The 56452-nt window shown below is 67.6% G+C and carries 51 protein-coding genes and 2 pseudogenes (1 of these 53 cut by a window edge); 12 read left to right on the top strand and 41 right to left on the bottom strand.

All coding sequences use genetic code 11. The features are described 5' to 3' along the window. Positions 1–340, top strand: the 3' portion of a protein-coding gene (locus KIT53_RS15430; protein WP_297754205.1) for a hypothetical protein. Its footprint begins 41 nt before the window's first position; only the last 340 of its 381 coding nucleotides appear in the window; its start codon lies off the left edge, out of view; the stop codon is at positions 338–340. 12 nt (positions 341–352) lie between these two features. Here KIT53_RS15430 and KIT53_RS15425 read toward each other — a convergent pair whose 3' ends face one another. The 3 genes and pseudogenes from KIT53_RS15425 to KIT53_RS15420 form a co-directional block, all read right to left on the bottom strand. Continuing rightward, the gene (locus KIT53_RS15425; RefSeq protein WP_297754203.1) at positions 353–673 is read right to left on the bottom strand and encodes a hypothetical protein; all 321 of its coding nucleotides are present in this window, start codon (positions 671–673) and stop codon (positions 353–355) included. After that, a pseudogene (locus KIT53_RS20295) lies at positions 673–2229 on the bottom strand (excinuclease ABC subunit A); the annotation flags it as partial. The gene KIT53_RS15425 and the pseudogene KIT53_RS20295, both read right to left, overlap by 1 nt. A 384-nt stretch (positions 2230–2613) precedes the next feature. Continuing rightward, positions 2614–6972 (bottom strand): annotated as a pseudogene (locus KIT53_RS15420) (excinuclease ABC subunit A); the annotation flags it as partial. 171 nt (positions 6973–7143) lie between these two features. Here KIT53_RS15420 and KIT53_RS15415 point away from each other — a divergent pair. Next, on the top strand, positions 7144–8283 hold the full coding sequence (locus tag KIT53_RS15415) for an ABC transporter substrate-binding protein (RefSeq protein WP_297754197.1): 1140 nt from the start codon (positions 7144–7146) through the stop codon (positions 8281–8283). 211 nt (positions 8284–8494) lie between these two features. Here the strand turns inward: KIT53_RS15415 and KIT53_RS15410 are convergent, their stop codons facing one another. The 8 genes from KIT53_RS15410 to KIT53_RS15375 form a co-directional block, all read right to left on the bottom strand. Then, positions 8495–8932, bottom strand: a complete 438-nt coding sequence (locus KIT53_RS15410; RefSeq protein WP_297754194.1) for a universal stress protein — start codon at positions 8930–8932, stop codon at positions 8495–8497. A 68-nt stretch (positions 8933–9000) separates the two neighbouring features. Continuing rightward, on the bottom strand, positions 9001–9675 hold the full coding sequence (locus KIT53_RS15405; protein WP_297754273.1) for a 2-hydroxychromene-2-carboxylate isomerase: 675 nt from the start codon (positions 9673–9675) through the stop codon (positions 9001–9003). A gap of 23 nt (positions 9676–9698) precedes the next feature. Then, positions 9699–9944, bottom strand: a complete 246-nt coding sequence (locus KIT53_RS15400; protein WP_297754192.1) for a DUF1289 domain-containing protein — start codon at positions 9942–9944, stop codon at positions 9699–9701. Between the two features lie 4 nt (positions 9945–9948). Next, positions 9949–10464, bottom strand: a complete 516-nt coding sequence (locus tag KIT53_RS15395) for a YbaK/EbsC family protein (RefSeq protein ID WP_297754190.1) — start codon at positions 10462–10464, stop codon at positions 9949–9951. A gap of 18 nt (positions 10465–10482) precedes the next feature. Beyond that, complete coding sequence (locus tag KIT53_RS15390) at positions 10483–11169, bottom strand: hypothetical protein (protein ID WP_297754187.1); 687 nt, start codon at positions 11167–11169, stop codon at positions 10483–10485. Between the two features lie 17 nt (positions 11170–11186). Beyond that, complete coding sequence (locus tag KIT53_RS15385; protein WP_297754183.1) at positions 11187–11753, bottom strand: hypothetical protein; 567 nt, start codon at positions 11751–11753, stop codon at positions 11187–11189. Between the two features lie 98 nt (positions 11754–11851). Beyond that, on the bottom strand, positions 11852–12502 hold the full coding sequence (locus KIT53_RS15380) for a LysE family transporter (RefSeq protein WP_297754180.1): 651 nt from the start codon (positions 12500–12502) through the stop codon (positions 11852–11854). A gap of 17 nt (positions 12503–12519) precedes the next feature. Next, complete coding sequence (locus tag KIT53_RS15375) at positions 12520–13428, bottom strand: hydroxymethylglutaryl-CoA lyase (protein WP_297754177.1); 909 nt, start codon at positions 13426–13428, stop codon at positions 12520–12522. A gap of 128 nt (positions 13429–13556) precedes the next feature. Between KIT53_RS15375 and KIT53_RS15370 the strand changes: the two genes are divergently transcribed. Next, positions 13557–14048, top strand: a complete 492-nt coding sequence (locus tag KIT53_RS15370) for a cupin domain-containing protein (RefSeq protein WP_297754173.1) — start codon at positions 13557–13559, stop codon at positions 14046–14048. A 22-nt stretch (positions 14049–14070) separates the two neighbouring features. Here the strand turns inward: KIT53_RS15370 and KIT53_RS15365 are convergent, their stop codons facing one another. Genes KIT53_RS15365 through KIT53_RS15335 form a run of 7 tightly spaced genes read right to left on the bottom strand, consistent with a single transcriptional unit; the run spans position 14071 to position 22963 of the window. Then, positions 14071–14991, bottom strand: coding sequence for a glyoxylate/hydroxypyruvate reductase A (locus tag KIT53_RS15365; RefSeq protein ID WP_297754170.1), 921 nt, complete (start codon positions 14989–14991; stop codon positions 14071–14073). A 22-nt stretch (positions 14992–15013) separates the two neighbouring features. Continuing rightward, a complete protein-coding gene (locus tag KIT53_RS15360; protein ID WP_297754167.1) occupies positions 15014–17035 on the bottom strand; it encodes a biotin carboxylase N-terminal domain-containing protein in 2022 nt (673 codons plus the stop codon). Continuing rightward, on the bottom strand, positions 17035–17655 hold the full coding sequence (locus tag KIT53_RS15355) for a DUF4126 domain-containing protein (protein ID WP_297754164.1): 621 nt from the start codon (positions 17653–17655) through the stop codon (positions 17035–17037). Before KIT53_RS15355 ends, KIT53_RS15360 begins: the two co-directional genes overlap by 1 nt. Then, complete coding sequence (locus tag KIT53_RS15350; RefSeq protein ID WP_297754161.1) at positions 17655–18440, bottom strand: enoyl-CoA hydratase/isomerase family protein; 786 nt, start codon at positions 18438–18440, stop codon at positions 17655–17657. Before KIT53_RS15350 ends, KIT53_RS15355 begins: the two co-directional genes overlap by 1 nt. Positions 18441–18442: 2 nt before the next feature. Continuing rightward, positions 18443–19579 (bottom strand): acyl-CoA dehydrogenase family protein, encoded by a 1137-nt coding sequence (locus KIT53_RS15345; protein WP_297754159.1) that lies wholly within the window; start codon positions 19577–19579, stop codon positions 18443–18445. Positions 19580–19583: 4 nt separating this feature from the next. Next, a complete protein-coding gene (locus KIT53_RS15340; protein ID WP_297754156.1) occupies positions 19584–21206 on the bottom strand; it encodes a carboxyl transferase domain-containing protein in 1623 nt (540 codons plus the stop codon). Positions 21207–21232: 26 nt separating this feature from the next. Further along, the gene (locus tag KIT53_RS15335) at positions 21233–22963 is read right to left on the bottom strand and encodes an AMP-binding protein (RefSeq protein ID WP_297754154.1); all 1731 of its coding nucleotides are present in this window, start codon (positions 22961–22963) and stop codon (positions 21233–21235) included. 122 nt (positions 22964–23085) lie between these two features. Between KIT53_RS15335 and KIT53_RS15330 the strand changes: the two genes are divergently transcribed. Then, entirely contained in the window at positions 23086–24117 is a 1032-nt protein-coding gene (locus KIT53_RS15330) for an AraC family transcriptional regulator (RefSeq protein WP_297754151.1), read from the top strand. On the opposite strand, the gene KIT53_RS15325 is transcribed toward KIT53_RS15330, so the two are convergent. From KIT53_RS15325 to KIT53_RS15315, 3 genes are read right to left on the bottom strand one after another with little or no spacing between them, the layout of a single operon-like run. Further along, positions 24082–24756 (bottom strand): HAD family phosphatase, encoded by a 675-nt coding sequence (locus KIT53_RS15325; RefSeq protein WP_297754148.1) that lies wholly within the window; start codon positions 24754–24756, stop codon positions 24082–24084. The genes KIT53_RS15330 and KIT53_RS15325 overlap by 36 nt on opposite strands. After that, positions 24753–25133 carry a YchJ family metal-binding protein gene (locus tag KIT53_RS15320; RefSeq protein ID WP_297754145.1) on the bottom strand — a complete coding sequence of 127 codons (381 nt, stop codon included), beginning with the start codon at positions 25131–25133 and terminating at the stop codon, positions 24753–24755. Before KIT53_RS15320 ends, KIT53_RS15325 begins: the two co-directional genes overlap by 4 nt. Next, a complete protein-coding gene (locus KIT53_RS15315; protein WP_297754143.1) occupies positions 25130–25555 on the bottom strand; it encodes a rhodanese-like domain-containing protein in 426 nt (141 codons plus the stop codon). The genes KIT53_RS15320 and KIT53_RS15315 overlap by 4 nt, the downstream gene beginning before the upstream one ends. A gap of 103 nt (positions 25556–25658) precedes the next feature. On the opposite strand from KIT53_RS15315, the gene KIT53_RS15310 reads away from it, so the two are divergent. Beyond that, complete coding sequence (locus KIT53_RS15310) at positions 25659–26363, top strand: glutathione S-transferase N-terminal domain-containing protein (protein WP_297754138.1); 705 nt, start codon at positions 25659–25661, stop codon at positions 26361–26363. A 207-nt stretch (positions 26364–26570) separates the two neighbouring features. Here the strand turns inward: KIT53_RS15310 and KIT53_RS15305 are convergent, their stop codons facing one another. From KIT53_RS15305 to KIT53_RS15275, 7 genes are all read right to left on the bottom strand, one after another. Further along, positions 26571–28034 (bottom strand): potassium transporter TrkG, encoded by a 1464-nt coding sequence (locus KIT53_RS15305; protein ID WP_297754136.1) that lies wholly within the window; start codon positions 28032–28034, stop codon positions 26571–26573. 20 nt (positions 28035–28054) lie between these two features. After that, complete coding sequence (gene trkA, locus KIT53_RS15300) at positions 28055–29446, bottom strand: Trk system potassium transporter TrkA (protein WP_297754133.1); 1392 nt, start codon at positions 29444–29446, stop codon at positions 28055–28057. A 263-nt stretch (positions 29447–29709) separates the two neighbouring features. Beyond that, a complete protein-coding gene (locus KIT53_RS15295) occupies positions 29710–30834 on the bottom strand; it encodes an acyl-CoA dehydrogenase family protein (protein WP_297754131.1) in 1125 nt (374 codons plus the stop codon). 19 nt (positions 30835–30853) lie between these two features. Continuing rightward, the gene (locus KIT53_RS15290; protein WP_297754129.1) at positions 30854–32038 is read right to left on the bottom strand and encodes an acetyl-CoA C-acyltransferase; all 1185 of its coding nucleotides are present in this window, start codon (positions 32036–32038) and stop codon (positions 30854–30856) included. A gap of 84 nt (positions 32039–32122) precedes the next feature. Continuing rightward, the gene (gene can, locus KIT53_RS15285) at positions 32123–32785 is read right to left on the bottom strand and encodes a carbonate dehydratase (RefSeq protein ID WP_297754127.1); all 663 of its coding nucleotides are present in this window, start codon (positions 32783–32785) and stop codon (positions 32123–32125) included. Positions 32786–32837: 52 nt separating this feature from the next. Beyond that, positions 32838–34019, bottom strand: a complete 1182-nt coding sequence (locus KIT53_RS15280; RefSeq protein ID WP_297754126.1) for an isovaleryl-CoA dehydrogenase — start codon at positions 34017–34019, stop codon at positions 32838–32840. Between the two features lie 48 nt (positions 34020–34067). Further along, positions 34068–34529, bottom strand: coding sequence for a PaaI family thioesterase (locus tag KIT53_RS15275; protein ID WP_297754123.1), 462 nt, complete (start codon positions 34527–34529; stop codon positions 34068–34070). A 101-nt stretch (positions 34530–34630) separates the two neighbouring features. Here KIT53_RS15275 and KIT53_RS15270 point away from each other — a divergent pair, with 101 nt between their 5' ends. Beyond that, positions 34631–35239: a YigZ family protein gene (locus KIT53_RS15270; protein ID WP_297754120.1), complete on the top strand. Its 609-nt coding sequence runs from the start codon at positions 34631–34633 to the stop codon at positions 35237–35239. A gap of 13 nt (positions 35240–35252) precedes the next feature. On the opposite strand, the gene KIT53_RS15265 is transcribed toward KIT53_RS15270, so the two are convergent. Both KIT53_RS15265 and KIT53_RS15260 read right to left on the bottom strand, forming a co-directional pair. Further along, a complete protein-coding gene (locus KIT53_RS15265) occupies positions 35253–35621 on the bottom strand; it encodes a DUF1304 domain-containing protein (RefSeq protein ID WP_297754118.1) in 369 nt (122 codons plus the stop codon). A gap of 9 nt (positions 35622–35630) precedes the next feature. Continuing rightward, a complete protein-coding gene (locus tag KIT53_RS15260) occupies positions 35631–36050 on the bottom strand; it encodes a MerR family DNA-binding transcriptional regulator (RefSeq protein ID WP_297754115.1) in 420 nt (139 codons plus the stop codon). A 133-nt stretch (positions 36051–36183) separates the two neighbouring features. Between KIT53_RS15260 and KIT53_RS15255 the strand changes: the two genes are divergently transcribed. Continuing rightward, on the top strand, positions 36184–37260 hold the full coding sequence (locus KIT53_RS15255) for an MBL fold metallo-hydrolase (protein WP_297754113.1): 1077 nt from the start codon (positions 36184–36186) through the stop codon (positions 37258–37260). Positions 37261–37278: 18 nt separating this feature from the next. Here KIT53_RS15255 and KIT53_RS15250 read toward each other — a convergent pair whose 3' ends face one another. The 10 genes from KIT53_RS15250 to KIT53_RS15205 all read right to left on the bottom strand — a co-directional run bounded on the left by KIT53_RS15250 (position 37279) and on the right by KIT53_RS15205 (position 49781). Continuing rightward, entirely contained in the window at positions 37279–40065 is a 2787-nt protein-coding gene (locus tag KIT53_RS15250) for a DUF3857 domain-containing protein (protein WP_297754110.1), read from the bottom strand. 99 nt (positions 40066–40164) lie between these two features. Continuing rightward, entirely contained in the window at positions 40165–41055 is an 891-nt protein-coding gene (locus KIT53_RS15245) for a SprT family zinc-dependent metalloprotease (protein WP_297754106.1), read from the bottom strand. 16 nt (positions 41056–41071) lie between these two features. After that, a complete protein-coding gene (locus tag KIT53_RS15240; protein ID WP_297754103.1) occupies positions 41072–41824 on the bottom strand; it encodes a lysophospholipid acyltransferase family protein in 753 nt (250 codons plus the stop codon). Between the two features lie 22 nt (positions 41825–41846). After that, positions 41847–42431: a D-glycero-beta-D-manno-heptose 1,7-bisphosphate 7-phosphatase gene (gene gmhB, locus KIT53_RS15235; RefSeq protein ID WP_297754099.1), complete on the bottom strand. Its 585-nt coding sequence runs from the start codon at positions 42429–42431 to the stop codon at positions 41847–41849. A 7-nt stretch (positions 42432–42438) separates the two neighbouring features. Beyond that, positions 42439–44559 (bottom strand): glycine--tRNA ligase subunit beta, encoded by a 2121-nt coding sequence (glyS, locus tag KIT53_RS15230; RefSeq protein ID WP_297754096.1) that lies wholly within the window; start codon positions 44557–44559, stop codon positions 42439–42441. Between the two features lie 19 nt (positions 44560–44578). Further along, positions 44579–45484 carry a glycine--tRNA ligase subunit alpha gene (gene glyQ / locus KIT53_RS15225; protein ID WP_297754093.1) on the bottom strand — a complete coding sequence of 302 codons (906 nt, stop codon included), beginning with the start codon at positions 45482–45484 and terminating at the stop codon, positions 44579–44581. A gap of 106 nt (positions 45485–45590) precedes the next feature. Next, positions 45591–47426, bottom strand: a complete 1836-nt coding sequence (lnt, locus tag KIT53_RS15220) for an apolipoprotein N-acyltransferase (RefSeq protein ID WP_297754270.1) — start codon at positions 47424–47426, stop codon at positions 45591–45593. A 70-nt stretch (positions 47427–47496) separates the two neighbouring features. Further along, positions 47497–48363 (bottom strand): transporter associated domain-containing protein, encoded by an 867-nt coding sequence (locus KIT53_RS15215; RefSeq protein WP_297754090.1) that lies wholly within the window; start codon positions 48361–48363, stop codon positions 47497–47499. A gap of 103 nt (positions 48364–48466) precedes the next feature. Continuing rightward, entirely contained in the window at positions 48467–49210 is a 744-nt protein-coding gene (locus tag KIT53_RS15210) for a GNAT family N-acetyltransferase (RefSeq protein WP_297754087.1), read from the bottom strand. A 97-nt stretch (positions 49211–49307) separates the two neighbouring features. Further along, positions 49308–49781: an Lrp/AsnC family transcriptional regulator gene (locus KIT53_RS15205; protein ID WP_297754084.1), complete on the bottom strand. Its 474-nt coding sequence runs from the start codon at positions 49779–49781 to the stop codon at positions 49308–49310. A 124-nt stretch (positions 49782–49905) separates the two neighbouring features. Here KIT53_RS15205 and hppD point away from each other — a divergent pair, with 124 nt between their 5' ends. Further along, positions 49906–51027 (top strand): 4-hydroxyphenylpyruvate dioxygenase, encoded by a 1122-nt coding sequence (gene hppD / locus KIT53_RS15200; RefSeq protein WP_297754080.1) that lies wholly within the window; start codon positions 49906–49908, stop codon positions 51025–51027. A gap of 16 nt (positions 51028–51043) precedes the next feature. Next, positions 51044–51898: a phenylalanine 4-monooxygenase gene (phhA, locus tag KIT53_RS15195; protein ID WP_297754077.1), complete on the top strand. Its 855-nt coding sequence runs from the start codon at positions 51044–51046 to the stop codon at positions 51896–51898. Here the strand turns inward: phhA and KIT53_RS15190 are convergent. After that, positions 51820–52788, bottom strand: coding sequence for an alpha/beta fold hydrolase (locus tag KIT53_RS15190; protein ID WP_297754074.1), 969 nt, complete (start codon positions 52786–52788; stop codon positions 51820–51822). The genes phhA and KIT53_RS15190 overlap by 79 nt on opposite strands. 80 nt (positions 52789–52868) lie before the next feature. On the opposite strand from KIT53_RS15190, the gene KIT53_RS15185 reads away from it, so the two are divergent. From KIT53_RS15185 to KIT53_RS15175, 3 genes are all read left to right on the top strand, one after another. Further along, complete coding sequence (locus KIT53_RS15185; RefSeq protein WP_297754071.1) at positions 52869–53603, top strand: hypothetical protein; 735 nt, start codon at positions 52869–52871, stop codon at positions 53601–53603. 116 nt (positions 53604–53719) lie between these two features. Continuing rightward, complete coding sequence (locus KIT53_RS15180) at positions 53720–55420, top strand: AMP-binding protein (protein WP_297754069.1); 1701 nt, start codon at positions 53720–53722, stop codon at positions 55418–55420. A 46-nt stretch (positions 55421–55466) separates the two neighbouring features. After that, positions 55467–56393, top strand: coding sequence for an MBL fold metallo-hydrolase (locus tag KIT53_RS15175; protein ID WP_297754067.1), 927 nt, complete (start codon positions 55467–55469; stop codon positions 56391–56393). The last annotated feature ends 59 nt before the right edge of the window (positions 56394–56452 follow it).

Genomic DNA, 56452 nt, shown 5'->3' with positions numbered 1-56452 from the left:
GGGCGACGTGATCGAACACGCGCCCAAGGTGCTCGGCGCAGCCCGCAAGCTGCTGGACCGCCAGAAGGCACCGCCCATCGCCACCCCGGCGCCCACCCCGCTGGACCTGGGCGATGCGCCGCCCAGCCTGGGCGAACTGAAGAACCGCCTGGTGGAAGCACGCCAGCTCATCGACCAGCAGGCGCAGACTCAGCAGCAACTGACCCAGACGCTGGCCGAACTGGCGGAACAGAACGCGCGCCTGGTGAGCGCCGTGGAACTGCTGCGCGTGCGCACGCGCATGCTGATCTGGGCCGTGATGCTCCTGGGGCTGGGCGTGATCTGGCTGCTCGCCCGCTGACGGCCGAAGCGCTCAGCCGGGCACGTCCAGCGTGGCGTCGCAACCCTTGCCGGCCGCGATCCAACGCCGCGCCAGACGGCGCAGCAAAGGCGCGGCCCAGCGCCAGCGCGGCCCCAGCAGCGCCCGCGTGTCGCTGAGCACGCCACAGCGGTAGAGGCTCTGCCCGGCGTCCCAGCGCAGCGCATCGCACGCACCCAGGCGGCGGCGCGAGATGACCTGCCCCAGCGGGCAGGGTTCGGCCAGGCAGCACACGCCGCAGCCATTGCAGGGTGCGCCCAAGGCCGGTTTGGCCGGCGCATCGGGGTGGATGTGGATGACCTGGTCCGTGCGCATCACACCCGGTTCAGCACCGGTCCCAGCACACGCCCGGTGTGCGTGCCCAGCCGCACCACCTCGTCCGGCGGGGCGGCCGCGACGATGCGCCCGCCACCCGCCCCGCCTTCGGGGCCGAGGTCGATGATCCAGTCGGCCTCGGCCATCACGTCCAGGTCGTGCTCGATCACCACCACGCTGTGGCCGCCATCCACCAGGCGATGGAGCACGCGGATCAGTTTTTCCACGTCGGCCATGTGCAGGCCGACCGTGGGTTCGTCCAGCACGTAGAGCGTGTGAGGCGCCTTCTGGCCGCGGCGCCCCACGTCGTCGCGCACCTTGCTCAGCTCGGTCACCAGCTTGATGCGCTGCGCCTCGCCGCCGGAGAGCGTGGGGCTGGGCTGGCCCAGCGTCAGGTAGCCCAGCCCCACGTCCTTGAGCAGTTGCAGCGGGTGGCTGATGGCAGGCATGCTGGCGAAGAAGTCCACCGCCTCGTCCACCTCCATCTGCAGCACGTCGCCGATGCTCTTGCCTTTCCAGGTCACGGCCAGGGTCTCGGGGTTGAAGCGCGCGCCGTGGCAGACCTCGCAGGGCACCTTCACGTCCGGCAGGAAGCTCATCTCGATGGTGCGCATGCCCTGGCCCTCGCAGGCCGGGCAGCGGCCCTCGCCGGTGTTGAAGCTGAACCGGCCCGGCCCGTAGCCACGCGCCTTGGCCTCCAGCGTGTCGGCGAACAGCTTGCGCACCGTGTCCCAGAAGCCGATGTAGGTCGCCGGACAGGAGCGCGGTGTCTTGCCGATCGGCGTCTGGTCGACTTCGAGCACACGGTCCACCACCTCCGCACCCAGCAGCCGCTCGCAGCCGATCCAGGCGGGACGCTGCCCTTTGTCCCAGGCGGTGCGCCCGGCCTGCGTGGCGCGCATCGCCACGGCGCTGGACGCATTGGCCAACAGCACGTCGCGCGCGAGCGTGGACTTGCCCGAGCCGCTCACGCCGGTGATGACCACCAGGCGCTGCAAGGGCACGTCGGCATCGAGCCGGTCCAGGTTGTGCAGCCGCGCGCCACGCAACTGCAACCAGGGCAGGTCCTTGGCGCCCTGCACATCGCGGCGCGGCCGCAGGGGATGCTTCATCGCGTGCAGCAGGTAGCGCCCGGTGACCGAGTCCGGTGTCGCGGCCAGATCGTCCACCGTGCCTTGCGCCACCACACGGCCACCGCGTTTGCCCGCGCTGGGGCCGATGTCGATGATGTGATCGGCGCGCCGTATGGTGTCTTCATCGTGCTCGACCACCACCAGGGTGTTGCCCTGCTCGCCCAGCTTGTGCAGCGCATTGAGCAGGATGGCGTTGTCGCGTGCGTGCAGGCCGATGGTCGGCTCGTCCAGCACGTAGCACACGCCCTGCAGGTTGCTGCCCAACTGCGCAGCCAGGCGGATGCGCTGCGCCTCGCCGCCGCTGAGCGTGGGCGCGCCACGGTCCAGCGTCAGGTAGTTCAACCCCACCTCCTCCAGGAACGCCAGCCGACTCTCGATCTCGGGCAGCAGGTCGCGCGCAATGCCAGCTTCGCGGCCCGTCAGCGCGGACGGTACAGCCCCCTCGGCGAGCAACGACCCGCGCAGCGGCGGAGCGTGGGAGCCACCGACCCCACCGCCGGGCCGCCCCAAGGCGGGGTCAGCCCCCTCGGGGGGCAGCGACCCGCGCAGCGGCGGAGCGTGAGGGCCACCGACCCCGCCGCCGGGCCGCCCCAAGACGGGGTCAGCCCCCTCGGGGGGCAGCGACCCGCGCAGCGGCGGAGCGTGGGGGCCACCGACCCCGCCGCCGGGCCGCCCCAAGGCGGGGTCAGCCCCCTCGGGGGGCAGCGACCCGCGCAGCGGCGGAGCGTGGGGGCTCATCAACCCCCGCACCCAAGCACGCACCTCGCTCACCGACAGGCGTGCCACGTCGGTGATGCCGACGCCACCGAAACGCACGGCGCGCGCCTGGGCGTTGAGGCGGGTGCCCTCGCAGGTCGGGCAGACCTCGTCGGCGACATCGTCGAGTTCGGGCTCGGCAAAGCTCTGCTCGCGGCCACGCTCGTTGTCGTCGCGCACCGAATCGTCCAGCGCCTTGCGCTGCTCTCGCGAGAGCCGCACGCCCGTACCCACGCAGTCAGGACACCAGCCGTGCTTGCTGTTGTAGGAGAACAGGCGCGGGTCGAGTTCGGGGTAGCTGGTGGCGCAGACCGGGCAGGCGCGCGTGGTGGAGAACACCTCCAGGCGGCCGAGGTCGCGGGTGGACGCACCGTCGGCCAGCGCTTGCGCCAGTCCGTCCAGTGGCGTGAGCAGGTGCACCACCCCTTTGCCGATGTCCAGCGCCTTGTCGAGCTGGCGACGCAGTTCCGCCTCCTGGTCGGCGCTGACCACGAAGTCCGCCACCGGGAGTTCGATGGTGTGCTCCTTGAAGCGGTCGATGCGAGGGAAGCCGGTGGTGGGCAGGAACTCGCCGTCCACGCGCAGGTGCGTGTAGCCACGCGGGCGCGCCCAGTCGGCCAGTTCGGTGTAGACGCCTTTGCGGTTGACCACCAGCGGCGCCAGCAGGCCCACGTGCACGCCCTTGTAGCGGGCAAGGATGGCCGCAGCGATGCTGTCGGCGCTCTGCGGCATGACCGCGGCGCCGTCGTGCACGCAGTGCTGCGTGCCCAGCTTCACGTACAGCAGGCGCAGAAAGTGCCAGACCTCGGTGGTGGTGCCCACGGTGCTCTTGCGGCCGCCGCGCGAGAGCCGCTGCTCGATCGCCACCGTGGGCGGTATGCCATAGACCGCGTCCACCTCGGGTCGGCCCGCCGGCTGCACGATGCTGCGCGCGTAGGCGTTCAGGCTCTCCAGGTAACGCCGCTGCCCTTCGTTGAACAGGATATCGAAGGCCAGCGTGGACTTGCCCGACCCGCTCACACCGGAGATGACGTTGAACCGCCCACGCGGGATGTCCACGCTCAGGTGCTTGAGGTTGTGCTCCTTGGCGTTGACGATCTGTATGGCGGCTGAGCGCTGCGCATGGGGCGTCGAGCCAGCAGACACCCGGCTCTCCCGCTCGGCGCCCGACGCCCGATGCCCGGCTTCCCGCACCTCGTGCACCTCGCCCATGGCCTGTGCGTACTCGCGCAGGGCCAGCGCGGTGTGGCTGGCGGGGTGTTCGCGGACCGCTTCGGGCGGCCCCTCGACCACCACCAGGCCTCCCTCGTCACCGCCTTCGGGACCGAGGTCGATCAGCCAGTCGGCGGCACGGATCACATCCAGGTTGTGTTCGATCACGATCAGCGAGTGGCCCGCGTCGAGCAGCTTGCGCAGGGAGCGCATCAGCTTGGCGATGTCGTCGAAGTGCAGGCCGGTGGTGGGCTCGTCGAACAGGAACAGCGTGCCCTTGCGAGAGACCGGCTGGCGGCTGGCGCTGGCGGTCCGGGCCGCCTCAGCCAGGAAGCCGGCGAGCTTCAGGCGCTGCGCCTCGCCGCCGGAGAGCGTCGGCACGGGCTGGCCCAGCTTCACGTACTCCAGCCCCACGTCCACGATGGGCTGCAGCGCGCGGATGACATCGCGGTCGCTGGCAAACAGCGCGGCGGCTTCGCTCACGGTGAGGTCCAGCACGTCGGCCACGTTCATGCTCACCATGCGGGCCGGACCTTTTGAAGGGCTCGCTAGCGCGTGGGCATGGGCTTCGACAAGCTCAGCCCGAACGGGACTGGACTCAGCGCGGACGGGGCTGGACTCAGCGCGGACGGGGCTGGACTCAGCGCGGGCGGGGCTGGACTCGGCTCGGGCAGGGAGTGTCCGGGTGATCTTCACCTCCAGGATCTCGGGGCGGTAGCGCTGCCCATCGCAGTCCGGGCAGCGCAGGTAGACGTCGGAGAGGAATTGCATCTCCACGTGCTCGAAGCCCGAGCCGCCGCAGGTGGGGCAGCGGCCATCGCCACTGTTGAAGCTGAACTTGGCTGGCGTGTAGCCGCGCTGACGCGCCAGCGGCGCATCGGCGAACAGCGCGCGGATCGCGTCCCAGGCGCCGACGTAGCTCACCGGGTTGGAGCGCGCGGTCTTGCCGATCGGAGACTGGTCGACGAAGACCACCTCGCTCAGGTGGTCCGCGCCGAGCAGGCGGTCGTGCGCGCCCGGGCTTTCGGTGGACTTGCCAAAGTGGCGCAGCAGCGCGGGCGCGAGCACGTCCTGGATCAGGCTCGATTTGCCGGAACCGGAGACACCGGTCACCACCACCAGGCGCTGCAGCGGAAATTCCACCGACACGCCCTTCAGGTTGTGCTCACGCGCGCCTTCCAGGATGAGGCGCGGCGTGTTGTCGGTGACCATGCGCTTGAAGCCCATGCCCACGGTCTTGCGCGCACCCAGGTAGGCGCCGGTCAGCGTGTCGGCCGAGCGGATGGCCTCGGGCGTGCCGTCGAACACGATCTGCCCACCGCGCTCGCCGGGGCCTGGGCCCATGTCGATCAGGCGGTCGGCCGCCAGCATGACGGCCGGATCGTGCTCCACCACCACCAGCGTGTTGCCGGCATCGCGCAGGCGCAGCATGGCGTCGTTGATGCGCGCCATGTCGCGCGGGTGCAGGCCGATGCTGGGCTCGTCCAGCACGAACAGCGTGTTGACCAGCGAGGTGCCCAGCGCCGTGGTGAGGTTGATCCGCTGCACCTCACCGCCGCTGAGCGTGCGGCTCTGCCGGTCCAGTGTCAGGTAGCCGATGCCCACGGCGCAGAGGTAGCGCACGCGGGTGTTGATTTCGTCCAGCAGCAGGCGCAGGGCCTGCGCCTGGCCGGCGGACGCGGCGTCCGCGCCGGACGGCGCCAGCGTTTCCGACAAGGACTCGAAGAAGCCGCGCAGGCGGTGCAGCGGCAGCAGCATCAGATCGTGCAGGCACAGGCCCGGCAGGGCCTCAAGCTGCGCCCGGCTCCAGGACACGCCCGGTGGCAGCGCGCGCCGGGCCGGCACCAACACGGCGTCCGCCTGGGCCTGGGTACCCACACGCCAGAGCAGGCTGTCGTTCTTGAGACGCGCGCCCCGGCAGCTCGGGCACTCGGTGTAGCTGCGGTACTTGGACAGCAGCACGCGGATGTGCATCTTGTAGGCCTTGCTCTCCAGGTACTCGAAGAAGCGGCCCACGCCGTACCAGTGCTGGTTCCATTTGCCGTTCCACTGCGGCGCGCCGTTCTTCACCCAGGCCTGCTGCTCGGGCGTGAGCTTGGCCCAGGGTGTGTCGCGCGGAATGCCGGCGGCTTCGGCGTGGCGCATCAGGTCATCCTGGCACTCCTTCCATGCAGGCGTCTGGAACACCTTGATCGCACCGGCGCGCAACGTCAGCTTGTCGTTGGGGATCACCAGTCCATAGTCCACCCCGATCACGCGGCCGAACCCCCGGCAGGTCTCGCAGGCGCCCACGGCGGAGTTGAACGAGAACATGGATGGCGTGGGCTCCGAGTAGCGGATGTCGCTCTCCGGGCAGTGCAGGCCGGTCGAGAAGCGCCAGATCTCAGGCTCTTCCTCGTCCTTGATGGCGTACACCATCAGCCGCCCGGCGCCGCGCTTCAAGCCCACCTCGATGGCCTCCACCACGCGGGCCGGCTCTGCCGCACCGATGCGGAAGCGATCGGCCACCACATCGAGCACCTTCACCGCTTCGATCACGGGCCGCGCCTTTTTGCCTTTGGCCGGGGCCTCTTCGCTCACCTCGCGCTGCACGATGCGCTCGGCCTGCACGCGGGTGTAGCCACTGGCCGACAGCCATTGCGCCACTTCGTCGGCCGTGGTGTCGGCCGGCAGCTCAACCGGAAAGGTGAGCACCAGGCGCGGATCGCCCTGGGCTTCGCTGCGCCGCCTCAGCTCCGCGTGGATGCTCTCGGGCGTGTCGTGCCGCACCGGCAACGCGGTCTCGCGGTCGAACAGCTCGGCACCGCGCGCGAACAGCAGCTTGAGGTGGTCGTTGAGTTCCGTCATGGTGCCCACGGTGGAGCGGGAGCTGCGCACCGGGTTGGTCTGGTCGATCGCGATGGCGGGCGGAACCCCCTCCACCCGGTCCACCGCCGGCTTGTCCATGCGGTCCAGAAACTGGCGCGCGTAAGCGCTGAAGGTCTCCACATAGCGCCGCTGGCCTTCGGCGAACAGGGTGTCGAACACCAGGCTGGACTTGCCCGAACCGCTGGGCCCGGTGACCACGGTCAGTTCGCCGGTGCGGATGTCCAGGTTCAGGTTCTTGAGGTTGTGCTGGCGCGCACCTCGTATGCGGATCAGCCCGCTGCCGCCTTCCGTCGGGCCACCCTCCCCTTCGGCGCCGGCCGCGGTTGAAATCGCGGCCGTGGACGTGGCGGTGGGCAGAATGGCGTCGGACATGCAGGGGCTCCAGAACAGGACCCGAAGATTCTAAGGAGCCCTCCCTGGCCTTGCCGCCGCGCTGCCCATACCCACAATGCCCGCCCTGGCTGCGGCCCGGGCACTTGCCCCCCTGGAGACACCTGACCCATGACGAAACTGGCCCACCTGCGTCTCACCCGCACCCTGACCGTCCTGGGATGGTCCTGCGTCCTCGCCTTCGCCTGCGCGACGGCCCATGCGCAACTGCGCATCGGCATGCCGTCCGGCTTCTCGGGGTCGGTCGCCGCGGGTGTGAAGGAGAACCACGCTGGCGCCAAGCTGTACTTCGACACCATCAATGGCCGTGGTGGCGTCAACGGCCAGAAGATCGAGCTGGTGGCGGTCGACGACAAGTTCGACCCCAAGGTCACGGTGGAGGTGGCACGGCAGCTCGTCACCCAGCAAAAAGTGCTGGCCCTGTTCCTGAACCGGGGCACCCCGCACAGCGAGGCGCTGCTGCCGCTGCTGGCCGAGTTCAAGGTACCGCTGGTAGGACCGAGCACAGGCGCCATGGTGCTGCATGAGCCGGTCAACCCCTGGGTCTTCAACGTGCGCGCCACCTACCAGCGCGAGGCGGCCAAGGCCATCGAGCATCTGGCCAGCATCGGCATCACGCGCGTGGCCATGCTACAGACCGACGACTCCTTTGGCGCCGACTCCGCCGCCGGCGCGCTCAAGGGCTTCGACAAGGTCCGGCAGAAACCGGTGCTGCACGAGAAGTTTCCGCGCGACAAACCCGAGTTCGCCGAGCTCGCCCAGCGCACCCAGGCCAGCAACGCCCAGGCCGTGATCGTGTTCGGTTCGGCCGGCAACACCGCCAACGCCGTGAAAGCGCTGCGCGCGGCGGGCTCGCGCGCGCAGGTGGTCACGCTGTCCAACAACGCCTCCGAAGGCTTCATCAAGCTGCTGGGCGAACACGCGCGCGGCGTGATCGTGACGCAGGTCTTTCCCAACGAACGCTCGGTGGCCTACCCCTTGATCAAGGAAGCCCAGGACTTCGCCAAGGCCAAGGGACTGGACGGCGTCTCACCCGCCATGATGGAAGGCTACGCCGCCGCCAAGGTGCTGACCGAAGGCCTGCGCCGCGCCGGCCCCAACCCCACACCGGTGACACTGCGCGACGCTCTGGAGAACCTGCGCAACTACGACCTCGGCGGCCTGACCGTCAGCTACGGCCCGAACAACCGCACCGGCCTGGACTTCGCGGACCTCTCCATCATCGACGCATCCGGAAAATTCCGCAGGTAGAGAAGCCCCCCCCGCGTCGCCTGCGGCGCCACCCCCCCAAGGGGGGGCAACGCCTGCGGCCCGGCAAAGCCGGTTCCGCGGCGTTTCTGAGTTGAAGCCCCTCCTCTCCGGAGAGCAATGACCGAACCAAGAGACACCGAGGAACCGGCTTTGCCGGGCCGCAGGCGTTGCCCCCCCTTGGGGGGGTGGCGCCGCAGGCGACGCGGGGGGGTCAACTCTTCACGATCAGCACCGGCACCTTCGCGTGCGTCAACACCTTCTGCGCCACGCTGCCCAGAATGAGGGCCTTGACGCCCTGGCGGCCGTGCGAGCCCATGACGATGAGGTCGCAGCCTTCGGCTTCGGCGGTTTCGATGATGCCTTCGTACACCACGTTGCGCTCGATGGTGTCGCCCGCGAAGGGCACGCCATCGGCGGCGCAGGCCAGGCGCACGGCGTCCAGGGCCTGGCCGGCGGCGCTCTTGGCTTCGGTCAGGTAGGCCTGCAGGCCGACGGCAGAAGCGTCGCCGATGCCGATGTAGGGAAACGGGTCGATCACGTACACCCCCACGATCTGTGCGTTCTGGCTCTTGGCCAGTTGCACCGCGGTCCGCGTGGCCTGCACGGCGAGGGTGGAGCCGTCGGTGGGCAGAAGGATCTTCTTGAACATGGCAGATCTCCTTGGTCTGGTTGTCGTCAACGGAAGAAAACATGCGCCCGGTAAGGCGCAGGTCCATCTTAACGGCCCCGGGTGACGCCGATGCGCGTGTGCGGCACCGCTTCCCATGCACCGCTCTGGAACCAGGCATCGCCATCGAGATAGGCGCGCAGCATGGGCAGGGCATCCTGCCCCCAGAAAATGCGGCCGTCCACCACGAGGGCGGGCACACCAAACAGGCCCAGCGCCAGGGCTTCGTCGGTGTTGGCGCGAAGACGCTGCTTCACCGTCTCGCCATCGGCTGCCTGCCAGGCCTTTCCGCGCTGCGCCATGTGGTCCTGCAGCACCACCTGCAGCGTGGCCAGCCGCGCGGGGTCAGCGGCGTCCTGCCCGCCACGCCAGACGTGGTGGAACAACTGTTCGGTCACGTAGCGGCTGGTCTCGCCGGGCGCATCGTCCGTCGCGCAGGCCAGGCCCAGGCGCAGCAGCGCCAGCGGGTTGAAGGGGTGCGCCGCCGGCATCTCCAGCGGCACACCGTGGTGGTGTCCCAGCCAGGCCACCTGGCGGTAGGTCCAGTCGCGCTTTGACGGGATCTCCGCCGGACCGAGCTGACCATGGGACTTGAGCAGGGCCGCGAACAGCACCGGCTTGTAGTGCACCTGCACGCTGTGGCCCAAGAGAACCTCGGGCAGGCGCTCGAACGCGAGGTAGGCGTAGGGCGATACCGGGTCGTAGTGGAAGGTGATGTCGCGCAACGGAGCGCTGCCTAGGATCGGGTTCATGGGGCGGTGCTCCGGTCGTCTTGCTGCCGGGCTTCGATCTGCTGCCAGACCAGCAGCTTGTCCGCGTCGCTGGCGCGGCTCCAGCCGGCGATCTCTTCCAGTGTGCGAAAGCACCCCTTGCACCAGCCGCTGGCGGCGTCCATCTGGCAGACCGAGATGCAGGGCGAGGGCACGCCCGGCGCCAGGCCGGTACGGCGGCGCGCGGCGCGCAGGGTCACTTCGGGCGGGGGCAGCGCGCTCATGGCTTCAGGCCTGCGGCGGCACGGTGACGTCGTGCACCGGCGCACCGGTCAGCGCCTGCAACTGCGCTGGTGTGAGGCGAAACACCGCATGGGGGTGGCCGGCGGCGGCCCAGATCTCGTCAAAACGGAAGAGCTGGGCGTCGATCAGCGCCACCGGTGGCACGGCATGCGCCAGTGGCGAGACCCCACCAATGGAAAACCCGGTGCGCGCCTTGACGAAGTCCGCGTCCGCGCGGCCCAGCTTCACGCCGTCACCGCACACCAGGGCCTGCACCCGCTTCTCGTCCACGCGCAGGTCCCCGGAGGTGATGACCAGCACCGCGGCGTCGTCGCTCTTGCGCCGGAAGATGATGCTCTTGGCGATCTGGCCCAGCGCGACGCCCAGGGCATCCGCCGCCTGCTGGGCGGTGCGCGCCGCGTCGTCGAGCATCGCGGGCGCATGCGGGTGGCCGGCATCCTGCAGGGCACGCGCCACGCGCTGCACGGTCTCGGGAAAGGGGTGGAGTTCGCTGCCGCACATGGGAAGTAATGGTAGTGCTCAAATGTTGCTCAGGGCTTGAAGCGTGTCCCGCAGCCCGCCAAGCCGCCTCTGGCTGAAAGCGTCCCCCGGCAGATGCCCAGCCAGTGAGGTCACGAAATCCGGGGTGCGCAGCAATACGGCAAAGGACTGCGACAGGTACCGCCGCAGGTCATCGGGCGCCACTCGGCATTCATCCAGCAATTCTGACCTGCGATCCACCACCGTGATGATGTCTTCCAGGTCATGGCTGCCCAGATAGTCCGGCTGGCCGGACGCATCGCGGCCACGGTCCTTGAACGCCTCCAGCTTGGTGGCCACGAAAGCCGGTCCCGAGATCAAGCGGATCGAGCCCCCCGAAGGCAGCATCCGGTCTTGCGCGGTGGCGATGGCCAGCGGGTACCACCGGTTCGAGAACCCCAGAATGCCTTTCTCCGTGGGCATCACATCCACCGTCACATTCCGGACCACCCAACGGCAGATCGGGGCACCTGGCCTCAAGTCGTTGCGAAAACCACGGGCGCGCAGGCGCTGCTCAACCGCGTGGTATTCCTGCGCGGTCAGTGCATGCGCGACGACGTCAACGTCTTCGGTGACACGGATGCGCTCCGGGCGTTCCCTCGTGAGCAACAGCCCCGTGGCACAGCCCCCCACAAAAACCACCTCACGACACACCGGCCCCAGAGCATGGACCACCAGTTCAAGCATGGCCAGATTCGGGTCAATCATGAGCCGCTTTTCGAGAGGCGCTCCTCCAGCAGCCCGCGTGCCATCTCGCGCTCGCGCGCCTGACCAATCCGCAAGGCATCGAACAGGGCCAGCCATTCGTACAGCTCCGCGTCGTCCAAGGCGGCCAGCGGCAGCCTGGGGTACAGAGGCAACAGGCCGACACCGCGCGTGACACCGTCTTCATGCGGCCACACCGGCGGCAACTCGTCGGCGAACAGCACCTTGGACTTGAGTGGCTCGACCCCGTACGCCGTGGGAAAGCCCATGGTCACCCCATCCCTCACTGGAGGAAAAAAGTAGGGAGCACCCTGCAGCAGCAACGGCTTGAACGCCGGCATCACCAGAACAGGACCTGCACCGACCTCTGTCAGCAGACGCGCCGCGCCCAAGCGCGACACACAGGCGTGCGCCTCGAAGGCAGACAAGTGCATGGCCCGCGCCAGTTCTGCATAGCCCGGCCAGTAGCCCGCCAGGCTGGCGAGTTTGAACGCCACGGCAAGATCCTGCGGTTTGAGCGACCACTGGGCGTGGCCCAACCGGGCCTTGATGGATGTTGATGCCATGTTTCTGCAATATGCAAATTGCAAATTTGCGTCAACATTTTGCCATCCTCTCTCAGAGTATGCAATATGCATATTGCATACTCTGAGAGAGGATGAACTCAAGCCGCCGCCCGCTTGACCATCAGCAGGCTCGCGCCCATGGCCATGAGCACGCCCCCGAACACGCGGTTCTGCGCACGGCGTGCCCGGGCCGTGGCCAGCCAGCGCTGCGCGCGCGAGGCCAGGAAGGCATAGCCATGCATGACGATCAGGTCCACCGCGATGGTGGTGACCAGCAGGATCAGCAGTTGCAGCCACAGGGGCCTATGCGGGTCGATGAACTGGGGCAGCACCGCGACCATGAAAACGATCCCTTTGGGGTTGGTCACGTTGGTCAGGAAGCCGGTGGCGAGGCGTTCTCGCGCCGAGGGCATCCGCGGCCGGGCGGGCGTGCCATCGGCGCCGGCCGGGGCGGGCCCCTCGGCCACCGAGGCGCGCCATTGCCGCAGGCCCAGCCAGATCAGGTAGCCCGCGCCAGCGAACTTGACCACGGTGAAGGCCGTTGCCGAGGCGAGCAGCAGCGCGCCCACGCCCACCCCGGCCACCAGCAGGATCACCGACAGGCCCAGTTGCAGGCCGGCGATGGTGACGCTGGTCTTCTTCACGCCATAGGCCAGGCCATGCGTCATCGACAGCACCGCCCCGGAACCGGGCGAGAGCGCGATGGCCCAGGAGGCCACGAAATACGCGATCCAGACTTGCCATGCCATGTGTGTCTCCTTGCGCTTCAGCCGGCGCGCCTGGCCAGCAGCGCGCGACCGACGCGGGAGCCGGTGGGCCGGCCGAGTTGTTCACTGATGTAGGCACCGGCATCGACCAGGGCGTCGAGGTCGATGCCGGTGTCGATCCCCATGCCGTTGAGCAGGTAGACCACGTCCTCGGTGGCCACGTTGCCGGTGGCGCCCTTGGCGTAAGGGCAACCGCCCAGCCCGGCCACGGACGACTGGAAGTTCCAGATGCCCAGCTCCAGCGCGGCCAGCGTATTGGACAGGGCCTGTCCATAGGTGTCGTGGAAATGGCCCGAGACCTCGTCCAGGCCGAAATGCGCCAGCGTGGCCTCCAGGGCGGCCTGCACCTTGCGCGGCGTGCCCACGCCGATGGTGTCGGCCACGTCCACGCGCTGCACGCCTATGCCCTTCATGAGACCGGCGAGGTAGCCCACGCGTTCGGGGGCGATGTCGCCCTCGTAGGGACAGCCCACGGTGCAGCTCATGGCGCCGCGCACCCGGATGCCGGCGGCACGCGCCGCCGCCACCACGGGCACGAAGCGCTCGATGCTCTCGGCGATGGAGCAGTTGATGTTCTTCTGGCTGAAGGCCTCGCTGGCGGCGCCGAAGACCACGATCTCGTCGGGCCGGTCGGCCACGGCGGCCTCGTAGCCCTTGAGGTTGGGCGTGAGCACCGAGTAGCGCACGCCGCCCTGGCGGTGGATGCCGGCCATGACCTCGTGGTTGTCGGCCATCTGCGGCACCCACTTGGGGCTCACGTAGCTGGTGACCTCGATCTCGCGCAGGCCGGCCGCCTGCAGGCGCTGCACCAGCTCGATCTTGACGGCGGCCGGCACCGGCTGCTTCTCGTTCTGCAGGCCGTCGCGCGGGCCGACGTCGATGAGCTGGACACGGGGGGGGAGCTTCATGGCGGGAACTCGGGTGGCCAAAGCCGGGAAGGGTACCGCATCGGGCGGCACCGCATCGGCCAAACGGGTATCGAATCGTGCCAGCCTGCGGCCTTGTCCGTGGATTCCCTGCCTCTATGATTCCGCGCATGACACCCGAACGCGCCCAGGCCCTGCGGCAAGCCCTGCAACTGCAGCCCCACCCCGAGGGCGGCCACTTCCGCGAGCTGTTCCGTTCGCCCCGCGCGGTGCAACCGGCGGACGGTCGCTCGGCGCGCAGCGCACTGACCAGCATCGACTTCCTGCTGGAAGCGGGCCAGTTCTCGGCCTGGCACCGCGTGGCCTCGGACGAGGCCTGGCACCTGCTGGAGGGCGGCCCGCTGCGCCTGTGGCTGGTGCCGCCCGACCTGTCGGCCCTCTGGCATGTGGACCTCGCGCCCGTGGACGCCGCCGGCCATGCGCCGCGCCACGTGGTGCCGGCCCACTGGTGGCAGGCGGCCGAACCGCTGGGCCCCCTGGCCTACGTGGGCGCCACGGTCGGACCGGGGTTCGAGTTCGCGGATTTCTGTTTCGGCCGCGACGACGCGGACCTGCGCGCGGCCTTGCGGCAGCACGCGGGCGAGCCGCACCGCCTGCTGTAACGCCTGACGCTTTTTCTTCTCTTCAATACCCGCGCTGCGGGTCCACCTCGCCGTCCACGCGCTCGCCGCGCGCCAGCGCCTGGATCTTGCCGGCGATCTGGGCGATGCTCTCATCGCGCAGGGTGCGGGCCGAGATGTGGGGCGTGACCGTGATGTTCGGATGACGCCAGAAGGGATGCTCCGCTGGCAGCGGCTCGGTGCGGAACACATCCAGCGTCGCACCGGCCATGTGGCCACCGTCCAGCAGGGCCAGCAGGTCCTCGTCCACCAGGTGCGCGCCACGCGCCACATTGACCAGGTAGGCGCCCTCGCGCAGGCGCGAGAGCGTCCGGCGGTTGAGGATGTCCTGCGTCTGCGGCGTCAGCGGCAGCAGGTTCACGAGCACGCGGCATTCACCCAGGAAGGCATCGAAACCCTCGGTGCCCGCATGGCACACCACGCCATCGAGCGCGCGCGGCGAGCGGCTCCAGCCATGGACCGGGAACTCGAACAGGTGCAATGCCCGTGCCACACGTTCACCCAGCACACCCAGGCCCATCACGCCGACGGGAAAGTCCGCACGCGGGCGGGGCTTGCGCAAGGTCCAGCGGCCCTCGCGGGCATCGGCGCCGTAGGCGGCGAACTCACGGAAGTGGCGGATCACCGCGTGGCAGACGTACTCCGCCATCTGCACCGACATGCCGGCATCGTTCAGGCGCACCACGCGCACGCCCGGCGGCAGCCGCAGGCGCAGCAGCGCGTCCACGCCCGCGCCGATGTTGAACATGGCCTGGAGCGCGGGCTGCTCGTCCAGGAAGCGCTGGGGCGGAGACCATACCACCGCATGGTCGGCCTGCGGTGCGCCGGGACGCCATTCGCTGACCGTGGCGCCCGGCAGCGCCGCGCGCAGGCCCTCCAGCCAGGGTTCGGGGCGGGTATCGGCGCAGCAGAACAGGACGTGCATGCGCCGAGCCTACCGCAGCCGTTCAGGCCGCGGTCTGCAGCTTGAGCAGCTCGGCGCCTTCGGCCACCTGGTCCCCGGGTGCGTAGAGCAGCTCGGCCACGGTGCCATCGGCCGGCGCGGCGATGGTGTGCTCCATCTTCATCGCCTCCATCACCGCCAGCGCCTGGCCTTTCCGAACCGCGTCGCCCGCCTTGACCGCGAACGACACCACCTTGCCCGGCATGGGCGCCGTGAGGCGCCCGCCTTCGGCGGCGGCCTCGCCGGCGTGGGCCAGCGCGTCGATCTCCACGATCTGCGTGGCGCCCAGCGCGCAGAACACGTGCACCGTCTCCTGCGTCTGCCAGGTCTGCACGGTCTGGCGCTGGCCGGCAAAGCGCAGGTCCATGCGGGTGCCGCTGTCGGCGGGCAGCGCATCGAACACCAGCGGCGACTGCACATCACCCACGGCGAGCAGCAGTGCGCCGTCGTGCAGGTAGGTGAGCTGCGCCTGCTGCGCATGGCCCAGGTACTCGAAGTCGAAGCGCCGGACCGTGAGCCCGTGCGAACGCCAGCCGTCGCGGCGCGAGAACGGATCGGCGGTCTCGCTGGCGCGCTCGCCCACCAGCGTCTGCGCCACGGCCGCGGCCACCGCCAGCGGCAGGCCCACCTTGTCCTGGTGGAACAACGCCGCGGCCTCGCGCGGGATCAGCGCGGTGTCCAGCTGCGCCTGCGCAAAGGCCCGGCTATGGGCCACATGGCGCAGGAACTGCACGTTGGTGGACAGGCCGACGATGCGGGTCTCGGCCAGGGCAGCATCCAGCCGCGCCAGCGCTTCGGCGCGGGTGGCGCCGTGCACGATGAGCTTGGCCACCATGGAGTCGTAGAACGGGCTGATCGTGTCGCCCTCGCGCACTCCGTCGTCCACGCGCACCGTGCCGCGCTCGAAGCTGGTGCAGGCGGGCTTGCGGTAGATCGCCAGCGTGCCGGTGGCTGGCAGAAAGTTGTTGTCCGGCGTCTCGGCACAGATGCGCGCCTCGATGGCATGGCCCTGGATGCGCAGTTCCTCCTGCCGCAGGGGCAAGGGTTCGCCGCTGGCCACGCGCAGTTGCCACTCCACCAGGTCCAGCCCGGTGATGGCCTCGGTGACCGGGTGTTCCACCTGCAGGCGGGTGTTCATTTCCATGAAGTAGAAGCGCATCGCCTCGGGGTGGTCGTAGCCCTGAGGTTGCTCGACGATGAACTCCACCGTGCCGGCGCCCACGTAGTTCACGGCCTTGGCCGCCGCCACGGCGGCCTGGCCCATGCGGGCGCGCAGCTCGGGCGTCATCCCCGGCGCCGGGGCTTCTTCCAGCACCTTCTGGTGGCGGCGCTGCACCGAACAGTCGCGCTCGAACAGGTAGACGCACTCGCCATGCGCATCGCCGAACACCTGGATCTCGATGTGGCGCGGGCGTTGCACGTACTTCTCGATCAGCACCGCGTCGCTGCCGAAGCTGTTGCGCGCCTCGCGCTGGCAGCTCGCCAGCGCGGCCGCGAAGTCTTCGCTCTTCTCCACCACGCGCATGCCCTTGCCGCCGCCGCCTGCACTGGCCTTGATGAGCGCCGGGTAACCGATGCGGTCGGCCTCGCGCTGCAGCAGCGCAGGGTCCTGGTCCGCGCCGTGGTAGCCGGGCACCAGGGGCACGCCGGCCGTTTCCATCAGGCGCTTGGACTCGGCCTTCAGGCCCATGGCCTCGATGGCAGAAGAGGGCGGGCCGATGAACACCAGGCCGGCTTTCGCACAGGCGTCGGCGAAGGCCTCGTTCTCGCTCAGGAAGCCATAGCCCGGGTGGATGGCCTGCGCGCCCGTGGCCTGCGCGGCGGCGATGATGCGCTCCCATTGGAGGTAACTGTCCTTGGGCGCGGAGCCCCCGATGTGCACCGCTTCGTCGCAAGCCGCCACGTGCTTGGCGCGGGCATCGGCGTCGGAATAGACGGCGACGGTCTTCACGCCCATGCGGCGCGCGGTGGCCGCCACGCGGCAGGCGATTTCGCCACGGTTGGCGATCAGGATCTTGGAGAACATCAGCTTTCCTTTGGCAAGGCAGGGAAGACGCGGCGCCAGGCCGCGCGCAGGAAACGGAACAGGAACCAGGTGAGGGCCCACATGGCCAGCACCATGAACACCAGCAGCACCGCGAACAGCAGCGGGTGCTGCGTGGCCAGCCAGAGCGCGCCGACGACGAGGCCGTCTTCCAGCAGGCTGACACCCAGGTTGCTGAACGGCTCCGGCGAAGCATTGACCGCCGCGCGCGTGCTGGTCTTGGCGGCCTGGCTGGTGGCGGCCAGGGTGCCGCCCATGAGCGCGGCCACCAGGGCCATGGTGGCGCTGTCGGCGCCGAGCGCTCCGGCGGCCAGCGCGGCTCCGGCGGGCACGCGCACCACGCTGTGCACGATGTCCCAGAGCGAGTCGACATAGGGGATCTTGTCGGCAAAGAACTCGACGAACAGCATGAAGCCGCTGGCGCCCAGCAGGGCCGGGTGCTGAAGCACCTGCAAGCCCGGCGGCAGGTCGATCCAGCCCAGCCAGCCGGCCAGCCCGGTGGCGAACACCGCCAGGTACAGGCGCAAGCCGCTGGACCAGCCGAGCGCGGCGGCCAGCGCCAGCAGTTCGGGCGTTCCCAGGGATTGCAGCGCCGCGTCCATCAGGGCAACCAGTTCGGCGCGCGCTTGTTCAGGAACGAGGCCAGGCCTTCGCGGCCCTCGTCGCTGGCGCGGACGTCGGCGATGCGGCGCGCGGTTTCTGAGCGCAGTTCGGCGGTGATGGGCTGGTCCGCCACGTCGCGCACCAGGGCCTTGCAGGCGCGCACCGCGGCCGGCCCGTTGTTCACCAGCGTGGCGACGATGTCGTCCACCCGGGCATCCAGCGTCTCGGCCGTGGCGAGCTCGTGCACCATGCCCATGGCGTGGGCTTGCGCGGCGCTGAAGCGCTCGGCCGTGACCATGTAGCGGCGCGAGGCCTGCACGCCCAGGGCCCGCGCCACATAGGGGCTGATGGTGGCGGGCAGCAACCCCAGCCGCGCTTCGGACAGGCAGAAGGTCGCGTGGTCCGCGGCCACCAGCACGTCGCAGACCGCCGCCAGCCCCATGCCACCGGCGTAGCAGTCGCCCTGGATGCGGCCGACCACCGGCACCGGGCACTGGTCCAGCGTCCACAGCATGTCGGCCAGCTTCTGCGCGTCCGCGCGGTTCTGCGCCCAGTCGTAGCCGGCCATGGCCTTCATCCAGTTCAGGTCGGCGCCCGCGCAGAAGGCCTTGCCGTGTGCCCCCAGCACCACCACGCGCAGGTCCTGGTCCTGCGCCAGCGCCTCGAAGGTGGCGGTGAGCGCGGCAATCACGTCGTCGTTGAACGCGTTGCGCACCTCGGGTCGGTTGAGCCAGACGCGCGCCACGTGTGGCGTCGGGCGGGACACATCAAGAACGTCACTCATCTTCAGTACCTCTTGGCCACTTCTTCGAGCATGACTTCGGTGGCACCGCCACCGATGGACAGCACCCGCGCGTCGCGCCACAGGCGCTCGATGGCGGTCTCGCGGATGAAGCCCATGCCGCCATGAAACTGCTGGCAGTTCTGCACCACCTCGTTGACCAGTTCGCCGGTGAGCGCCTTGAGCATGGAGACCTCCTGCACGATGTCCTTGCCCTGCGTGACGCTCCAGGCGCAGTGGTACATGAACTGCCGCGCCGCGCGCGTCTTGGCGTCCAGCATGGCGATGCGCTGGCGGATCGCCTGCTTGTCCCACAGCGTGGCGCCGAAGGCCTGGCGCTGGCGCACATGGTCCAGCGTCAGCCGCAGCGCCTGGGTGCAGTGGCCCACGGCCATGGCGGCGAGCGCGATGCGCTCGGTCTGGAAGTTCTTCATCACCGAATAGAAGCCCTTGCCCACCTCGCCCAGCACGTTCGCCTGAGGCAAGCGCACGTTGTCGAGCACCAGCTCCGCCGTGTCCGACGACAGCCAGCCGGTCTTGTGCAGCGCGCGGCCCACGCTGAAACCGGGCGTGCCTTTCTCGACGATGAACATGGTCACGTCGTGGCGTGCGCTGCCGGTCTTGGCGGCGATGAAGTACAGGTCGGCGTGCACGCCGTTGGTGATGAACATCTTGGTGCCGTTGAGCACCCAGGCGTCGCCCTCCTGTCTGGCACTGGTGCGGATGCCCGCCACGTCGGAACCGGCCCCCGGTTCGGTGATGCCGACCGCCGTGACCATGTCGCCGGCCGTCACGCGCGGCAAGTACCTGGCCTTCTGCGCCGCGCTGCCCGCGTGGTGCAGGTGCGGACCGGCCATGTCGGTGTGGACCAGCACGGTGATGACGAAGCCAGCGAAGGTGGATTGCGACAAGGCCTCGGCAAACACCAGGTTGGTCAACGCGTCGGCGTCCCCGCCGCCGTAGGCGCCCTCGAACATCAGGCCGAGCAGGCCCGCCTGGCCCATGCGGCGCAGCACCTCCCGCGGCACCATGCCGGCATCCTCCCAGGCGGCCGCATGCGGCTCGACCTCGCGCGCCAGGAAGCGCGCCACCTGCTCGCGCAGCAGCTCATGGTCGGGGTTGTCGTAGATGGTGGCGGGCATGGCGTCACATCCGGAACACGCCGAACTTCGGCTCGCCGATCGGCGTGTTGAGCGCGGCCGAGAGGGCCAGGCCCAGCACCCGGCGCGTATCGGCGGGGTCGATCACGCCGTCGTCCCACAGGCGGGCACTGGCGTAGTAGGGGTGGGACTGGTGGGCGAACTGGTCCAGCAGCGGCTGCTTGAACGCGGCCTCTTCCTCGGCACTCCAGGCGCCGCCCTTGGACTCGATGCCGTCGCGGCGCACGGTGGCCAGCACACTGGCCGCCTGCTCACCGCCCATCACGCTGATGCGCGCGTTGGGCCACATCCAGAGGAAGCGCGGGCTGTAGGCGCGGCCACACATACCGTAGTTGCCGGCCCCGTAGCTGCCGCCGATGATGATGGTGAACTTGGGCACGCTGGCGGTGGCCACCGCGGTGACCATCTTGGCGCCGTGGCGGGCGATGCCCTCGTTCTCGTACTTGCGGCCGACCATGAAGCCGGTGATGTTCTGCAGGAACAGCAGCGGCACCTTGCGCTGGCAGCACAGCTCGATGAAGTGCGCGCCCTTCTGGGCGCTTTCGGAGAACAGCACGCCGTTGTTGGCGACGATGCCGATGGGCATGCCTTCGATGTGGGCGAAGCCGCAGACCAGTGTGGCTCCGTAGCGCGCCTTGAACTCGTGGAACTCGCTGCCATCGACGATGCGGGCGATGATCTCGCGCACGTCGTAGGGCTTGCGCGTGTCGACCGGGATCACGCCGTAGACACTCGCCGGGTCGTACAGCGGCGCACGCGGCTCGCGCAGCGCCTGCGTGGCGAGCTTGCGGCGGTTGAGCGTGGCCACGGCCTGGCGCGCCAGCGCGATGGCGTGGGCATCGTTCTGCGCCAGGTGATCGGCCACGCCGGAGAGCCGTGTGTGCACATCGCCACCACCGAGGTCTTCCGCGCTCACCACTTCGCCAATCGCGGCCTTCACCAGCGGGGGGCCGCCCAGGAAGATGGTCCCCTGGTTCTTGACGATGATGGTCTCGTCGCTCATCGCGGGGACGTAGGCGCCCCCTGCGGTGCAGGACCCCATGACGACGGCGATCTGGGCGATGCCCTGCGCGCTCATGTTGGCCTGGTTGTAGAAGATGCGGCCGAAATGCTCGCGGTCGGGGAACACGTCGTCCTGGTTGGGCAGGTTGGCACCGCCCGAGTCCACCAGGTAGATGCAGGTGAGGTTGTTCTGCTGCGCCACCTCCTGCGCCCGCAGGTGCTTCTTCACCGTCATCGGGTAGTAGGTGCCCCCCTTCACCGTGGCGTCGTTGCAGACGATCATGCAGTCCACGCCGCTGACACGGCCGATGCCGGCGATCACGCCAGCGCAGGGCGCGCTGTCGGTGCCGTCGCGGTCGGGGTACATGTTGAGCGCGGCCAGGGGGCTGAGTTCCAGGAACGGCGTGCCCGGGTCGAGCAGCATCTGCACGCGCTCACGCGGCAGCAGCTTGCCGCGCGCCGTGTGCTTGGCGCGGGCGGCCTCGCCGCCGCCGAGCGCGGCCTTGGCGATCTGGGCCTTGAGATCGTCGACCATGGCCTGCATGGCACGGGCGTTGGCCTGGAAGTCCGCGGAGCGGGCGTTGAGCTGGGATTCGATGACGGTCATGCGGCGTGCTTTCGCAAAACGGTTGTTCAGGCGGTACGGGACTCCGTGAGGCCAAGCTCTTCCTTCATGGCCTCGCGGATGCGGAATTTCTGGATCTTGCCGGTCACGGTCATGGGGAAGCCGTCGACGAAGCGGATGTGGCGCGGCACCTTGTAGTGGGCAATGCGCCCCTGGCAGAACTCGCGCACGGTGGCCTCTGTCAGCGTCTGTCCCGGCTTGACGACGATCCAGGCGCAGAGCTCCTCACCGTAACGCGTGTCGGGCACGCCGACCACCTGCACGTCCTGCACGGCGGGGTGGCGGTAGAGAAACTCCTCGATCTCGCGCGGGTAGATGTTCTCGCCGCCGCGGATCACCATGTCCTTGATGCGGCCGACGATGTTCACGTAGCCTTCGGCGTCCATGGTTGCGAGGTCGCCGGTGTGCATCCACCCGTCGGCGTCGATGGCCTCGCGCGTCTTGGCCTCGTCGTCCCAGTAGCCGTGCATCACCGAGTAGCCGCGGGTGCACAGTTCACCCGATGCGCCGGGCGCCACCGTCTGGCCGCTCTCGGGGTCGATCACCTTCACCTCCAGGTGCGGCTGCACCACGCCCACCGTGGACACGCGCCGGTCCAGCGGCGTGTCGGTGCTGCTCTGGCAGCTCACCGGGCTGGTCTCGGTCATGCCGTAGGCAATCGTCACTTCGCGCATGTGCATGTCGCTGACCACGCGCTTCATCACCTCGATCGGGCAGGGCGAGCCGGCCATGATGCCGGTGCGCAGCGTGGAGAGGTCGAACTCGGCAAAGCGCGGGTGGTCCAGCTCGGCGATGAACATGGTCGGCACGCCATGCAGCCCGGTGCAGCGCTCGTCCTGCACGGTCTGGAGCACGGTGAGGGGGTCGAAGCCGTCGTTCGGGTAGACCACGGTCGCGCCATGCGTGAAACAGGCCAGATTGCCCAGCACCATGCCGAAGCAGTGGTACAGCGGCACGGGAATGCACAGGCGGTCGGCCGGCGTGAGCTTCATGCACTCGCCGATGAAGAAGCCGTTGTTGAGGATGTTGCGGTGGGTCAGCGTGGCGCCCTTGGGAAAGCCGGTGGTGCCGCTGGTGAACTGGATGTTGATCGGGTCGGTGGCGCGCAGCGTGCCCGCCAGACCCGCCACGCGCGGGTCCGCCGCATCGCCCTGGGCCAGCAGCTCGGAGAAGCGCAGCAGGCCTGCGGTGTCGAGGTCCGCGGCATCGCCGGGTCCGTCGATCCAGACCACGGTGCGCAGGTGCGGCAGCTGTTTCGCCTGCAGGCGGCCGGGCTGGCCGGTGGCCCACTCCGGCGCCAGTTCGCGCAGCATGCCCAGGTAGTCGCTGGTCTTGAAACGCGCCATGGTCACCAGCAGACGGCAGCCCACCTTGTTGAGGGCGTACTCCACCTCGCTGGTGCGGTAGGCCGGGTTGATGTTGACCAGCACCAGCCCGGCCTTGGCTGTGGCCAGTTGCATCAGCACCCATTCGGCGTTGTTGTGCGACCAGATGCCCACCCGGTCACCGGGCGACAGGCCCAGGCGCAGCAAGGCACTGGCCAGGCGGTTGGCTTCCTGCTGCAGCGCGCGGTAGGTGTAGCGCCGCCCCTGGTGCACGCTGACCAGGGCCTCGTGCTCCGGCTGCGCGGCCACCACCGCATCGAAATGCGCGCCGATGGTCTGTTCGATCAGCGGCACGGAGGTCGGGCCGGCGCTGTGGCTGCGCGCCAGCGGCGCGGTGGAGGACGCGGTGCTCATGGATGCTGTCTCCTGCAAGGCTTTTTGTGGGATGCGGCCAGCGCACAAGCATAGGAGCACAGACGGGGGCATGGTTGCCACATTGGTTGCAAATCGTGCCACCGATCAGGCACACTCCCCTCATGCCAGCCCCCGCCTCGCCCACCGCCGACGCGCCCGCCGTCACCCCGATGGCCTTTGTCCGCGCCATGGTGGCCGCCTACGAGCGGCGCGGCCTGGACCCCGCGCGCGCGCTGGCGCAGGCCCGCATCGCGCCCGAGCAGGTGCGCCGCCCCCAGGCCCGCATCACCGCCTGGCAGATGGAGCGCATTTCCTACGCCGCCATGCAAGAGCTGGACGACGAAGGCCTGGGCTGCTTCCAGCGGCCCCTGCCCTGGGGCAGCTACGGCATGCTGGCGCGCGCCTCGCTGAGTGCGCCGCAACTGGGGCGTGCGCTGCGGCGCTGGTGCCGACACCACCGCCTGATCACCGACGACATCGCGCTCGCGGTCGAGTCCGAGGGCGACACCGCGCGCATCGCCCTGCGCCCGGTGCACGACCCCTCCGTGGCCACGGAGTTCTGCGTGGTCTCGGTGTTGCGCAACATCCTTGGCCTGGCGAGTTGGTACATCGACTCGCGCATACCGCTCAGCGCCGCGCATTTCCCCTATGCCCCACCGCCGCACGTGGACGCCTACGAGGTGCTGTTCGACGGCCCCTGCACTTTCCGCGCCGACCATGCGGCCATCGTCTTCGACGCGCGCTACCTCAGCCTGCCCATCAAGCGCGACGAGGCCGCGATGAACCAGATGCTGCAACGCGCCCTGCCGCTGACGGTGCGCGCCTACCGACGCGACCGCCTGCTGGTGCAGCGCGTGCGCCAGACCTTGGCCGCCCACCCCCTGGACACCCACAACGCAGACGACCTGGCCACGCTGCTCAACGTCTCTACCCGCACGCTGCACCGCCAGCTCAAGGAAGAAGGGGCCTCTCTGCAGGCCCTCAAGGACGAGGTGCGCCGCCAGCGCGCCATCGAACTGCTGCTGCGCACGAAACGTCCGATCAAGCAGGTCGCGCAGGCCACGGGGTTCCAGAACGAGAAGAGCTTCATCCGGGCGTTCAAGGCCTGGACCGGCCGCTCACCGGGCGAATGGCGCGGCGAACAGGCCCCTTAGCTCGTCCATGTGGCCGAACACCCGCGCCACCCCCAGCCCCTCGAACGCCCGCCCGTGACCCTCGGGGCAATAGCCCCACACCGTGGCACCCGCGGCCAGTCCGGCCTGGGCACCGGTGGCGGTGTCCTCGACCACCAGGCAGCGAGCGGGGTCCACGCCGAGGTGCGCAGCAGCGGCGAGGTAGACATCGGGCGCGGGCTTGGAACGCGGCTGGTCGTGGCCGCTGAAGATGCGCTCGCCGAAGTACGGCAGCAGGCCGACGTGGTCCAGTTGCATGACGACCTTGGGCCGGTCGGCACCCGAGGCGCAGGCGATGCGGCCCTGAACCTGTTGATGGATGAGGGCCACGGCTTCCTGCACGCCATGCACCGCTTGCAGCTCGGCCAGCAGACGGGCGTTGCGCCGCGCGTAGAAGGCCTGCATCCAGGCGTCGGTGAGCGGCTTCCCGGTCTCGGCCTCGATGCGGGCGCGTTCGTCGCGCACCGCCTTGCCAATGAAGATCCGCATGCACTCGGCCTGGGTGATGGCCCACCCGCTCTCGTTGAGCACCTCGCGCAGCACGCCGTTGGTGATGGGCTCGCTGTCCACCAGCACACCATCGCAATCGAACAGCACGGCCTCGAACCCCGGGCTCGTCATGTCAGCATCTCCCCATCCACATAGAACCATTCCCCCTGTTCCCGCACGAAGCGGCTGCGCTCGTGCAGGCGCTGGCCCCGTCCCTGCACGCGGGAGCGGGCCACGAACTCCACTTCGGCATGTGCGTCGTCGATCAGCGTGTGGCGCCTGACCTCCAGACCCAGCCACTTCACCCCGGGCTCCAGTTCCAGCGCGGCAGGGCGCCGGCTGGCGTGCCAGGAGGCCAGCAGATGCGCGGCGTCGCCACGCGTGAAGGCGGTGTAGCGCGACCGCATGAGCGACTCGGCGTCGGGGGCTGGCACGCCGGTGCCGATGTAGCGGCCGCAGCAGTCCGCATAGGCCGGTCCGCGCCCGCAGGGACAGGGGGGCGAACTCATCCGGTCTTCTTCGCCTTGCGCTGTTCCAGCGTCTCGGTCGGTGCGCCCTGTTTGAGCCATTCGGCAAAACCGCCGTCGATGTGGGCCACCCTGTCCATGCCCATCTCGCGCAGCGTGCGGGTGGCCAGCGCGCTGCGCCAGCCCGCGCCGCAGAACAGCACGAACTCCTTGTTCTCGTCGCCGAACACCGGCTTGAAATAGGGCGAGGCCGGATCGACCCAGAACTCAAGCATGCCGCGGGGCGCGTGCAGCGCACCGGGTACCGTGCCCTCGCGCTCGAGTTCGCGGACGTCGCGGATGTCGACCAGTTGCAGGCTCGGGTCACCCGCCCGCAGGCGTTCGCGCACCTCGGGCACGCTGTAGGTGGTGATCTGCGCCATGGCTTCGTCCACGAGCGCGCGGAATCCTTTGGTGATGGGCATGGAAGTCTCCGTGTGTAACCTGGGCACGAAGTCCCTGCGCAAAGCGGGTCTTCGCAGAGCGGTGTCCAATGGCCGCATTGTTCCACGCCACCCCAGGATTGACATGAGCGCTCTCGACGCCTTCCCCATCACCCAGAAATGGCCCGCAGCCCATCCCGACCGCCTGCAGCTCTATTCACTGCCCACGCCCAACGGCGTGAAGGTGTCCATCATGCTGGAGGAGAGCGGCCTGCCCTATGAGCCGCACCTGGTGAGCTTCGAGACCAACGACCAGATGTCGCCGGCCTTTCTCTCGCTCAACCCCAACAACAAGATCCCGGCCATCCTCGATCCCGAAGGTCCCGGCGGCCAGCCGCTGGCCCTGTTCGAGTCCGGCGCGATCCTGATCTACCTGGCCGAGAAGACCGGCCGCTTCCTGCCCCAGGACCCCGCGCGCCGCTACGAGACGCTGCAATGGCTGATGTTCCAGATGGGCGGCGTGGGCCCCATGTTCGGCCAGCTCGGCTTCTTCCACAAATTCGCTGGCAAGGCCTACGAAGACAAGCGACCGCGCGACCGCTACGTCGCCGAATCGCGCCGCCTGCTCGGCGTGCTCAACCAGCGACTCGAAGGCCGCGACTGGCTCATGGGCGAGGACTACACCATCGCCGACATGGCCACCTGGCCCTGGGTGCGCAACCTCGTAGGCTTCTACGGCGCCGGCGACCTCGTCGGCTTCGCCGACTTCCCCCACCTGCAGCGCGCGCTGGACACCTTCAACGCCAGACCCGCCGTCCAACGCGGCCTCAACATCCCCGCCCGCAACTGAAGCCAACGAAGCGAGGCACCCAACCCGGAGATGCCGGGAGTCCAGTCAGCCCAAAGAACACCCTCACCCCAAGGCCGCGCAGCGAGGTCGCAGTCCCCAGAGGCAGCGAGGGTCCGGCTCCGCCGGCCCGAGGTGCCGTCCCCCCTCGAAGCGCCGAAGGCGCGCCACGGAGGGGGGAAGCCGCGCAGCGGCGCAGGGGGGTGTCCTCTACCGCCTCCAGAACTGCCCGGTGAACAGCACCAGCACCGCCAGCAGCTCCAGCCGGCCCAGCAGCATGGCGAAGGACAGCACCCAGATCTGCACGCTGTCGAGCACGCCGAAATGGCTGGCTGGACCGACCAGCCCCAAGCCGGGACCGATGTTGTTGAGCGTGGCCACCACAGCGGAAAACGCGGTGACGATGTCCAGGCCGGTGAACAGCAGCACCATGGTCAGGCCCATGGTGGCCGCGCCGTAAATGAGCATGTAGCCCATCACCGCGGTCATGACCGGTGCGGGCATGACCGTGCCCCCGAGCGTGACGGGGTTGACCACGCGCGGATGGATGATGCGCACCAGTTCGCGACGGGCCTGCTTGATCAGCAGCACCATGCGCACCAGCTTGATGCCGCCACCGGTGGACCCTGCGCAGGAGACGAAGCAGCCCAGGAACATGAGCAGCACCGGCGCGAACACCGGCCACTGCGCATAGTCCACGGAGGCGTACCCGGTGGTGGTGGCGACCGAGACCACATGGAAGGCGCTCGTGCGCAGCGCCTCGGCAACATCGGGCACCACGCCCTGCACCACCAGCAGGATGGCCACCACCAGGATGGAGACCGTGAGCACCGCGACATAGGTGCGTATCTCGCGGTCGTTGACGATGGGGCGCAGGGTGCGATGGCGCAACGCAACGAAGTAGCGCATGAAGCTCACGCCGGCGAGCGTCATGAACACCGTGGCGACGGCTTCGATGGTGCGCGAATCCCAGTGGCCGAAGCTCGCGTCGTGCGAGGAGAACCCGCCCAGGCCCATGGTGGTGCACATGTGCATGAAGGCGTCTGGCCAGCTCATGCCGGCCCAGCGGTAGGCCAGCATGCAAAGCACCGAGAACGCGACATACACACCCCAGAGGCCGCGCGCGGTCTCGGCGATGCGCGGCGTGAACTTGGTGTCTTTCATCGGCCCGGGTGTCTCGGCCCGGTAGAGCTGCACGCCACCCAGCCCCAGCAGCGGCAGCACCGCCACCACCAGCAGCATGATGCCCAGGCCGCCGACCAGTTGGAGAAAGCAGCGCCAGATGTTGACCGACACCGGCAGAGCGTCGAGGCCGGACAGCGCTGTGGCGCCAGTGGCGGTGAGTGCGCTCATGGCCTCGAAGTAGGCCTTGGTCCAGGTGATGTCAGGCACGGTGAACATCAGCGGAACCGCGGCGAACGCAGGCAGCAGGACCCACACCAGGTTGACCAGGAGGAACCCATCGCGCGCCTGCAGCTCGCGCCGGAAACGGCGCGTGCCGCGCCACAGCGCCACCCCGCAGACGGCGGTGAAGGCACATGCGCAGGCCCAGATGAGCGCGTGCTGGCGCGCGTCGTGGAACCAGGACCAGGCCAGTGGCACCAGGAAGGCGGGCGAGAACGCCAGCAGAACACGTGAAAAGACCGCGGTGACGGGCAGCAGGCTGAAGAGCACGGAGGATGTCCTGGCGGCGTTCAGCCGAAGAAGGTGGCACTCACCTGGAACAGCTTCTCGACCTCGCGCACCAGGCGCTTGTTCGGAATGAACAGGATGATGTGGTCATCGGCCTCGATCAGGGTGTCGTGGTGCGGCATCAGCACCTCGGACCTGCGGCCTTCGCCGCGCACGATCGCGCCAATGCGCGCGCCCTTGGGCAGCTTGACCTCTTCCACCCGCCGCCCGACCAGCTTGCTGGTCTTGACGTCGCCGCGCGCGATGCCCTCTATCGCCTCGGCGGCCCCCCGGCGCAGGCTGTGCACGGCGGCCACGTCGCCGCGCCGAAGGTGCGTCAGCAGCTCGCCGATGACGGTCTGCGAGGGCGAGATGGCGATGTCGATGGTGCTGCCCTGCATCATGTCGGCATAGGCGCGGCGGTTGATCAGCGACATCACACGGCCCGCCCCCATGCGCTTGGCCAGCATGGCCGACATGATGTTGTCCTCGTCGTCGCTGGTGAGGGCAAGAAACATGTCCATCTCGCCGACGTTTTCATCCAGCAGCAGGTCCTCGTCGGCGCCATCGCCCTGCAGGATCAGGGTGCTGGAGGGCAACTGGCTGGCCAGGTACTCGCAGCGCTTGGGGTCGCGCTCGATGAGCTTGACCTCGCACTGCCCGGCCAGGCTGCGCGCCAGACGCAGGCCGACCTTGCCGCCCCCGGCAATCATCAGCCGGCGCACCGGTTTGTCGATGTTGTGGATGGCGCCCAGCACATAGCGGATCTTCTCGGTGTCGGCCAGCACGAAGACTTCGTCCCCCGCCAGAATGCGGGTCTGGCGGTTGGCCTCCATCTCCGTGTCGAGCCGGTAAATCGCCACCACCCGCATCTCGGCCTGGGGAAAACGTTCACGGAACTCGCCGATGGTGTGGCCCACCAACGCACCGCCATGTGTGGCGCGGATGGCGATCAGACTGGCTCGCCCCTCGGCGAATTCCAGCACCTGCAGCGCTTCGGGGTAGCTGATGAGCTGGTGGATGTAGCGCGTGACCGATTCTTCAGGGCAGATCACATGGTCCACCGCGAAGCCGCTCTTGCCCATGAGCTCATCACCCTCGACGAACTCCGGAGAACGCAGCCGCGCGATGGTGCTGGGCACATTGAACACGTCGTGGGCCACCTTGCACACCACCAGGTTGGTCTCGTCCTGGGCGGCGCAGGCGATCACCATGTCCGCGTCCTTGGCCCCCGCGTCGCGCAGCACCGAAGGCTGGATGCCATTGCCCACCACCCCCCGCAGATCCAGTCGGTCCTCCAGCAGCCGCAGCCGCAACGGATCCATGTCGATGACCGTGATGTCGTTCTGCTCGGAAACCAGGCTCTCCGCCACACTCTCGCCCACACGCCCGGCGCCCAGGATGATGATGTTCATGGGTGGATGGTAGCTCCCCCCTGCGCCGCTGCGCAGCTTCCCCCCTCTCTGGCGCGCCTTCGGCGCTTGGAGGGGGGACGATGCCTTGGGCCGGCGGAGCCGGACCCTCGGCATCTCTGGGTTGCACCGCGCTCGCCGGAGACAGGTCTTCCCCCAAGGGCTGCGAGGATCCGGCTTTGCCGGTCCAAGCAGCCGTCCCCCCTCCAAGCGCCGAAGGCGCGCCAGAGAGGGGGGAAGCCGCGCAGCGGCGCAGGGGGGTGTCTCTACAACCCCCGCTGGATGATGATTTTCTGCACGTCGGACGTGCCTTCGTAGATCTGGCAGACGCGCACGTCGCGGTAGATGCGTTCGACCGGGAAGTCGTTGACGTAGCCGTAGCCGCCGTGAACCTGGATCGCATCGCTGCACACGCGTTCGGCCATTTCGCTGGCGAAGAGCTTGGCCATGGCGGCTTCCTTGAGACAGGGCTGGCCGGCGTCGCGCAGGGTGGCGGCGTGGTGGGTGAGCGCGCGGGCGGCTTCGATCTGCGTGGCCATCTCGGCGAGACGAAAGCCAACCGCCTGGTGGTTGAAGATGGGTTGCCCAAAGCTCTCGCGCTGCTTGGCATAGGTGAGCGCACACTCCAGCGCACTGCGCGCCATGCCGATGCTCTGCGCGGCAATACCGATGCGCCCGCCTTCCAGCGCGGAGAGCGCGATCCTGTAGCCCTCGCCCTCGGCACCGATGAGGTTCTCTGCCGGCACGCGGCAGTTGTCGAAGCGGATCTGCGCCGTGTCGCTGCTGTGCTGGCCGAGCTTGTCTTCCAGGCGCTCGACGATGTAGCCGGGGGTGTCGGTGGGCACGACGAAGGCGCTCATGCCTTTTTTGCCCGCGCCTTTGTCGGTGACGGCGATGACGATGGCGAGGTGGCCGTTCTTGCCGCTGGTGATGAACTGCTTGACGCCGTTGATCACGTACACGTCGCCCTGCTTCACCGCCGTGGTGCGCAGGGCCGAGGCGTCGCTGCCCACGTGCGGCTCGGTGAGGCAGAACACGCCGAGCATCTGTCCCGCCGCCAACGGGCGCAGCCACTGTTCCTGCTGGCGGGCATGGCCATAGCACATCAGGATCGCGTTGACCGGGCAGTTGGTCACCGAGATCGCCGTGCTGGTGCCACCGTCGCCGGCAGCGATTTCCTCCAGCACCACGGCCAGCGTGAGGTAGTCCAGCCCCGCGCCGCCCAGCGCTTCGGGCACGCAGATGCCGTAAGCGCCCAGCGCGGCCAGCCCCTGATGAACGTCCTTGGGAAAGTGGTGCTCCTTGTCCCAACGCGCCGCGTTTGGCCACAGTTGCTCCTGGGCAAAGGCGCGCACCGCATCGCGGATCATGAGTTGGTCCTGGTTCAGCATGGGCCGCTCTCGTTCCGACTTACACGAGTTCGATGGCCATGGCGGTGGCTTCGCCGCCACCGATGCACAGCGTGGCCACGCCCTTGCGCCCGCCGCGGGCCTGCAGCGCATGGATCAGCGTGACCAGGATGCGCGCACCGCTGGCGCCGATGGGGTGCCCGAGGGCACAGGCGCCACCGTTGACATTGACCTTCTCGTGCGGGATGTCCAGCTCTTTCATGAGCGCCATGGGCACCACGGCGAAGGCTTCGTTGATTTCCCACAGGTCCACGTCGGCGACCTGCCAGCCGGTTTTGACCAGCAGCTTCTGCGTGGCGCCCACCGGTGCGGTGGCAAACCAGTTGGGTTCCTGGGCGTGGGTGGCGTGGGCGACGATGCGCGCCAGCGGCCGGGCGCCGAGCTTCTGCGCGGTGGACTGGCGCATCAGCACCAATGCGGCAGCGCCGTCGTTGATGGAGGAACTGGAGGCCGCGGTGATGGTGCCGTCCTTCTTGAAGGCGGGCTTGAGGCCGGGGATCTTGTCCAGCTTGACCTTGCCAGGGCCTTCATCGATGCTCACCACGCGCTCCCCACTGCGGTCCTTGACGGTCACGGGCGTGATCTCGGCAGCGAAGGCGCCGCTGTCGGTAGCCGCCTTGGCGCGCGTGACCGAGGCGATGGCGAAGGCGTCCTGCTGCTCGCGGGTGAAGCTGTACTTGGCCGCGCAATCCTCGCCAAAGGTGCCCATGGAGCGGCCCGGCTCGTAGGCGTCTTCCAGGCCATCGAGCATCATGTGGTCAAAGATGCGGTCGTGGCCCATGCGGTAGCCGCCGCGGCCTTTCAGCATCAGGTAGGGCGCGTTGGTCATGCTCTCCATGCCGCCCGCCACCATGACGCTGGCGCTGCCGGCGGCCAGCATGTCGTGCGCGAGCATGGTGGCCTTCATGCCGGAGCCGCACATCTTGGACAGCGTGACCGCGCCAGCCGACTTGGGCAAGCCGCCCTTGAACGCCGCCTGGCGTGCCGGGGCCTGGCCCTGACCGGCCATCAGGCAGTTGCCGAACAGCACCTCGTCGACCTGGGCGGGATCGACACCGCTGCGCTGCATCGCGGCACGGATGGCCGCACCGCCCAGATCGTGTGCGGCGAGGCTGGCGAAATCGCTCTGGAACGAACCCATGGGGGTGCGTGCGGCACCGACGATGACGATGGGGTCCTGTGACATGAAGGCTCTCCTTGGGTAAACGGACTCGGGGTATTGAAGAATGCCGCCGCCGCACCGCAGGATGCAGGCACGCCGGGACCGGTGTCAGCTTTGGCGCACCGATCCCACGCCGGCGACGGCCGCGCGGTAGATGGATTCGATCTGGTCATTGCCATTCACCGACATGTGCATGTCGTGCAACAGGCCGTCGCGCAGGCCATAAACCCAGCCGTGCAGGGTGAGCGACTGGCCACGCGCCCAGGCGTCCTGCACCACCGTGGTCTGCGCGACGTTGACCACCTGTTCGATCGCATTGAGCTCACACAGCACGTCGGCGCGGTGCTGCTCGGGCGTGGCGGCCAGCAGGGCGGCATGGCGGTCGCGCACGTCCTTGATGTGGCGCAGCCAGTTGTCCGCCAGGCCCACGCGCACATCGCGCAGCGCGGCCTGCACGCCGCCGCAGCCATAGTGGCCCACCACCATCAGGTGCTCGACCTTGAGCATGTCGACGGCGTACTGGATGGTGGAGAGGCAATTCAGGTCGGTCGGCACCACCACGTTGGCCACGTTGCGGTGCACGAAGACCTCGCCGGGCGCCAGGCCCGTGATCTGGTTGGCTGGCACGCGACTGTCCGAGCAGCCGATCCACATGTAGCGCGGGCTCTGCTGGGCCAGCAGGTCGGTGAAGAAGGTGGGCTTTTCGCGCACCATCTGCTGCGCCCACGCGCGGTTGTCGTCAAAGAGGTTCTGGAGTTGAGAGGTCGTCATGCGGCGATCTTAGACGCTGAATCAAAGACACACGGGAAGCCAGCCTGCCCGCTCAGCACGTCTCGGCAAACAGCTCGCGGCCGATCAGCATGCGGCGGATTTCGCTCGTGCCGGCACCGATTTCATAGAGCTTGGCATCGCGCCAGAGGCGGCCCAGCGGGTACTCGTTGATGTACCCATTGCCGCCAAAGACCTGGATGCCTTCGCCCGCCATCCAGGTCGCCTTCTCGGCGCACCACAGGATGACGGAGGCGCAGTCCTTGCGCACGCGGCGCACGTGCTCGCTGCCGAGGTGGTCCAGGTTCTTGCCGATGGTGTAGCAGAACGCGCGGCCGGCCTGAAGCACCGTGTACATGTCGGCCACCTTGCCCTGGATCAGCTGGAATTCGCCGATGCTCTGGCCAAACTGCTTGCGGTCGTGGATGTAGGGCACCACGTTGTCCATCACCGCCTGCATGATGCCGATGGGACCGGCCGCCAGCACGGCGCGCTCGTAGTCCAGTCCGCTCATGAGCACCTTGGCCCCGTTGTTCAGGCCACCCAGAATGTTCTCGGCCGGCACCTCGACGTTGTTGAACACCATTTCACCGGTGTGGCTGCCGCGCATGCCCAGCTTGTCCAGCTTCTGCGCGGTGGAAAAACCCTTCATGCCTTTCTCGACGATGAAGGCGGTGACGCCACGCGCGCCCATCTCGGGCTCGGTCTTGGCGTAGACCACCATGGTGTCGGCGTCCGGGCCGTTGGTGATCCACATCTTGGTGCCGTTGAGCAGGTAGTAGCCGCCCTTGTCCTCCGCCTTGAGCTTCATGCTGATCACATCGGAGCCCGCACCCGGCTCACTCATGGCCAACGCCCCCACATGCTCGCCGCTGATCAGGCGTGGCAGGTACTTGCGCTTCTGCGCATCGCTGCCGTTGCGCTTGATCTGGTTCACGCACAGGTTGCTGTGCGCGCCATAGGACAGCCCCACCGAGGCGCTCGCGCGGCTGATCTCCTCCATGGCGATCATGTGGGCCAGGTAACCCATGTCCGCGCCGCCGAACTCCTCGCTCACGGTGATGCCCAGCACGCCCAGCGCACCCATCTTGGGCCAGAGGTCCATGGGAAACTGGTCGCGCGCATCGATCTCGGCGGCACGCGGAGCGATTTCGGCCTGGGCGAACTCGCGCACGGCATCGCGCAGCGCATCGATGTCTTCGCCAAGCTGGAAGTCGAGGCCGGGCAGTGGGGTCATGGTGTCTTCCTCAGTGTGATGGGAGTGGGGAGATGGGCTTCGGCGGACTCAGCCCTGGATGTGTTCGCGCCCGATGACTGCCATGAGCGTGCAGCCCATGGTCGCCACGAGCCGCTCCTGCCCACCGTCGATCGCCCAGGCCTGGCCTTCGCAGACGGTGACGGTGCGCCCGGGCTTGATGACCGTGCCCACCATGCGGAAGTGTTCGCCCTGGGCCGGCGCCAGCAGGTTGATCTTGAATTCAATGGTCAGCACCGCCGCTTCGGCGGGCATCAACGTGAAACCGGCGTAGCCACAGGCCGAATCCAGCGCCGTGGCCACCATGCCGGCATGCAGAAAGCCGTGCTGCTGGGTCAGCGGCTCGGACCATGGCAGGGTGATCACCACCTGACCGGGCAGCACCTGCGCCAACGTCGCGCCCAGGGTGCGCATGGCCGCCTGGCGCTCGAAGCTCTCGCGCGTGCGGGCGGCGTAGTCGGGATTGCGGGGTTCGAATGCAGCAGGATTCAAAGCGGACCTCGTTCGGATAGCCGGAGATTCTATGTTGACGTTTACGTAAACGTCAATCAGGATCATCCCCCGCCCCGGTCTTCGGGCTATGCTCGACCGCCATGCCCTTCACGCTTGCCGCCGCCGCCCACAGCGAGCTCACGATCCGCAAGAGCCGTTTCATCGGGTGCGTGGAGCCGGTATCCGGCCGCGCACAGGCCACCCAGCGCGTCACCGCTTTGCGGGCCCTGTACCCGGGCGCCACCCACGTCTGCTGGGCGCTCATGGCGGGCGGCCATTCCGCGGCCAACGACGACGGTGAACCTGGTGGCACCGCCGGGCGCCCCATGCTGGAGGTGTTGCGCCACCAGGACCTGGACGGGGTGCTCGCCACCGTGGTGCGCTACTACGGGGGAACACCGCTGGGCGCAGGCGGCCTGGTGCGCGCCTACACCGACTGCGTCGCGCAGGCCCTGCTCAAGGCCGACAGGCTGCCGCTCATCCGCTGGGACACCCTGCGCTGCGAACTGCCCTACGCCCTGGAAGGCTGGCTGCGCCGCGAGCTGGACGGCCATGGCGCGCGCCTGCTGGCCATCGAACACGGCGACCGCGTGAACGCGCACCTGGAACTGCCCGCATCGCAGGTCGATGCGTTTGTGGCGCGCCTGACCGACGCCAGTCAAGGCCAGGCGCACTGGCAGCGGGACAACGCGGACAACGAGCGGGCCTGACGCCGGCCCTCGTTCAGGCCGCCGAGCGGCCCAGATAGAGCAGCGCCAGGCCAATGGCCGCCGGCAGCGCCTGCACGAAAAGAATCTTGCGGCTGGCCGTGACAGCCCCATACACGCCGGCCACCAGCACACAGGCCAGGAAGAACACCTTGACCGCAAAGCCCTCTGCGCCCAGCCACAGGCCCCAGACCAGGCCCGCCGCCAGGAAACCGTTGTAGAGCCCCTGGTTGGCCGCCAGCACCTTGGTGGCCGCGGCCGACTGAGGTGTCTGGCCAAAGGCCTTCATGCCTGCGGGTTTGTCCCAGAGAAACATCTCCAGCACCAGAAACCAGGCATGCAGCAATGCGACGAGACCGACGACGGTATTGGCGAGCAAGGACATGGCGCCAGCTTAACCGTTCTGATCCGCCCGCGCACCCTTGTCGATGCGCGCCAGCAGCGATCGGGCTTCCTTCTCGTGGGTCTTGACCTCGTCCAGATTGGCCAGCAGGTCGGCCATCTGCTCCTCGAGCTGCCGGCGGTGGTCGGCCAGCACGGTCAGAAACTTGCGCAGTTGCGGCCCGGTGTCGCGCGGGCTGTCGTACATGTCGATGATCTCGCGCGCCTCCGTCAGCGAGAGACCGAGCCGCTTGGCGCGCAACGTGAGCTTGAGGCGGGTGCGGTCGCGCGAGGTGTAGACCCGGTTGCGGCCGCCAGGGCCTTCGCGCTGCGGTTGCAGCAGGCCCATGTCCTCGTAGAAGCGGATGGCGCGCGTGGTGAGGTCGAATTCGCGCGCCAGATCGCTGATGGTGTAGGTCGGGTTCGTCGCCATGGGTTGAAAAGCCCTCGTCGCCTCGTACGGTGTCCACTGCCTGTCAGCGCAACGTGGCGCTGCTCCTTAGAATGCCCTGAGTCTTGACGTTTACGTCAACGTCACTTGGGCATCTTAACGGAATGTGAACCGCATGAACCTCTCCCGCGACCAGCTCGAAGCCCGCCTGCACTACCCCTTGGCCACACAGTTGCCCGAGCGTGGCCGCTCGCTGGCGGTGGCGCCGGGCGTGCGCTGGGTCCGCATGTCGCTGCCCTTCGCACTGGACCACATCAACCTCTGGCTGCTGCGCGACGAGATCGATGGCCGCCAGGGCTGGACCGTGGTGGACTGCTGCATCGCGCGCGACGAGGCCCGCGCCGACTGGGAGACGCTCTTTGAACACGAGCTGGGGGGCCTGCCCGTCCTGCGCGTGATCGTGACCCACATGCACCCGGACCATATCGGACTGGCGGACTGGTTGTGCCGCCGCTGGCAGTGCGCCCTGTGGATCAGCGCGACCGACTACGCCATGGGTCGCCTGGGCTCGCAAAGCACGACCGGCTTTGGCGGTCAGCTCGCTGCCGAGTTCTTCGCCGCGCACGGCCTGACCGACCCGGACAGCCTGGCCCTCATCCGTGGCCGCGCCAGCTACTACCCCAGCCTGGTGCCCTCGGTGCCGGACCGGTTCCAACGCTTGCTCGACGGCATGCCACTGACCATCGGCGGGCGCCAGTGGCGCTGCATCAGCGGCCATGGGCACGCCCCCGAACACATGGCGCTGTACTGTGACGACCTCCAGGTGCTGATCAGCGGCGACATGGTGCTGCCGCGCATCTCGACCAACGTGAGCGTGCACGACCAGGAGCCCGAGGCGGACTCGCTGGCGCTCTTTCTGGATTCGCTGGAAAAATTCCTGCCGCTGCCGGTCGACACGCTGGTGCTGCCCTCCCATGGACGCCCGTTCACCGGGCTGCACGAACGCATCCGCCAACTCCAGGACCACCACCGGGACCGCCTGGCCGAGGTGATGCAGGCCTGCAGCGAAAAGCCCTGCAGTGGCGCCGACGTGCTGCCGGTGCTGTTCCCACGAGCCCTCGACCTGCACCAGACCACCTTCGCCCTGGGCGAAGCGGTGGCGCATCTGCACCGCCTGTGGCGCGCCGGCCAGTTGCGAAGAGAGAAGGACACGGCGGGCGTCTGGCGCTTCTCCGCGGCCTTCGCCGCCTGAGCGCGTGTCAGGCCAACCTCAGCGCCTGGGTGCGCCTTCGAGTTGCTGCAGTTCCATGCCTGCGGCGACATGCTCGATGTAGACCGTGACACCCGGTTCGCGCGCCTTGCGGAAAGAGACGATCGCCTGAGCCTTGTCACCCCCAATCTTGTGGTATTGACCGAGATAGAACCACGCTTCTACCAGCGCCATCGTCAGCTCATCTCCCGACTTGGCGCTGAGCGAGGCCATGAGCTCGTCAGGCGACAAAACACCAGCCAGCAAAGCCAGCGCGGGTCTGGGCCAGGCCCCCGATGGCTGGGCCTGGGCTACGGCCTGCAGTTCGGTTGGCAAGTCCCGTCCAAGTTGGCGCAACGTCCAGATGTGCCAGAGATGGGCATACAGACGATCGCCCTCGTCCTCCCGGGACGCAGTGGCCCGCGCGAAATCGTCGGCAGCCTGGTCGAGCCGGCCTTGGTAGAAGCGCGCAATGCCACGACGGTAGTGGTTGTTGCTCGCGTCGTGCCCCATGACCAGCGCCCGACTGTAGTCACTCACCGCTGCATCGAAACGGCCCACGGCGAAGTTCAGGTTGCCCCGGCAGTTCCAGGCACGCGCCGATTCGGGCACGCGTGCGACAGCAACTTCGGCATCGGCCAACCCCTTCTCTGCCTCGCCCAGGTCCGAACGTGCCTCGGCGCGCACGCAATACGCTTCGGCCAGGTCCTCGCCTGACAGACGTCCGCCTGCGATGGCCTTGTCTGTTCCCTGCACGATTCCCTGCATCTGCTCGCGCATCTTGTCCATGAAGGACTGCTGTCCGATGCCTAGCACGCCAGCACGCTTGATCTGGCCGCGCTCCACCACAAACACACCGCCGATATCGCGGCCAAGCTTGCGGACATCTTCAATCAGCCTGGGCAGGTCGCCTGGTTTGATCTCAGGCACGAGTGCCTCGAACCGCACTTTGCGCGCAGCTTCGCGCCCGCGGAAGCTGAATTCGGTCCGGGCGCGGAAATAGGGCGACTCCAGCGTGCGCACGACCGGATCCATGACCACGGCCACAGATTCGGGCCAGCGCATGCGCACCTCGTACTCGTGGGTCGCTGGGTAAGAGGGAACCCACACCGGAAACTGACGGCTCAGGCGTTCGGGCACCACCAGGCTACCTTGAAGATTGGCGGCGACATGGTTCATCACCCAATCGCCATCGATCTGGCGCGCCAGCCGCGGAATGCGGTAACGCGTAACCACACGCATCTGATTGAGTGCCACGTCATCAACGAACGACGGCCCTTGCTCAATGGCCAGCCCCGGATAGCGCCGCTCGTAGCCGGCACGTGCCCAGCGCTGACGGTCAGCCTCGTCCAGCCGAGGCATCGCCGCGCGCATGCTTTCGGCATCCAGACCATTGAGTACCCATTCCGCCTGCAGCACACCGTCACTTTCGAAGGAGTCAAGTTCGAAATGCTCGCTCAGGCTGCTGCGAAAGAGCTGGGCACGGTTGGGACTGCGGATCACTTCGGCCCCTTTGCTATCGGCGCGCGCCACCAGCACTTCGGCATCCTCAAGATGCTGTCCCATGCGTTCGATCGGGCCCGCTTGCCGGGAGCGGGTTGGGTCTATGTAATGCAAGGTATCCCCGAGGCGCACCCGCACCACGACGTGGTCAAACACATCCGGACTGGGTAGCATGCGCGTCATGCCCTTTCGGCTGTGCAGTGAGGCCAGTGCCGGTTCGGCCTCGATACCCAGTGCTCGCAGCATGCTGACCAGCAGAACAGACTTGTCCTTGCAGTCGCCATAGCGCACCCGAAGCATCTGCGACAGCGGCTGGGGGCGGTGGGAGCTCTCACCCAGCAGCAACGAGTGGTAGCGAATGTTCTCCTGCACCCAGCGCAACGCCTCCGCCACACGTGTGGCTTGATCTGCCTGGGTCTTCAATCCGGCCAGCACGCCATCCAGCTCAGGCGGAAGAGGCTCGGATTGGCGCAGCAGATCCGCGGCCCACTCGCCCACATCTTCCCAGCGTTCGTACTCGCTGAACTGGAGCCAACGAACCGGCCGGACGTAGGCGGGCATGTTGGGCTCCAACTCAACCGCCGCAATGTCACGGCCTTCGAACACCAGATGGCGCTCACCCCGTTCCACCCGTTCGACCGGCGTGGGATCGCTCGCATACGGCAAGTCACCCACCCAGCGCCAATGGATCCGACGCTGCTCAGGCGCCACCAGCGTGACCCTGCGGTGCAGCACCGGGGTATCTTCCTCCCAGGAAGCTCCATCGGTGTAGCGAGCTCCCATGATGGGATTGGAGCCTTCGACGCTGTACACCAGGTGCAGGGCATCGCCAACGCGAATGTCGGGCAGCGTCACCGATGCCGTGATGACGCCACTGTAAATACCTTGTTCAAGGCCCAGCTCGCGCTGCAGGAAGCGCACGGGCGCGGTGGCCGTGTGGTCGATGACCTCGGACCCGCGAAGAACGGCCAGCCGGTGAAGCGCGAGGCGCTGGTAGGCCGGATTGAAGCGAATCGCCACTTGCCCGAGCGCACCAAGGGTGCTGGCGTGATTGGTCTGCACCACGCGCTGCACCAGCCAGGCACCCATGGGCGCAGCACGCATCTGCGTCTCCGCCAGGTGCACAACCAGCGCCCGCCTGTCCGGGCTCAATGCGGGCAGCGGTGCCAGGCGTACCCAGTCCGGCACTGAGGTACCACGCGCAAAGGCCTCGGCAGCCGGTTGGATCTCCTTCAGCGTGGAGGGCTCCTGGGCCTCGGCATCCGCGACCCACCCGAGCAACGCCGACAGAGCCAGCGCCAGCATCCCTCCACATCGCCACCATCTTTTGTCCATGCATCCCCCCTTGTAGTTGAAACACCCTCATCCTCGCGGTTCGGCACCCCGCTGTGCCGAACCTGCCATTCATTCGTCCAGCGGCACCGCCGCCTCCCGCAGTGCACGGCGACGCTGCGCATGGTCGGGAAGCACGCTGGCCACCACGTCCCAGAAGCGCGGACTGTGGTCCATGTGGCGCAGGTGGCTGAGTTCGTGCACCACCACGTAGTCCACCATGTCCATGCCCAGGTGGATGAGACGCCAGTTGAGCCGTATCGTGCCGTCCGCATTCGCGCTGCCCCAGCGCGTGCCGGCGCTGGACAGGCGCAGCCGGGTGTAGCGCACACCGAGCTGCGGTGCAAAGTGGTCCAGGCGCTCCCCAAACACAGACTGCGCCTGGCGCATCAGCCAGGCCTGGGCCGCATCGCGTATCTGCGCTGGTGTAGCGCTGCGTGCCAGCCCCAGACGCAGGGTGGCGATCTCATCCGTGTCGGCGGCGGGCTCCAGCGCGGCGCCCACCTGGGTGAACGCGTGTGCCGGGTCCAGCACCAGGCGCAGGCGCACGCCGAGGTAATCGAATTCGACCCCGTCGGCCCATTGGATGCGGGCTTGCGCGATGCCGTCGGCGCGCTCACGCGCGTCCTGCAGCTTCTCGATCACCCAGCGGGATTTCTCCTGCAGCAACGCCTCCACCTCGCCCAGAGTGGTCCAGCGTGGCGCGCGCACGCTGAGACCTTCCGCGCTGACGCTCAGGCCGATGGTGCGGCGCTTGCCGCGCTGGAACTCGTAGCCCACCTCGCACCCGCCCAGCCGCACGTGGCGGTTGGCGCGGGGATGGTGCCAGGTCGCGGGCAAGAACACCTGGGTCATGGGCAACGCCGGCGGCGCAGCCACAGCAGGGGGTGCGGCTGGCGCGGGCGTCGGCGTCGGCGTCGGATCGCCGAAGAGATCGAGCGCCAGTTGCACGAAGCGCTGCATGGTGCTCTGCTGCGGCTCAGGCGACGCCGCGGTAGGCCTCGGGATCGAGGCGGCGCATCTCCGCTTCGATCCAGTTTTCGACCTCGCGCATCAGTTCATCGGGCTCACGGCCAACGCTGGCGATGGGTTTGCCGATGGAGAACTCCACCGTTCCGGGCCTCTTGATGAAGGCTTTGCGCGGCCAGCACTTGGCCGAGGTCACCGCGATCGGAATCACCGGCGCGCCGGTGGCCACGGCGAGGCGGGTGCCGCCGCTCTTGTAGACACCCTTCTGTCCGCGCGGAATGCGCGTGCCCTCGGGAAACATGATCACCCAGGTGCCTTCGCTCAGCAGGCGGCGGCCTTGCTCCACCACCTTGTTGAACGCCTGGGTCCGCTTGGAGCGGTCGATATGGATCATGTCCAGGCGACTCATGGCCCAGCCGAAGAAGGGCACATAGAGCAGTTCCTTCTTGAACACGTAGGCCAGCGGGTGCGGCATCAGCGCGGGCATGCAGAAAGTCTCCCAGGTGGACTGGTGCTTGAGCAGCAGGACCGCCGGCGCGGTGTGGCCCACCGGCAGGTTCTCGAAGCCGATCACCTGGTTGCGGATGCCCAGGATCCATTCGCCGCCGCGCACCGCCAGTTTCAACCAGCCCGCGCACATCCAGTAGACCTGCGTGCTGCTCAGGAAAGGAGAGGCGATCAGCACCGCCAGCGCCCAGGGAATGACGGTGACCGCCATGAAAAGCATGTGCAGGATCGAGCGCAGCAGGTGGACCAGGATCATGTGGGCAGTGTGGGGGTTGAATTCAGCTCGCCGGCTGGGCGAGCAACCAGTCGGCAAAGGCACCGAGGTCCTCGTGCGTATGGGCACCGGGCGGCAAGCTGGGCGCGAGAGCGAGGATATCGGCCGCGCCCGCAGCCCCAAGCCGGCCGCGCAGGTGCTCGGACTTTCCGGTCAGCAGCAGGTGCGTGGGACAACCCGCGCGCGCCGCCGCCTCGACGTGCCGCACGGCGTTGCCGGCGGCGGGCACCTGCGCCAGCGGCGCACCAAAGCGCTGCCCGATCTGCTCGAACAGGCCCGGTGCGGGTTTGCGGCAGTGGCAGGCATCCTCGGGCGCATGGGGGCAAAAGAACACGGCCTCCACCCGGGCACCCACGGCCGCGAGCTGGCGGTGCATCTTGGCGTGAATGGCATTGAGCGAGGCCATGTCGAACAACCCACGCCCGATGCCCGACTGGTTGGTCGCCAGCACCACGCGCCAGCCGCCCTGGTTGAGCCGCGCCACCGCCTCCAGCGCACCTGGCAGCGCTTCCCACTCATCCGGCGAGGCGACGTAGTCGTCGCGGCTGCGGTTGAGCGTGCCATCGCGATCGAGGATGACGAGCTTCATGGTGCGTTCACGAGGCCAGGCGCGAGAGATCGGCCACGCGGTTCATGGCTTCGTGCAGTTGCCGCAAGAGGGCCAGGCGATTGGCCTTGAGCGCGGGGTCGTCGGCGTTCACCATCACGCTGTCAAAGAACGCGTCCACCGGCACGCGCAAGGCAGCCAGCTTCTGCAGGTTGCCGGTGTAGTCGCCGGCATCGAACCGCGCATTGGCGGCCGGCACGCTGGCGTGCATGGCCGCATGCAGCGCCTGCTCGGCGGGTTCCTTGAGCAGGACCGTGTCCACCTCGGCTCCAGCCTCTTCAGACTTCTTGAGGATGTTGCCGATGCGCTTGTTGGCCGCGGCCAGCGCAGGCGCCTCGGGCAACGCAGCAAAGGCGCGGACAGCCGCCAGACGCAAGGCCACGCCGCTCATGGGCTCGGGGCGCAGGGCGAGTACGGCATCGACTTCCTGGGCGCTGTAGCCCTGCTCGCGCAGGCTGCCGGCCAGGCGGTCGTAGATGAAGTCGGACAGCGCGGCGGTGGGATCGGCAATCTTGTCTCCGAACACCTGCGCGGCCGCGCGCAGCAGCGCGTCCAGCCTCAGCGGCAACTGCTTTTCGACCAACATGCGGATCACGCCCAGCGCATGACGGCGCAACGCGAACGGGTCCTTGTCGCCGGTAGGCAGGTTGCCGATGCCGAACATGCCCACCAGGGTCTCCAGCTTGTCGGCCAGCGCCACCGCCACGCCCGTGGCGTTGCGAGGCAGGTCGTCGCCAGCGAAGCGGGGTTTGTAATGGTCCTCGATGGCAAAGGCCACGTCCTCGCTCAAGCCGTCATGGCGCGCGTAGTAGCCGCCCATGATGCCCTGCAGTTCCGGGAACTCGCCCACCATGTCGGTGAGCAGGTCGGTCTTGGCCAATTGCGCGGCGGTGTCGGCACTCTGCGCGAGCACGTCACCGCCCAGTTGCTGACCAATGGCCCGCGCGATGGCGCGCACGCGCTCCACGCGCTCGCCCTGGGTGCCCAGCTTGTTGTGGTAGACCACCCGGGACAAACCCTCCACGCGCGAGGCCAGCGTCTTCTTGCGGTCCTGGTCGAAGAAGAACTTGGCGTCCGACAGGCGCGGGCGGACCACGCGCTCGTTGCCACCGATGACCGCACTGGCATCCGCCGGGCTGATGTTGCTCACCACGAGGAAGCGGTGGGTGAGCCGGCCTTGAGCGTCCAGCAGCGGGAAATACTTCTGGTTGGCCTTCATGGTGAGAATCAGGCATTCCTGGGGCACCGCCAGAAACTGCTGCTCGAACTCGCAGACCAGCACGTTGGGGCGCTCCACCAGAGCGGTGACTTCATCCAGCAGGGCCTCGTCCTCGATGGGCCGGCAGCCGCCACCCACCTTGGCTGCGGCCGCTGCAAGCTGGCGCGCGATCTCGGCCTTGCGCTCCGGGAAGGACGCGATCACCGCACCGTCCCTGGACAACGTCGCCGCGTAGCTGTCGGCATCGCGGAGCACCACGGGGGACACCGCTGCTTCGAAGCGGTGCCCCTGCGTGGTTTGGCCCGCCTTCAACCCCAACACCTTGACCGGCACCACCTCGTTGCCATGCAGGGCCACCAGGCCGTGCGCGGGCCGCACGAAATTCACGCTGGTCCAGCCGGGCAGTTCGCAGTCGCTTTCGAGCTGGTAGCTCATCACCTTCGGGATGGGCAAGCGGGCAATGGCTTCGTCCAGCGCCTTCTGCAGACCGGCGGCGAGATCGACCCCCTGCTGCATGCTGTCGAGGAACAGTGCCTCGGCCTTGCCATCGGGTGCGCGGCGCAGTCCGGCCACCGCGGACGCGTCGGCGCCCAGCGCTCCCAGGCGCTTGAGCAAGGCCGGCGTGGCCTCTCCGTCCGCCCCGAGCCCCACGCTCACAGGCATGAGCTTGTGCGAAACAGCCTTGTCCGCGGCGCGTGCGAGCACGCCGGTCACGTGTGCGGCCAGCCGGCGCGGCGAAGCGAACGCGGTCACGGCCGCATCGGCCGGCGCCAGCCCCTGGGCCCGAAGCTGGTCAGCGAGCACGGCCGCAAAGGCATCGCCCAGCTTCTTCAGCGCCTTGGGCGGAAGTTCTTCGACAAACAGTTCAACAAGCAGATTCTGTGCGGTCATTTTTCTGGTGCTTCCCGTCTCACGCGGCCTTCTTCGCCAATTGGGCCACCCACTCACGCGGGGCCATGGGGAAACCCAGCCGTTCACGGCTCTCGTAGTAGCTCTGCGCCACGCTGCGCGCGAGGTTGCGGATGCGGCCGATGTAGGCGGCGCGCTCCGTCACGCTGATGGCGCCACGGGCATCGAGCAGGTTGAACGTGTGCGCCGCCTTGAGCACCTGCTCGTAGGCTGGCAGCGCGAGCTGCTGCTCCATCAGGTACCTGGCCTGTTTCTCGTGTGCACCGAAGGCAGTGAAAAGAAAGTCGGCGTCACTGTGCTCGAAGTTGTAAGCCGACTGCTCCTTCTCGTTCTGCAGGTAGACGTCCCCGTAGCTCATGGTCTGCGTCCACTTCAGGTCGTAGACGTTGTCCACACCCTGCAGGTACATGGCCAGGCGCTCCAGGCCATAAGTGATTTCGCCGGTGATGGGGCGGCAGTCGATGCCCCCGACCTGCTGGAAATAGGTGAACTGTGTCACCTCCATGCCATTGAGCCACACCTCCCAGCCCAGGCCCCAGGCCCCAAGGGTGGGGTTCTCCCAGTCGTCTTCGACGAAGCGGATGTCGTTCTTCTTCAGGTCGAAACCCAGGGCCTCCAGGCTGCCCAGGTACAACTCCAGGATGTTGGACGGAGCGGGCTTGAGCACCACCTGGTACTGGTAGTAGTGCTGAAGCCGGTTGGGGTTCTCGCCATAGCGGCCGTCCTTGGGACGGCGGCTCGGCTGCACATAGGCGGCCTTCCAGGGCTCCGGACCCAGCGCGCGCAGGAAGGTGGCGGTGTGGCTGGTGCCAGCGCCCACCTCCATGTCGTAAGGCTGCAGCAGCGCGCAGCCCTGGGCGTCCCAGTACGACTGCAGTTTCAGAATGATTTGCTGGAAGGTCAACATGCAAGGGAGTGCCGGAGCCCGGCCCGGGCGGACAGAGAAGGGTATGAGGGAGATGAGGGAGGCGGCGGCGCTTGCCGCAGCCCGATCAGGGGATTTTACGGGGCGCTCAGCGCCTGCGCGTACGTCCGCCACGCGGCCGCAGGCCGCGCAGAGACGCCATCAGCAGCGCCAGCACCAGGCAGCCTATCCACAGCGGCATCAATCCCCACTGCGCTGTCCAGCGCGCGTAAGGCGTGAGACCCTCGCGACCTTCCACCGTCGCCTCCAGGCGAGCACGCGTCAGGCGCTGCAATTCGTGGGTCACACGCCCTTGGTGATCGATCACGGCGGTGGCCCCGGTGTTGGTGGCGCGCAGCATGGGGCGCCCCAGCTCCATGGCCCGCAGGCGCGAGATCTGCAGATGCTGCTGGATGGCGATGGTGTCGCCGAACCAGGCGATGTTGCTCAGGTTCACCAGCACCGTGGGGGCGGCAGCCGCGTCGCGGAACGAAGCCGCCAGTTCCTCGCCAAACAAGTCCTCGTAACAGATGTTGGGCGCGATGCGTTGTCCGTGCAGATTCCAGGCCGGCTGGGGCAATGCGCCACGGTTGAAGTCACCCAACGGGATGTTCATGAGGTTGGTGAACCAGCGGAACAGAGGCGGGATGAACTCACCGAAGGGCACCAGATGGTGCTTGTCGTAACGGTAGATTCCACCGTCCCGCACCGGGGCCTGCGCCGCCGCGCGGCCGGCGGCCTCGGCCGTGAGACCCCAGACCGAGTTGGTGTACCCCTCCTCCAGGCTGCCCAAGGGCAGTCCAACCAGCGCAGCGACCGCCGCCTCGGCCGGCTGCGCCGCCAGGTTGGCCAGCAGCGGCTGCCAGAAGTCCGGCCCCAGTTGCGAGGGCAGCAGCGGGACCGCGGTCTCCGGAGCCACCACCAGTTGCGGCCCGCTGACCGGGGTCGCACGGCGCTGCGCCACCGCCTCGGCAATCTGCCTGGGATACCAGTCCAGCGCCAGGGCTATGCCCGTCCCCGGCTCGAACTTCTGATCCTGCGGGACGTTGCCCTGCAGCAGCCAGACCCTCAGTTCTCCGGTCGATGCGGTGCCGTGCTGGCCCAGATCACGCCACACCCCCCCGCCGGACAGGCTCAGCAGCAGGGCACCCATTGCGAGCCACAGCGGCACACCGCGCACCAGCCCCCACCAGCCCTCCGAAAGCCCCGGCACGGTGCGCGCCTGCACCCGGGCCGTGGGCGCAGCGGTGACCATGCCGACTCCCTGCGCCGCACGCCCCACGCGGTGGTTCACCGGCGAGGACAGCCACGCGCTCAGCCAGCGCCATACCCCGGAGATCAGCGATGCCAAGGTGTAGCCGAGTACGGCCGCGAGAAAGCCCATGCCGTAGACGCCCACCAGTGGCGCCCAGGCCGTCATGAGATCGGCCTGCGCATAGCCGCCCGCCCCCCAGGGAAACCCGGTGAACCAATGACCTCGCGCCAGTTCGGCCAGCGTCCAGAGCGCGGCGAACATCAGGGCCTGGGCCACCCGCGACAGCGGCGCCCAGGCACAGAGAAAACCAACCGCCAACGCGTAATAGAGCGCCAGCAGACCGGCCAGCGCGAGCACCGCCAACACGGCCATCCATGCGGGCAGGCCTCCGTAGGTGTGCATCGAGACAAACAGCCACCAGAAAGTGCCGGCCAGCCACACCGTGGCGAACACCCAGCCGCGCCACATGGCCTGCCCCACACGGGTGGCGTACTGCAACGCCAGCACCAGCATGGCGAGCGAAGCGATCTGCCACCCGCCCGACGGCTGGCCAGGCACCGCACCTGGCAAAGCCCACCCCTGGAACGGCCAGGCGATGGAAACCGCCTGGAGCGCACCGCCCAGCACGCACACCAGCCACCAGAAGAAGCCGCTGCCTCGCGCGCTGCGCCCGGGCGGGCGCCGGCTCATCGGGTTGAAGCTCGATGGGGTGTGCAGCGACCCGAACAGACTGCGCATGGCGGTCAAGCGGCCAGCGGCCTCAGGCCTCGCCCGGCTGGGGCATTACCTTGAACCACTTCACCGCACCGCCCTTGGTGTGCAGCACGACGAAGCGCAGGCCGTCGAGCTCATGTGTCTCGCCCCGCTTGGGCACGTGGCCCATCGCGTGGGCGATCATGCCGCCGATGGTGTCGAAGTCCTCTTCGGGCAGCTTCAGTCCGAAGGACTCGTTGATGCGTTCGATCGGCGTGTCGCCGCTCACGCGCCAGGTGCTGTCGGCCAAAGCGAAGATGTCTCCTTCGTCCTCAGCGACGTCGAACTCGTCCTCGATCTCGCCGACGATTTCTTCCAGCACGTCCTCGATGGTGATGAGCCCGGCCACGCGGCCGAACTCATCGATCACGATCGCCAGGTGGTTGCGGTTGCCACGGAACTCGCGCAGCAGGTCGTTGAGCCCCTTGGTCTCTGGCACGAAGGTGGCGGGGCGCAGCAGGGCACGGATATTGAGCGCGGGCGCGCGCTGCAGCTTGAGCAGGTCCTTGGCCAGCAGGATGCCGATGATGTTTTCGCGGTCGCCCTCGTACACCGGAAAGCGGGAATGCGCGGTGTCGATCACCAGGTGCAGCAGCTCATCGAACGGCGCGTCGATGTCCAGCACGTCCATGCGCGGCGAGGCCACCATCACGTCGCCGGCCGTCATGTCGGCGATGCGGATCACGCCTTCGAGCATGACGCGCGACTCGGCGTTGATGATGTCGTTGTCCTCGGCCTCCGCGAGGGTCTCGATCAGCTCGTCCTTGGAATCCGGCCCGGGGTGAATGAACTCCGCGAGCTTTTGAAGGAAACCACGTTTGTCGGCATGCCGCAGGCTGCGCTGCGGCCCGCTACTGGGAGGGGAATCGGCCACTGAGGTAGGTAGGGGGATTGAAACGAGGGGAAAGGATACCGCAAGCAGGTGTCAACACGCAAAGCGCGATCACCCCGCCAACCCGCGCCGGGCCTCGGTTCTTTCAGCCGCGCGCTCGCTCGCGCGCGTCGCGTACGCCGCGGCGGATGTCCTGCAGCACCGAAAGCAGACCCCAGAACTGCTTGGCCTGGGCCTTGAAGTGGTAGTCCGTGAGGGCAACCTGCTCGTTCACAAGCGCTGTCACGCGCGAATCGAAGTCCGCGGGCGGCAGGCGAAGGTGGGCCTCGGACTCGGAACCATCACGCTCGATGGTGGCGCCCGCGCGACGCGCGATACGCAACATGGCGGTGTTCTCGGACAAGGCGTGGATGAACAGCATGTTCACCCCCTCATTGCGGGCGTGCACGACAGCGCGCTCGAACAGCCGGCCACCATAGCCCCTGCCGCGCGCGCTGCGCGCCACCGAGACACCGAACTCCGCGCAACTCTTGAACTGAGGATCGAGCGAGAACGCCAGATGCGCCATGGCGATGAGTTCCAGCTTCCGGTTGAAGATGCCGAAGAGTTCATCGCGCTCGAAGTCCAGTCCGTCCACGTAGCGGCGAATCTGCTCGTCGTTGGCGGCGTAGCCAAAGCGCAGGTAGCGGTCCTGCGGGTCCAGCGCCAGCAGGTGGGCGGCGATGCGATCGCGGTGCCCGGGGCCGATGGAGCGGATGGGCACAAGCACCGGTGGCGCAGCCTTCTCCGGCTCGCGCGCGCTGTCGTTCGCCGACGAGGCCGCCGGCGAGCGTTCCACGACCTGCGCCCGGAACGACAGCGGCACGATCCAACGTGGGGTATCCAACATGGGCTCGAATGTAAGGGTTATCCCTAGGCTAGCAAGGATGAAATCCCCTAATTCGAGGGGAACCCGACGGGCGGAACGGCTGACACCCCAGCGGCGCTCAGAGGGGCAGTGCCGTGGTGCTTTTCACCCGGTCCATCACAAAGCTGGTCTTGCAATCCTGTACGGCCGGGTGCTTGAGCAAGGTGTCCATCATGAAACGCGAGTAGGCGGCCATATCGGCCACCACCAGGCGGAGCAGGAAGTCCATCTCGCCGGTGAGCGCCACGCATTCCACAACCTCAGGCCAACCGAGCACGCTGGCCCGGAATTGGTCCATGGGGCTGCGCTTGCCACTGCCCGCATGCTTCTCCAGACGGACCGACACATGGGCCGTCAGCCCGAGTCCGACGGACTCCGGCCGCACCAGGGCCACGTAGCGATCGATCACGTGGGCATCCTCCAGCCGACGCACCCGGCGCAGCACTGCACTGGGCGACAAGCCCACCGCCTCCGCGATCTGGTCATAGGTGGCGCGGCCATCGGCCTGCAGGCTGCGAAGGATGTGGCGGTCGAGCTTGTCCAGTGCTTGCATGGCCCACATTTTGCAGTTTTCCTGCAATCACGACAAACGGAGCGCCCCAAAACGCCGAAATCGTGACAACCTGCGCCGATACAGTGGCGCATTTCCTCAACGGCCCGCGCCCACGGAGACAGCCATGAACCAGCCTTTGCCACCGACCGCACTGCCCGCCGACACCTCGTGGGAGAACCCCATGGGAACCGACGGCTTCGAATTCATCGAGTACGCGGCACCCGATCCCGTGGCCATGGGCGCGCTCTTCGAGCGCATGGGATTCAAAGCGATCGCCCGCCACCGCCACAAGGCGGTGACGCTCTACCGCCAAGGCGAAATCAACTTCATCATCAACGCCGAGCCCGACAGCTTCGCCCAGCGTTTCGCGCGCCTGCATGGCCCCAGCGTGTGCGCCATCGCCTTCCGGGTGCAAGACGCCAAGGCCGCCTATGAGCGCGCCATTTCTCTGGGTGCCTGGGGCTATGCGCAATCGGCCGGCCCCGGCGAACTGAACATACCTGCCATCAAGGGCATCGGCGACTCCATCATCTATTTCATCGACCGTTGGCGTGGCAAGAACGGGGCCCGCACGGGCGACATCGGCAACATCGGCTTCTACGATGTGGACTTCGAGCCGCTGCCTGGCGCGGAGCTCAACCCCGTGGGCCACGGTCTAACCTACATCGACCACCTCACACACAATGTGCACCGTGGACGCATGGACGAATGGGCGGGCTTCTACGAGCGCCTGTTCAACTTCCGCGAGGTGCGCTACTTCGACATCGAGGGCCAGGCCACTGGCGTCAAGAGCAAGGCCATGACCAGCCCTTGCGGCAAGATCCGCATACCGATCAACGAGGAAGGCAACGACAAGGCCGGCCAGATCCAGGAGTACCTGGACCGTTACCACGGCGAAGGCATACAACACATTGCCATGGGCTCGGTCGATCTCTACAACACGGTGGATGCGCTGGAGTTGGCTGGCGTGAAACTGCTCACCACCAGCGAGACCTACTACGAACTCCTGCCCCGCCGCATCCCCGACCACGGCGAGGACCTGGAAGGATTGAAACAGCGCAACATCCTGGTGGACGGACACCCGGGCGAACTGCTGCTGCAGATCTTCAGCGAGAACCAGCTCGGCCCGATCTTCTTTGAGTTCATCCAGCGCAAGGGCAACCAGGGCTTTGGCGAGGGCAATTTCAAAGCCTTGTTCGAGACCATGGAGCTCGACCAGATGCGCCGTGGCGTGCTGAAGTCCTGAGACCGGCGAGGCGACGATGGCTGTTGAACCCGTCGTGTATGGCGCCAGCGAGCGGCCACCGCGTGGCGACTACTCGCGCGCGCAGAGCGACTACACCTGCGCCCAGAACTGGTCCGCCTACACCGAGGCAGACCACGACACCTACCGGCGTCTCTACGAACGCCAGTCGGCCTTGCTGCCAGGCCTGGCGTGCGATGCCTTCATCGACGCGCTGCCCTCACTCGGCGTGCGCGACCGCATTCCTCGGTTCGAGGAAATCAACGAACGGTTGAAGCCAGCCACCGGCTGGGAAATCGTGGCGGTCCCCGGACTGATTCCGGAACGTCCGTTCTTTGACCTGCTCGCCCACCGCCGTTTCCCCGTCACCGACTGGATCCGTACGCCGGCCGAATTCGACTACATCGTCGAACCGGACGTGTTCCACGACCTCTTCGGCCATGTGCCACTGCTGTTCAACCCCGTCTTTGCCGACTACGTGCAGCGCTATGGTGCCGGTGGTCTGAAGGCGCATGACCTGGGCGCAGGCGAATGGCTCTCCCGCCTGTACTGGTACACGATCGAATTCGGCCTGGTTCGCCAGTCCGATGGCCTGCGCGCCTATGGCGCCGGCATCCTGAGCTCTTCCAGCGAACTGCGGTACAGCGTGACCAGCCCGCGGCCCCGGCGCATTGCGCTTGAGCTGCTGCGGTGCATGCGCACACGCTACAAGATCGACGATTTCCAGGCCACGTATTTCGTCATCGACAGCTTCGCGCAGCTGTTCGAGATGACGGCGCCTGACTTTGCGCCGCTCTACGAGGCCGTGCGCTCGCTGGGAGAACTGCCCGCCGACGCCAGCATGCCGAGCGACTCGTCCATCACCCTGGGGTGAAAAGCCATTGCGACGTGGGCGGCGCCCCGCACCAGCCGGTTGTCGGCCCCCGGTAGCGTCGCAGTGGAAGCGGGAAACACGATGTTGTCGGTGTTGGCGTACCAGCACACGAACCTGCCGTAGGGGTTCACGGGCCGCTGCACGGCTTCGCGGGCCTGCAGATCGCGCAGCCAGTCGCCCGCCATGCGCATCTCGCGGCCATTGGCCACCCGGCTGAAGCGCCCCAGCCAAGTGCCCCGGTGTGGACTGCCGATGGTGACCACACCATGCACCGGCACACCCGGCTCGCTGGTCAGCCATGCCCGCGCCGCCAGACCACCCATGCTGTGGCAGATCAGCAGAGGCGGACGTCCTGTGAGCGCCCGAGCACGCCGGACGGCGTCCGCCACCAAAGGCACATAGTCGTTGATGTGCCCGAACACCGGCTCCAGGTTCACGGAGGTGTAGGGCACCCCCTGGCGGCGCAGGCGGCGCATCCAGGGATGCCAGAACCCGCGGTTGCACACAAATCCGTGGATGAACACCACCGCAGGGCCTGCCCCCGCCACGGGCACATCATCGTCTGGCAGCGCGGCCCAACGGAAGGGTTGTCGCCAGGCGAACACCTGCGGAGCCGCCTTCACCTCCTGCCACCAGGCGCCCAGCCACTGCAGACCGCTGGCCTGAGGAGTGGGGTCGCTGCGGTTCAGGCGGGCGGCCGCCAACACCTCCAGGGCCAGGGCCAGGGCGTAGCCTGCCAGCAGGGCGAAAGCACCACCCAGCGCCCACCACGGAGAACGCGGCCACCACAAGAGGAGCCATGCCGCGCAGGCCAGCAAGGTAGTCACCACCAGCACCTGCTGCAGACGGGCCAGCGCGGATGTTTTCGGCGAGGTTGAACGGGTTTGCACAACCCGACTATCGCACGACGATGTGCCAGGCAATTAGACTGGGCCCACCGGTCCGTCGCATTCCACCCACTGCCCGTTCCATGAGCACGCCCACATCCGCCGCCGAACAAATCCGCTTCCATCTGGAGCGCGTGCGGCGACTGCGTCTGGAGGCCCACGCGGAAGGACTGGCCGCCGCGGTCAATGACGTCAAGCGACTGCAAGCCCAGCGCTTTCGCGCGACATACGCCGACTTCCTGCGGGACACCACCTACGCCCCAGCCACCCGCTTCTTTCTCGATGAGCTCTATGGCGTGCACGATTTCGTGGAGCGCGACGCGCAATTCAGCCGCATCGCCGGCGCGCTCGAACGGCTGTTCCCCGAAAGCGTGGCTCAGTTGGCCATCGACCTTGCGGAAACCCATGCATTGACGGAGGTGCTGGACCACAGCCTCGCGCGGCATTGGCTCGCACAAAGCGAAGCCGTGCCCACCGCATTGCGCTATACGCTGAGCTGGCGCGCCACGGGCGACCGTCCCGCGCGCGAGCGGCAGCTCTCGGTGGTGCAGCACATGGGTCAGGAACTGCAGCGCCTCACCCGCATGAAACCCTTGCGGCTGGCGCTGCGCATGATGCGCAATCCGGCGCGCGCCGCTGGACTGGACGCCTTGCAGCATTTCCTGGAAACAGGCTTCGACGCCTTTGCTGCGATGGGCGATGCCCAACCTTTCCTGAACGCCATCCAGGAAAGGGAGACGCGCTGGATCAGCGTGCTTTTTGACGAGTCACCTCAGACGTGTGGCCAGTGGCTGGCCGAGGAACTGGCCCGGGGCTGAGTGGCCACGCGGCGCCGTACCGGTGAGCTTTGCGCGACACCGCCCTAGGGCAGCCCCGATGGCCCAACGCACGCGGCCTTGCCAGAATGGCCGCGTTGCCCTTCAATGCCGCGCCCATGACCCGTCACTGGTTATCCCAATACCCCGAAGGCGTCGCGCACGATGTGTCGCCGGACCGCTACCGCTCTTTGTCCTCGCTGTTGGAGGAGTCGTTCAAGCAACATGCGAAGCTGCCCGTCAGCGTCTGCATGGAGCGCTGGATGAGCTACGGAGAGCTTGATACCCACAGCGCCGCGCTCGGTGCCTGGCTGCAGGCCAGAGGCCTCCCTCCGGGAGAACGGGTGGCCATCATGCTGCCCAATGTGCCGCAGTTCCTGGTTGCCATGGCGGCAGTGGTGCGCGCGGGATACACCGTGGTGAACATCAATCCGCTGTACACCGCACGGGAACTCGAACACCAACTCCGGGATTCCGGTGCGCGGGCCATCATCATCCTGGAGAACTTTGCCCACACACTCCAGGAAGTCATCGACCAGACGGCGCTGGAGCATGTGGTCGTGTCCAGTCTGGGGGACATGCTGGGTTTCTGGTACGGACGCTGGATCAGCTTCGCTGTGCGCCATCTGGCCAGAATGGTGCCCGCCTACAAGCTGCCTCTGGAGGGCACCCAGGGCAAACGCACCATCGTCTCGCTGCGTCACGCGCTCGCCCAGGGTGCCAGCTTGCATCTTCGCCCGTCTCAGGATGGTCCGGATTCGGTGGCGTTCCTGCAATACACCGGAGGCACCACCGGATTGTCCAAAGGCGCAGTACTCACACATCGCAACATCATCGCCGCCACCCTCCAGGCAGAGGCCTGGTTTTCCCCCGCGTTGCAGCGCGTGGGCGACCTCCGCAAGGTCAATGGCATCGCGGCACTGCCCCTTTATCACATCTTCGCGCTCACGCTCAGCTTGCTGTGCATCCGCTGGGGGGCCCACATGACGCTGATACCCAATCCACGCGACATCCCCAAGTTCGTCGAAACCCTGAAGCGGCGGCCGTTCCATCTTTTGCCCGCCGTCAACACCCTGTTCAACGCGCTGCTGCAGAACCCGCAGTTTAGGCAAATCGATTTCTCTCAATTGGCCATGTCCCAAGCGGGCGGCATGGCGGCCTCCGAAGGGACCGCCCGCCAATGGCAGGCCGTGACAGGGTGCCCCATGATCGAGGGCTGGGGGATGAGCGAAACCTGCGCCATCGGCACCAACAACCCTGTGAATGCCACCGCATTCAGCGGCACCATCGGCCTCCCACTGCCCGGTATCGACATCGCCATCAAGGACGACGAAGGCCGCTCTCTGGCATTGGGCGAGACAGGGGAGATCTGTATCAAGGGACCGAACGTGATGCGTGGGTATTACAACCAGCCTGAGGAGACCGCGCGCGCGTTCACTCCAGACGGTTTCATGCGCACCGGCGACCTGGGCATCATGGACGAAAGAGGCTACACCCGCATCGTCGACCGAAAGAAGGACATGATCCTGGTGTCCGGCTTCAACGTATTCCCCAGCGAACTGGAGAACGTGATCTCACTCTGTCCGGGGGTACTGGAATGCGCTGCGATCGGCGTCGCAGACGACAAGCAGGGCGAAGCGGTCAAAGTGTTCGTTGTACGCACGGACCCGTCTCTGCGGGAAGAAGATGTTGCGCGCTTCTGCCAGGAGAATCTGACCGGCTACAAGCGACCACGCCACATCGAATTCCGGGACGAACTTCCCAAGACCAACGTCGGAAAGATCCTGCGCAGAGCGCTCCGTCAGCCGACCGCCCATTGAACGCCAGGCCGATATGCAACCGAGCAGATCCCCCGGTACAACAACATTGACACATACGCTGGCGTCTGCCGGCATCACCGTTTTTGAGCGCGGCTGGCTCTCGTCCAACAACGTCCTGATTCAGGGCGATGGACCTTCTGCACTCGTGGACTCCGGGTATGCGAGCCACGCTCAGCAGACGAAGACGCTCGTCCAGTCCGAAATGGGTGAGCGCACACTGTCCCATCTACTCAACACACATCTGCACAGCGATCACTGCGGAGGCAATGCTGCTTTACAGGCCATCTACCCCGATCTGCAAACCTGGATTCCACCCGGACTTGCGCCCGCAGTAGCCAACTGGGACCCCATCGCCCTCACCTTTGAGCCGACCGGGCAGTTCTGCCCACCCTTCTCCTACAAGGCACTGCTTGTCCCGGGTGAAGCCCTCCAATTGGGCACATGGAACTGGGACATCCACGCCGCAAAAGGCCACGACCCTCATGCAGTGGTGCTCTTTCAACCTGAGCTGGGTATCCTGATCTCGGCCGATGCGCTCTGGCAGAACGGTTTTGGCATCGTCTTTCCCGAGCTTGACGGCGAGTCCGCCTTCGACGAGGTCGCAGACACGCTCGACCTGATTGAGGCCCTGGCGCCCCGCATCGTGATACCAGGTCACGGCAGTGTGTTTGACGACGTCGCGGACGCGCTGCACAGAGCTCGCAGCCGGCTGGCGCAGTTCGTCGCCCAACCGGACAAACACCGCCGTCACGCCTTGAAGGTGCTCGTCAAGTTCAAACTGTTGGAATGGCAGCAGATCCGCACAGAGGCCATGCTCGACTGGGTACTGCAAACCCCGTACTTCATGCGACACCTGCCCACCGAAGCGCTGACAGATCGTCACATGGGACAGACATGGCTCGACCAGCTTCTGCTCGAGCTGGAGCGCTCAAACGCGCTCAGACGAGACAAGGGTCTCGTGTACAACAACTGACGAAAACCCGCCCTGCAAAAAGCCCAAACCCCCAGGTACGTGGAGTACGAGGGGGTTTG

The sequence above is a fragment of the Hydrogenophaga sp. genome (assembly GCF_026125785.1).
Taxonomy (GTDB): domain Bacteria; phylum Pseudomonadota; class Gammaproteobacteria; order Burkholderiales; family Burkholderiaceae_C; genus Hydrogenophaga.
The sequence above is the reverse complement of the archived record's forward strand: the minus strand, read 5'-3'. Positions and strand labels throughout refer to the sequence as shown.

Coding starts and splice junctions, on each gene's coding strand:
- KIT53_RS15310 (WP_297754138.1), top strand. CDS start 25,659: ATGAGCGCTCTCGACGCCTTCCCCATCACCCAGAAATGGCCCGCAGCC.
- KIT53_RS15415 (WP_297754197.1), top strand. CDS start 7,144: ATGACGAAACTGGCCCACCTGCGTCTCACCCGCACCCTGACCGTCCTG.
- KIT53_RS15205 (WP_297754084.1), bottom strand. CDS start 49,781: ATGCAAGCACTGGACAAGCTCGACCGCCACATCCTTCGCAGCCTGCAG.
- KIT53_RS15210 (WP_297754087.1), bottom strand. CDS start 49,210: ATGTTGGATACCCCACGTTGGATCGTGCCGCTGTCGTTCCGGGCGCAG.
- KIT53_RS15425 (WP_297754203.1), bottom strand. CDS start 673: ATGCGCACGGACCAGGTCATCCACATCCACCCCGATGCGCCGGCCAAA.
- KIT53_RS15390 (WP_297754187.1), bottom strand. CDS start 11,169: ATGCTTGAACTGGTGGTCCATGCTCTGGGGCCGGTGTGTCGTGAGGTG.
- KIT53_RS15385 (WP_297754183.1), bottom strand. CDS start 11,753: ATGGCATCAACATCCATCAAGGCCCGGTTGGGCCACGCCCAGTGGTCG.
- KIT53_RS15315 (WP_297754143.1), bottom strand. CDS start 25,555: ATGCCCATCACCAAAGGATTCCGCGCGCTCGTGGACGAAGCCATGGCG.
- KIT53_RS15185 (WP_297754071.1), top strand. CDS start 52,869: ATGAGCACGCCCACATCCGCCGCCGAACAAATCCGCTTCCATCTGGAG.
- KIT53_RS15380 (WP_297754180.1), bottom strand. CDS start 12,502: ATGGCATGGCAAGTCTGGATCGCGTATTTCGTGGCCTCCTGGGCCATC.
- KIT53_RS15410 (WP_297754194.1), bottom strand. CDS start 8,932: ATGTTCAAGAAGATCCTTCTGCCCACCGACGGCTCCACCCTCGCCGTG.
- glyS (WP_297754096.1), bottom strand. CDS start 44,559: ATGACCGCACAGAATCTGCTTGTTGAACTGTTTGTCGAAGAACTTCCG.
- KIT53_RS15400 (WP_297754192.1), bottom strand. CDS start 9,944: ATGAGCGCGCTGCCCCCGCCCGAAGTGACCCTGCGCGCCGCGCGCCGC.
- hppD (WP_297754080.1), top strand. CDS start 49,906: ATGAACCAGCCTTTGCCACCGACCGCACTGCCCGCCGACACCTCGTGG.
- KIT53_RS15350 (WP_297754161.1), bottom strand. CDS start 18,440: ATGAGTGACGTTCTTGATGTGTCCCGCCCGACGCCACACGTGGCGCGC.
- trkA (WP_297754133.1), bottom strand. CDS start 29,446: ATGAACATCATCATCCTGGGCGCCGGGCGTGTGGGCGAGAGTGTGGCG.
- KIT53_RS15265 (WP_297754118.1), bottom strand. CDS start 35,621: ATGTCCTTGCTCGCCAATACCGTCGTCGGTCTCGTCGCATTGCTGCAT.
- KIT53_RS15370 (WP_297754173.1), top strand. CDS start 13,557: ATGACACCCGAACGCGCCCAGGCCCTGCGGCAAGCCCTGCAACTGCAG.
- KIT53_RS15290 (WP_297754129.1), bottom strand. CDS start 32,038: ATGTCACAGGACCCCATCGTCATCGTCGGTGCCGCACGCACCCCCATG.
- KIT53_RS15270 (WP_297754120.1), top strand. CDS start 34,631: ATGCCCTTCACGCTTGCCGCCGCCGCCCACAGCGAGCTCACGATCCGC.
- KIT53_RS15250 (WP_297754110.1), bottom strand. CDS start 40,065: ATGCTGGCGCTGGCTCTGTCGGCGTTGCTCGGGTGGGTCGCGGATGCC.
- KIT53_RS15395 (WP_297754190.1), bottom strand. CDS start 10,464: ATGTGCGGCAGCGAACTCCACCCCTTTCCCGAGACCGTGCAGCGCGTG.
- can (WP_297754127.1), bottom strand. CDS start 32,785: ATGACGACCTCTCAACTCCAGAACCTCTTTGACGACAACCGCGCGTGG.
- phhA (WP_297754077.1), top strand. CDS start 51,044: ATGGCTGTTGAACCCGTCGTGTATGGCGCCAGCGAGCGGCCACCGCGT.
- KIT53_RS15260 (WP_297754115.1), bottom strand. CDS start 36,050: ATGGCGACGAACCCGACCTACACCATCAGCGATCTGGCGCGCGAATTC.
- KIT53_RS15245 (WP_297754106.1), bottom strand. CDS start 41,055: ATGCAGCGCTTCGTGCAACTGGCGCTCGATCTCTTCGGCGATCCGACG.
- KIT53_RS15325 (WP_297754148.1), bottom strand. CDS start 24,756: ATGACGAGCCCGGGGTTCGAGGCCGTGCTGTTCGATTGCGATGGTGTG.
- KIT53_RS15330 (WP_297754151.1), top strand. CDS start 23,086: ATGCCAGCCCCCGCCTCGCCCACCGCCGACGCGCCCGCCGTCACCCCG.
- KIT53_RS15375 (WP_297754177.1), bottom strand. CDS start 13,428: ATGAAGCTCCCCCCCCGTGTCCAGCTCATCGACGTCGGCCCGCGCGAC.
- KIT53_RS15340 (WP_297754156.1), bottom strand. CDS start 21,206: ATGACCGTCATCGAATCCCAGCTCAACGCCCGCTCCGCGGACTTCCAG.
- KIT53_RS15240 (WP_297754103.1), bottom strand. CDS start 41,824: ATGATCCTGGTCCACCTGCTGCGCTCGATCCTGCACATGCTTTTCATG.
- KIT53_RS15295 (WP_297754131.1), bottom strand. CDS start 30,834: ATGCTGAACCAGGACCAACTCATGATCCGCGATGCGGTGCGCGCCTTT.
- KIT53_RS15355 (WP_297754164.1), bottom strand. CDS start 17,655: ATGGACGCGGCGCTGCAATCCCTGGGAACGCCCGAACTGCTGGCGCTG.
- KIT53_RS15280 (WP_297754126.1), bottom strand. CDS start 34,019: ATGACCCCACTGCCCGGCCTCGACTTCCAGCTTGGCGAAGACATCGAT.
- KIT53_RS15255 (WP_297754113.1), top strand. CDS start 36,184: ATGAACCTCTCCCGCGACCAGCTCGAAGCCCGCCTGCACTACCCCTTG.
- KIT53_RS15360 (WP_297754167.1), bottom strand. CDS start 17,035: ATGTTCTCCAAGATCCTGATCGCCAACCGTGGCGAAATCGCCTGCCGC.
- gmhB (WP_297754099.1), bottom strand. CDS start 42,431: ATGAAGCTCGTCATCCTCGATCGCGATGGCACGCTCAACCGCAGCCGC.
- KIT53_RS15345 (WP_297754159.1), bottom strand. CDS start 19,579: ATGCCCGCCACCATCTACGACAACCCCGACCATGAGCTGCTGCGCGAG.
- lnt (WP_297754270.1), bottom strand. CDS start 47,426: ATGAGCCGGCGCCCGCCCGGGCGCAGCGCGCGAGGCAGCGGCTTCTTC.
- KIT53_RS15320 (WP_297754145.1), bottom strand. CDS start 25,133: ATGAGTTCGCCCCCCTGTCCCTGCGGGCGCGGACCGGCCTATGCGGAC.
- glyQ (WP_297754093.1), bottom strand. CDS start 45,484: ATGTTGACCTTCCAGCAAATCATTCTGAAACTGCAGTCGTACTGGGAC.
- KIT53_RS15335 (WP_297754154.1), bottom strand. CDS start 22,963: ATGAGCACCGCGTCCTCCACCGCGCCGCTGGCGCGCAGCCACAGCGCC.
- KIT53_RS15180 (WP_297754069.1), top strand. CDS start 53,720: ATGACCCGTCACTGGTTATCCCAATACCCCGAAGGCGTCGCGCACGAT.
- KIT53_RS15365 (WP_297754170.1), bottom strand. CDS start 14,991: ATGCACGTCCTGTTCTGCTGCGCCGATACCCGCCCCGAACCCTGGCTG.